This window comes from Thermosyntropha lipolytica DSM 11003, from assembly GCF_900129805.1.
Classification (GTDB): Bacteria; Bacillota; Syntrophomonadia; order Syntrophomonadales; family Syntrophomonadaceae; genus Thermosyntropha; species Thermosyntropha lipolytica.
In genome coordinates, this window is sequence record NZ_FQWY01000015.1 from 1 (window position 1) to 53,630 (window position 53,630).

A 53,630-nucleotide genomic window follows, 5' to 3' on the forward strand; every position below is an offset into this window, starting at 1 on the left:
TTTGTTACTTTTTTAGGAATTTATTGCTCTATTTCCTTTATATATTATAAATAAAATAAAAACGGCTGCCAACAATGACTTTGTCGACAGCCTGAGAGGAAGAGATAAGATCTCTTCCTCTAAAATTATGTTTTCAGACTTAATTATTTAACTCTCTGCCAGATAGCAGCAGCTCCATGTCCGTGTCCGATACACATGGATTCTACTACATATTCTACATCGGAGAAGTCAGGATCGGCCAGCATTGCGGTAATATCACATGCGATTCTAGCACCGGTACATGCCAGCGGATGTCCGATGGAGATTCCGGAACCCCATACGTTCAGGCGATCTTTCGGCAGATTGAGAGCCTTCTGTACATATACGGACTGGGAAGCAAAGGCTTCGTTGATTTCCCACAGATCGATCTGATCCTGGGTCATGCCAGCTCTCTTCAGCACCTTCGGAATAGCCAGAGCCGGACCAATACCCATGATTTCAGGTTCCAGACCGATTACCGCATAGGAAACGAGCTTCATCTTAGGTTTCAGGCCGAGTTTCTTTACGCCTTCTTCGGTAGCCAGAACTACGCCCGCAGCAGCGTCATTGATCTGGGAGGAGTTACCAGCAGTTACCGTAGCTTTTTCATCCTGCATGAAAACGGTGGGCATAGCTGCCAAACCTTCTAAAGTAGTGTCAGGACGGGTACCCTGGTCGATAGCTACTACTACTTCTACATCTTCTTCGCCTTTTTCCGCTCTAGCTTTGGCCAGGTGATCGCTGGCTACATAAGCAGCTTCCTTGTTGAAGGGGTTGGGATTTCTTTTAGCGATGCTGGCAGCAGGAACTTTTACCTTAACCGGAATAGTTACACTGCCGACTTTATCTTTTTCCTGAGCTTTAGCAGCCTTCATGTGGGATTCATAAGCGAACTGGTCCTGTTCTTCACGGGTAATGTTGAAGCGGCGGGCAACGATTTCAGCAGTGTATCCCATGTTGATAGCGCCTAGGTCCATGTATTTGCCGAGGTCAGGATGGATGTCAGCTCCAGCTCCCATCGGGATATGGGTCATGTGCTGAACTCCACCGGCAAACTGCACATCTCCACCCCAGCCGCACATCATGGTAGAAACAGCGTACTGGATGGACTGTAATCCCGAAGCGCAGAAGCGGTCAACCGTACAGCCGGCTACTTCATAAGCACCATCGGAGAGGATCCATGCTAAACGACCGATGTTAAGTCCCTGTTCCATGAAAGCGTTGGCACAGGTTGCCCAAACTACGTCGTCGATGATTTCAGCCTGTTTTTTCTTGTCTTCTAAGCCGCATCTTTTTCTCAGTTCTTTGTAAACGATAGCGGTCAATTCTTCAGCGCGAACATTGATAAACCAGGATTGCTTACCAGCGCGGGCGATAGGAGTACGCGCAGCTTCTACTACAAATACTTCCTTCATCAAACAATTCCCCCTTAAGTATAATTTTTTCGGTCTGCACTCAGGCTGCCTGGCAGCCAACCACTCTACTTACAGTATTCCATAAAAACAATAAATAATCCATAACTTTTTTCTAAAAAAATAAAATTTTAATTTTCTAAATTGTCTAAAGGAGCATTAAAATTTTTTATTTCCTTTATAAAAATATAATTTTACCAGTAAAGATGCTGGAGGCAAAATTATTTCCACAAATGCAGGAATTTTACATTTTCTGGCGAATATTGCTGACGAGGTGATAAGGATGTTTAGCCTGGATAAAAAAACGCTGGCTTTAATGCTTTTTTCTCTCCTGCTGGCTTTTTATGCCGGGGTAAAGTATGCTGGTTTTATCCAGAGCGGAAAACCGGCAGCAACCATTTTCCTGGACGGTGGGGAAAGTCTGACTGCCAACGCCGAAAAAGAGGAAGAGGGAAATATGTATATTGAGGTATATGTAGGCGGGCAGGTGGAAAAGCCGGGGGTATACCGTCTGCCGAAAGGAGCCCGGGTTTATCAGGCGGTGGAGCAGGCAGGAGGGATTACGGATAGGGCGGATTTAAAATATGTCCCCTTAGCACGCATACTGGAAGATGAAGAGACTATATGGATACCTTCACCAGAAGAAGTGACCGGCTTGGATAGTAGCTATGTTTCTACATTTTATACCAGCGGGGGGAATAATGCCGGCAAGGTTAATATAAATACAGCTTCTGCAGAAGAGCTGGCAGCCAAGCTTAATGGCATAGGCCCTCAGCTGGCAAAGCGCATAGTTGATTACCGTAATCAAAATGGCAAATTTAAGAGTATAGATGAAATCAAAAATGTAAGCGGTATTGGAGAGAAAAGGTTTGAACAGATAAAAGACCAGATATGTGTACGATGAAGGATATAATAAATTTACCTTTATGGGTAAAAATTTTTATAGCTTTTGCTCTAGGCATAATTTTAGCTTATTACGAGCTTAGTTTTTTAGCCTGTATTTTCACAGGCTTTATATTGCTTTCCTATCTTTTATCATGTAAGTTTAGTCATTACCTGCTCATTCCTGCTCTTATTTTACTCACCGGATCAATATATTTTGATTTTAATAAAGCCATTTTTCCCCCTTCACTTCCGGCAGAAGTAAATAATTTTGAAATAAAGGGGAAGGTTGTTTCTTATCCTCGCTATGATGACAGAAAATGCAGTTTTATTTTAAAGACGGAGAGAAAAGAGCCATTTTTGCAAAAAATGCAGGTATTTCTTTATTTCCCGGCCCGTGTTGAACGAGGAGATGAAATTTTTATAAAAGGTAAGCTGGTTTTACCGGATGAGCCAGGGAATCCCGGCGAATTTAATTATGCGGCCTTTTTAAAGAAAGAAAAAATCTGCTATATGCTTATAACGGGTGAAGAAAAAAATCTGCAGGTAGTAAAAAAAGCGTGCCTTATTGACTTTTTATTAAATAAATGTCGCCAAAAAGCGGAGATTACTATAAAAAATATCCTTCCTGATAAAAAGGCTGGTATCCTTTTAGGTATGCTTCTGGGGAAGAAAGAGGAGATAAGCCCTGAAGATTACCGGGAATTTCAAAAAAGCGGAATTGTGCATATCTTTGCAGTTTCTGGTTTGCATGTAGGTTTTTTAGCTGCTTTAGTAGGATTTATTTTGTCTTTATTTAAAGCTTCCCCTTGGAGCAAAATAACTGTTACTTGTGCAGTCCTGCTGGTGTATGGAAGCATTGTAGGCTGGCCAGTTTCTGTTATGCGGGCAGTTATAATGACCATTCTTGCCGCAGCCGCTTTTTATTTTAAAAGGGAAAATGGACTTATAAACAGCCTGGGTCTGGCAGGGGTTATTATCCTGCTTTTAGATCCTTATGCCCTCTTTAAAATAGGATTTCAGCTTTCCTTTGCTGCTACTTTTGGCCTTGTTTATATCTATCCTGCTCTGAGAAAGGTTATAAAGGAGAAAAAATGGTGGATAGATTTAATGTTGATTCCGCTTTGTGCTCAGGTAGCAGTTTTGCCTTTTATAGCTTATTATTTCTATCTTTTTACTCCCGGAGCTCTTATAACTAATATCCTCACTTCTTATCTGGCCGGGGGAGCGATAATTTTGGGTTTTTTAGGAATAATTACGGGTATAGTTTTTCCTTTTTTAAGCCCTGTCTTTATTTATCCGGCAGGATTTATGATCGATATAATAACGGCTGTGGTTAAAATAGCAACCTCTTTGCCTTTTGCTTATCTATGGGTTAAAAAACCCGATGTTGGATTCATCATCCTTTATTATGCCGGTATTTTGCTGGTATGTTATGCTTTATATCACAAAACTATAAAAGCGGCAGGCACAGGTATTTTAATGATAACTGTTTTTCTTTTTTTTCTTTGCCTACCGCCTTCTTTCTATGATCGCGGCTATTTAGAGATAACTTTTATTGATGTAGGCCAGGGAGACAGCATACTTATAAAAACCCCGGAGGGAAAATTTATTCTGGTAGATGGTGGCGGAAACAGATGGACAGATGTGGAGGAGAGGAAACTTTTGCCTTATCTACACAGCCGGGGAATAAACAGGTTTTATATGCTGGTAAACTCCCACCCTGATTATGACCACCTTAAGGGTTTAGAAAGAGTTTTAGAGGAACATAAAAATAAATTTTTATGTATACCGGCCAGTTTAGCTGGAGTTTCAGAATATCAATATATAAAATCTGCCGCTTTCAATAAAGGAAGTAAGGTGGTTTATTTGTATGCAGGGCAAAAAATTAAGCTGTCAAAAGATTGCTTTATGGAAGTTTTATATCCAGAAAAAGAATATAGAGGGGAAAAATATAATGATAATTCTTTAGTATTATATATGAAATATCGTGATTTTGCTGTACTGCTCACAGGAGATATTGAACAAGAAGGGATAAAAAATTTGCTGAACAAAGGATATGTGAAAGAGGCAAAGGTAGTAAAAGTTCCCCATCATGGCAGTAGAGGCTCGTTATATCCGGAATTTTATGATAAAGTTAATCCCCATCTGGCGGTTATATCAGTTGGTAAGAATAATTTTGGTCATCCCCACCCGGAAGTTTTAGATTTATTAGGGGCTAAAGGGATAAGGGTTTTGCGCACTGACCAGAATGGAGCCATTACCTTTTTGAGTAATGGCTCCGAGATAAGAATAAAGACTTTTAAACCTTAATTTAATTAGGCCAGCCGCATTGCAAAGTTGATGATAAAAGCCACAGCAATCAGATAAACCAGCCAGTGCACTTCTTTGGCCTTTCCACTTATAGTTTTCACTACAGCATAGGAAATAAATCCAAAGGCTATGCCCTGGGCAATGCTGTAAGTAAGCGGCATAACAATTATAGTAAGGAAAGCAGGCAAAGCATCAGTAAAATCACTGAAATCTATATCTTTAATGCCCTGTATCATGAGTGCTCCAATTATTATAAGAGCTGGAGCTGTAGCATAAGCTGGAACCAGACCTACTAAAGGAGCAAAGAAGATTGCTAATGCAAAAAGTAAACCTACTACTATAGCGGTAAGACCGGTTCTTCCTCCTTCAGTTATACCGGCTGCGTTTTCCACATAAGTAGTTACCGTACAGGTACCTACTACTGAACTCCACATGGTACCTATGGATTGAGCCAGAAGGAAACGGTTAAGGTTGGGTATTTCACCGTTTTCGTCAATCAGATTGGCCCGCCGGCTGAGCCCGATCAAGGTACCGATGTTGTCAAACATTTCTACAATAGTAAAACTAAAAACTATAGAGAATAAACCATATCTGATAGCAGCACCCAGATCAAGCTTACCAAAAGTCGAGCTGATATCAGGTGGGGTAAAACTTATTACATCACTTATAGCTGTGGGACGGTCAAATATTCCCAAAATCATACCCACGATAGTAGTAGCTAAAATAGAGATCAGAAGCCCACCCTTTACCTGACGTGCCATCAGGGCACCTGCCAGAAACACCCCTAAAATGCTTAAAATAACCGGAGGACTGGTGACATCACCTATTCCTACCAGTGTATTAGGATTATCTACTACTACACCTGCTGCTCTTAAACCTATGAATGCTATAAATAATCCTACCCCTACACTCATGGAAATTTTAAGCACTTCCGGGATAGATTTAACTATATACTGCAAAGCTCCGGTTACGGTAAGAATAAAAAAGAAGACACCGGAGAAAAATACGGCACCTAAAGCGGTTTGCCAGGGAAGCCCCATCCCCAAAACTACCGTATAGGTAAAGAAGGCCTGAAGGCCAAGTCCAGGAGCAGCTGCCATAGGCATATTAGCCAGCAATCCTACCAGCAGGGTAGTACCAACTGTTGCCAGTACCGTAGCCGTAATAGCTGCTTCTTTAGGTATGCCTGCTTCGCTCAATACATTTGGATTTACGAAAAGGATATAAGCTAGAGTTACAAAGGTGGTGAAGCCTGCAAGTACCTCTGTGCGCAGGTCAGTCCCCCGCTCACTCATCTTGAAAAATTTATCTAACATACTAGACTCCAAGCTTAAGACCTCCTATTTTTTGATTTTTTGCTATATTTTTTATGGTCTTGCGCAAGCCCATTTGTTTTTACTAGCAATAAGTGTGCCAACTTTCCCGAGCACCAAAAAAAGAGGAAAAACTTATAATTTTACCGGTATAAAGGGCGAATATTTTTCCGGCAGGGAAAAAAATTCAAAAATGATAATAATATGCTTTTCCGCTTCATAAATTAGAGCGAGAGAGGCGATGGAGAAAAATGGGATTTGGCTGGCTTTTTCCGTTTCTGAATTTACAGCAGGAGTTTTGGCGCTTTTTTTTTCTGGAAATTGTGGCGGGATATGCAAAAAGGGCGCAAAAAAGGTGTGATTATTTTTTGCAGGTGGAATTATATGTTAAAAAGGCTTGGGGCATGGCTAAAGTATAAATAAATAAGAGAGCAGGTTTTTACTCCTGCTCCCGCTTAATTTTATTTGGAAAGTATAGCCCTGGCTGCTACCACTCCGGATACACTGGCTTGAATTAGGCCGCGGGTTACCCCGGCTCCATCCCCAACAGCCCAGATGCCTGGTATAGGTGTTTCCAGGTTGTTGTTAAGCTGAGGACGGGCCGAATAAAATTTAGCTTCGATACCGTAAAGCAAGGTGTGATCAGAAGCAATACCAGGCATAGCTTTGTCTAACGCTTCCAGACATTCGATAATACCTACCATGTAGCGGTGAGGAAGGACTAAAGAAAGATCACCGGGTACCGCTCCTTTTAAGGTTGGTTCTACCATACCTTTTTCGATACGGGAAGGGGTAGAACGCCGACCACGTTTTAAGTCGCCGTAGCGCTGTATAATTATGCTGCCACTTAGCATATTGGCCAGACTAGCGATACATCTTCCGTATAATATAGGTTTATCAAAAGGTTCTGTAAATTCCTGGCTTAAAAGCAGGGCAAAATTGGTGTTGCTGCTCTTGCTGCCTGCATAGGCATGGCCGTTTACGGTAATTATGCCATTGGTATTTTCCATTACTACATGCCCGTTAGGGTTTACGCAAAAGGTGCGCACTGTATCATCAAAGGTGCGGGAATTGTATATTATTTTAGGTTCCCAGATATTATCGGTAAACTCCTGCATGGTTACAGCCGGAACTTCTACTCTAACTCCCAGGTCGACCTGGTTGTTGCTTAAGTTTATGCCCAATTTTTTAGCCTGTTCCGAAAACCAATGGGCTCCATCGCGGCCGGGAGCTAAAATCAAATAGGGAGCTGTAAAAATCCCTTTTTCCGTTTTAACCCGTTTCCGGCCTGCTCCTTCTACTTCTATATCCGTAACCAGGGTGTCGGTTTTTATTTCCACTTTTTCTTGCAGGAAAAGGTACATATTTTGGAGCACAGTCAGGGTATTTTCCGTTCCCATATGCCTTATCTGGGCCGGGATCAAACGCAGGCCGGCCCGGGCAATTCTTAATTCCAGATCTTTGACCTTGTCGTTATCCTGGCCGAATATGCGGTCAGGAGCCCCAAATTTTACATATATGCTATCTACATAATTTATTAACTTTTCCAGGTTGGATTTACCTATATAATTGGCCAGCCAGCCTCCGAATTCCGTAGTAAGGGTTAATTTGCCGTCAGAAAAAGCCCCTGCTCCCCCCCAGCCGCTCATTATGGAACAAGGTTTGCAGTTCATACAGCTTTCTGCTTGCGTACCTATAAGGCATTTGCGGTTTTCCACCTTTTTTCCTTTTTCTAACATCAGCACCTGCAGATTGCTGTGCCGGCTTAGTTCCATAGCGGCAAAAATTCCTGCCGGACCTGCACCGATGATTATTACATCATAGTCTGTTTTCATCTTTATCCCCTCCTGATGTTATAAAATAAACTTTTCTGACGGCTTTTTTAGGCTCTACCGTAAATTTATCATTTTTCTTATGATTAGGCTACAAGCAGGAAAGCCTTTAATTAATAAATACAGGGCGAATTTGCTATAATTAATACATAGTTCAGGGGAACATTTAATATGCTATTTTCAACCCTTGATAATACAGGAAATTAATAATAATGTTTCTAGGGGAGTATTTTTATGGAAGGAAATATTATTTATATATGGGGCAGCGAGGCTTATCTTGTTGATGAAGAAATAAGGAAAATTACTTCCTCTTTCAGCGGCGATGAGCTGGCAACTATTTATCTGGAGGTAGAAAACTTAAACGGGCAGGAATTGCTGCAGCTTTTAGATTTTAGCCCGCTTTTTGCTCTGCAAAGGGTGGTGGTTATTAAAAATCCTTACTGGTTTGAGAAGGTACGCCGACCCCAGGTGCTAAAGGAGATAGTACAGGCCCTGGAAGAGTATGCTAAGAATTCTTCCCCTATGCAGACGGTAGTTATAACCGGCCTAACCAATAATACTTCTAATCCGGTAATAGGCTGGCTTAACCAAAAAGCCCGGGTAATAAAATGCGAAAATCCCGGCCCCATGTATTTAAGACGGTGGATTAAAGAAGAATTTGCCCGCAGAGGCAAAAGAGTAACGGAAGAGGGAGCTTCTTTTCTTGCCCAGAGCGGACAGGATATGTACTATATGCTGAATTTGCTAGAAAAGATGGCTCTAATTAAAGGAGATGATAAAGAAGTAACCCTGGAGGAAATAAAGGAAGAACTGGAAAGCGGAGAAGAGATCAAGGTTTTTAAATTTACCGATGCCTTTTTAAAAAGAGACCAAAAGGAGGCTTTTGCTGCCTATTACCGGCTGCGGGAACAGGGAGCGAGTACTGTTTTTATACTGTACATGACAGTAAGGCAGTTTCTAGCTTTAGCTAAAGTAAAGTTTTATATGGAAAAAGGTTACAGCAGGCAGGAGATAGAAGAAAAAACCGGCCTTAAAGATTTTGTTATCAGCAAAATGGCTGCTTATTCCCGCAATTTCACGGCGGCCGAGGTGGAAACTTTTTTTACCTGGTTTTTGGAGGCAGATCTGGCTTTAAAGAGTTCCGAAATTGCGCATGAGGATATTATAATGGAAATGCTTATAAGCCAGATCGCAGCCAAAAAATAAAACCTGTCGTATGACAGGCTTATTTGGCAAGCTGGTTGAATTTTTGCACCAGTTTTGATTTTTTCCGGGCTACAGTATTTTTATGCAGAATTCCTTTATTAACGCTCTTATCTAAAAGAGATATCACCTGAAGCAGATTGGCTTTAGCCTGCTCTACATTATTTTCCGCCAGAGCTGCTAAATATTTCTTTTCGGCAGTTTTAATTCTGCTCTTGTATGCTTTGTTGCGCAGGCGTCTGGCTTCTGCCCTTCTGGCCCGTTTGGCAGGTGTCTTACTTTTAGCCAAGATTTCACCTCCTTGAATTCTTACGCTAACAGAATTACTATAGCATTACCTGTCTTAAAATGCAACCTGCTTTTTATGCATTTTTGCTAGAGGTCAATGCGTTATTTACCGGTTCTATCTCCTGACGGGGTGCATAAATTTTTAAAAATGGGCTTTAAAAAGGGGGGAGCCGGGTGCGAAAAGTTTACTGGCAGGATTTTATCCGGGGCCTGCTCTTTTTAGGTGTTTTTATATTTGTGATAGTTGCAGCAGTAAGTGTCGATATAAATAAATTCTATGAGGAAGAGCTGGCCTGGATAAGGTGGAAAAATTTTATCCGTCCGGTTTCGCAAATACATATAAGCTTTAATCTGGGATCTATGGCCTTTGCTCAGGTTAACCTTGCTTTATCCCCTAATATGGAACCCTTTTTTTTAAATGCAGGGAGAAAAAATTTACCTGCCGAACTTATGATAACTACTATACAGGCTTTAGCTTATGCCACAAGCGGCTATGAAGGGAAGGAAACAGAAAAAATAGAAGAAAAAGCAAGCCTTCCCGTGCAGCAAGATAGAGAACAAAGCGGAGGCATAAGCAAAGTATATTATTCCTTTCCTCCCGGCTGGAAAGCAGTTTTGTATTGTACCCATACTTCAGAATCTTATGTCTTAAGCAGTGGGAAAACTAAACATGAAGGGGAAAGGGGATTAATAGATGAAGTGGCAAGGAGCCTGGCTGGCGAAATCAGGAAGAGAGGGTTAAGGGCTGAATATATAGACACTATACATGACTATCCTGATTACAGCCAGAGCTATGTCAAATCCAGGGAAACAGTTAAAAAGATCCTGCAGACCGAAGACAAAATAGTAGCTCTGTTTGATATTCACCGGGATAGCCTTCCCGGGGTAATGAAAGGAGAAACGGTAGAGATAAACGGCAAAAAGAGTGCCCGCATCCTGATAATTGTAGGTACTGATGAAAGGAAGCCTCATCCTAACTGGAAGAAAAATTTGGAGTTTGCGAAGAAAATATATAGTAAAGGAGAAGAGATGTATCCCGGGCTTATAAAAGGGGTAAGGACTAAAGCTGGAACCTATAATCAGGAATTTCATGAAAAAGCTCTTTTATTAGAGTTCGGCAGTGAGTATAATACTCTGGAGGAAGTTTTATATGCAGCAAGTCTATTTGCAGATGTTTTAATTACTGTATTACAGGAGGAAGGGTAATATTGGCAGCCAGAGCAGGAAAAATTTTTATGGTATTAATAATAATCAGTTTGCTTATAGCAGGTCTTAATGTCAGCAATTATGGCATCAGTCAGCTCACCATGGAAGACAGGGGGGCAGTGCTGGATGTAAAGTTTGAAGGCGGGGATATAGTCTTTACTTTTCTGGGTAAGGAATATGTTTTTGAGCAGTATAAAAGTAGAGGCTGGGAAGATTTTTATGCCTACTGGCAGGAGATAGAAGATTATTTACGGAAAATATGGCGTATCTTTGAAGCTGTTTTTCTTTATGAGGTGGAATGATAAAGGGGGGAATATTACCCCTTTTGTTTTTGGGCTTTAATTTTGCGGCATTGAACAGATAAGCTGTATTCGCTATAATTTAGAGGATAAATTTAAGGCATTTACAGCTTGGAGGGTTATAAATTGCAGGAAAGAATAAGAAACTTCAGCATAATTGCTCATATAGACCATGGCAAGTCAACCCTGGCCGACCGGCTTTTAGAATTTACCGGGGCTATTTCTGACCGGGAAATGCGGGAACAGTTTTTGGACAAGATGGACCTGGAGCGGGAAAAAGGTATTACTATAAAACTGCAGCCGGTAAGGCTTAATTATAAAGCGCGGGATGGCAAAGAATATATTTTTAATCTTATCGACACTCCCGGACATGTCGATTTTACCTATGAGGTCTCCCGCAGTTTGGCTGCCTGTGAAGGGGCTTTGCTGGTAGTAGATGCCTCCCAGGGAATAGAAGCTCAAACCCTGGCTAATGTATATATGGCTATGGATCTTGATTTGGCTATTGTAGGAGTTATCAATAAAATAGATCTTCCCGGGGCCCGGGTAGAAGAGGTAAGGGAAGAGATACAAAATGTAATAGGGCTGGCAGCGGAAGAAATATATCCTATTTCGGCCAAGCTGGGCCTGGGAATTGAAGAAGTGCTGGAAGCAGTGGTAAAACATATCCCCCCTCCGCAGGGAGATGTAAATGCGCCTCTGCAGGCTTTGATTTTTGATTCCTATTTTGATCCTTATAAAGGAGCTATTTCTTATATAAGGGTGGTTAACGGCCAGGTAAAAAAAGGCGACATCATCAGGATGATGTCTACGGGCAAAGAGTTTGAAGTTACCGAACTGGGAGTCTTAAATCCCTATATGACAGAGGTGGAAAAGCTGGAGGTAGGAGAAGTAGGGTATCTGGCTGCCAGTATAAAAAATGTGGGGGATACCAAAGTAGGGGATACTATAACTTTAGCGGAAAATCCGGCTGATAAGCCTCTGCCCGGCTATAAGGTGGTAAAGCCTATGGTGTATTGTGGCCTTTATCCTCTGGAAAACAGTGAGTTTGAAAAGTTAAGGGATGCGCTGGATAAACTCAAGCTCAATGATGCCTCCCTGGTTTATGAGCCGGAGACTTCAGAAGCTCTGGGCTTTGGCTTTAGATGCGGATTTTTAGGCCTTTTGCACCTGGAAATTATAAAAGAGAGGCTGGAAAGGGAATATGATTTGAGCCTTCTAGCTACTGCTCCCAGTGTGGTATATAAGGTAGTGCTTACTGACGGTTCGGAGGTAGAAGTGCAGAATCCCAAGCACTGGCCTATGACGCAAAAGATTGATCGGGTTTTGGAGCCTTTTGTTAAGGCCTCTATAATGGTGCCCAGTGATTATATAGGAGCGGTTATGGAACTATGTCAGGAAAAGCGGGGACGCTATGAAAATATGGAGTATCTTTCTAAAGATCGGGTATTGCTGACCTATAAGCTGCCCCTTTCCGAAATCTTGTATGACTTTTTTGATGCCTTAAAGTCGCGTACCCGGGGTTATGCTTCTCTGGATTATGAAATAAGCGGCTATGAGGAGTCAGATCTGGTTAAGCTGGATATTCTTCTTAATGGGGAAATAGTAGATGCCTTGAGCTTTATAGTGCACCGGGAAAATGCTTACTATAGAGCGCGCGCCATTGTGCAGAAACTGCGCAAGATAATCCCGCGGCAGCTCTATGAAGTAGTTATTCAGGCAGCTATTGGAAGCAAAGTAATTGCCCGGGAAACGGTCAAGGCTTTGCGCAAAGATGTTTTGGCCAAGTGTTATGGCGGTGATGTTACCCGCAAGAAGAAGCTTTTGGAAAAGCAAAAAGAAGGCAAAAAGAAGATGAAGCAGATAGGCCATGTCGAGGTACCCAAAGATGCCTTTATGACTATTCTGGATATTGAGAATGAATGAAGGGAATGGCTAATGGAAGGTATGAATCGCGAGTGGGGTATTTATATCCATATTCCTTTTTGCCTCCGTAAATGCAGCTATTGTGATTTTTATTCCGAAACGGCTTTTGATGAAGAAACTTTAAATGCGTATGTAAGGGCTTTGCTGCGGGAAATCGATTTGGTAGAGATAAAAGAGGAGATGGATTTAGTTTCGGTTTATATAGGGGGAGGGACCCCCTCCCTGCTCAAGGGAGAACATATCGACTTGCTGCTTAGGAAAATAAAAGATCGATGCGGATTAAAAGATGAGGCGGAAATAACCATAGAAGCTAATCCTGCTACTTTAGATGAGAGCAGGATTTGCCGTTTTTATGAGGCAGGTGTAAACCGCTTTTCTTTAGGAGTACAGAGCTTTGTGGATGAGGAACTTAAAACCCTGTCCCGCATGCATAACGCAGGAGAGGTTTGGCAAACGGTAGAAGCTCTGCAGCGAGCAGGAGTTAAAAACTACAACCTGGATCTTATATACGGCATACCGGGGCAGACGGAAGCTAGCTGGCGATACAGCCTGAAAAAGGCGGTTGATTGCAGTCCCAGCCATATTTCCGCTTATCTTTTGCAGCTTAATGAAGAAGTTCCTATGGCTAAAGCTGTGCGCCGCGGGGAATTAAGACTGCTTCCGGAAGAAAAGGAGAGGAGCCTTTATTATTTAGCTATCGACTACCTTAACCGGCACGGGTTTGAGCAGTATGAAATTTCTAATTTTTGTCGTGATAGGCTGGTTTGCAGGCATAATCTGGTTTACTGGAGGGCAGGTGAATATATAGGCCTGGGAGCAGGAGCGGTAAGTTATCTTAATGGCAGGCGCTTTTTAAATATCCCTTCCGTAGCGGGATATATTAAAAACTTGCAACAGGGGCTTTTGCCGGCAAGGGAAGAACTTGAATACATGGCTACCAGGGAAGAAAAAGCACTTGATGCTATTATACTGGGATTAAGGCTGTGCAGGGGCATAAATCTGGCCGAGTTTAAAGAACGTTTTGGAATAGATATAGGAGAAAAGTATAAGAATATAATACGGAGATATGAAGAAGAAAAACTGCTTGCGGTAGAGGATGGATATATGTATTTGACCCAAAAGGGCTATTTTCTATCTAACCAGGTTTTAATAGGTTTTATAGGGGGCTAAGGTTATCTTGACAAAGAATATATGAGGTGCTATTTTTTTAGTAAATACTGATTAGCACTCAACGAAGAAGAGTGCTAACAGAGGTGATGTGAAATGTCCTTGGATGAAAGAAAAAAAATTATTCTGGAATCTATAATTAAAGATTATGTGGAAACGGCGGAACCAGTAGGATCGCGGGCAGTAGTAAAAAAACACGGGCTTAATATAAGTGCGGCTACGGTAAGGAACGAAATGGCCGATTTGGAGGAAATGGGCTATTTGGAACAGCCCTATACTTCCGCCGGACGGATTCCTTCGCAGCTAGGTTACCGGTATTATGTTGACTGCATGATGCAGAAAGAGACCTTATCAGAGGAAGAGATTGAGCTTTTGCAAAAGATAATAAGGGATAATATACACGAGTGGAATGAAATAATCGAAAAGGTGAGCAGTTTTTTAGCTCAGGCAACCAGCTATGCTTCGTTTGTGATTTTCCCTTCTCTTACGCTGAGCAAGTTTAAATATCTGCAGATTTTGCCGATTGAAGACCATAAGGCATTAGTTATTGCCGTTACTGATAGTGGACTTATAATGCATCGTAAGATCGAGGTGCCGCCCAATATTGCGGAAGGGGATTTAGAAACTATAGCTAAGGCTTTTAACAAGGCTTTGGGCGGAAAAAGGCTTAATGAGATAACCAGGACTGACCTTATGCTTATAAGGGATAGCCTTAAGAGGCGCAAAAAAATTATCGACCGGGTGCTGGAAGCTGTAGAGTATATGCTGGCTGGTTCCAAAGAGGAGAGAATTGCCATAAGCGGGACCTTAAATATTCTTAATGAGCCTGAGTTCAAAGACCTGGAAAAACTTAAAAAGATCCTGGCGATTTTGGAAGAAGATGTGCTTTTAAGAAATCTTATTCCCGAAGATATAAAGAAAGAGGTAGAAATCCGCATCGGTACGGAAAATAATATAGAAGGGATAAAAGAAATCAGTATAGTAGTTTCCGGTTATCATACCTTAGGACAGAAAGGTAAGATAGGAGTTATAGGGCCTATACGCATGGAATACTGGAAAGCAGCCGGTACGGTAGAAACCGTAGGCAAAGTGCTGGAACAGATATTAAAGGGACAGTTTTAACAGGAGGTATTGATGAGCGATAATCTTTTGTCATCTCATCAGCAGGTAGATGATAAATTTCAAACCCTTTTGCATAATGCAAGCGCAGCCCGGGCCATCTCCCAGATAGTAGAAGGGACTATAGGGCCCAAGGGTTTGGATGTAATGATGGTGGACCGTTTCGGCGATGTGGTTATAAGCAATGATGGGGTAACTATTTTAAAGTTTATGGAAGTAAACCATCCCGCGGCCCGGATGATAATAAATACTGCCCAGGCCCAGCAGGAAGAAGTAGGAGATGGAACTACTACCACTACTATAATAGCCGGGGCTCTGGTGGCTGAAGGCTGCAGCTATGTATTAAAAGGAGTACCGGTAACCAGGGTCATTGAAGGTATAAATTATGCAAGAGATAAGGCAGTTGAACTTATCCGTCAGCAGACCATAAAAATAGATGATATAGGAGATGAACTGCTTTTTAATGTAGCCTGTATAGCAGGAAGAGGCCAGAAGGATTTGGCCTCCCTTATTCTGCAAGGGGCAAAATTAGTAGGGAAGGAGAAACTCTGCACCCGGGATTACCGGATGGCCGATGCGGTTTGGGCCCGGGAATTGGCGGAAAATGAGGTTTTCATGGGTACGGTTATAAACCGGGAACCTGTGAATGATGAGATGCCCCGCAGGTTAGAAAATCCTGTAATTTTAGTAATTGATGATGCTTTGCAGCCGGTAGATGCTGAACATGAAGTTATAAAAACCGAGGCAGGCTTTAAATATTATATTAAGGCCCGCGAAGAGTACGAAAAAAATCTGCACAGGATATGTGATGCCGGCATAAATGTAGTAGTTGTCGACCGCTCAGTTGATGATATAGCTGAACAGATCTTTACCGAAAGAGGGGTAATGGTTTTTTCCCGGGTAGCTTCTTTAGAGATAGATAATCTTTGCCGGCATACCGGAGCTAAAAAGGTGAAAAAAGCGGTTTTAAAAAGAGATGCCGAAACGATAAGATCTTATGCGGGAAGGGCCAAACGGGTAGAGGTAGATGAAAAATTAAAGCATACCTGTTTTTATGAAGGAAGCGGAGAAAAATGGGCTACCATAATAGTTGGCGCTTCTACGGAAGAAGTAGTGGAGGAAAGGGAAAGGATAGCTAAAGATGCTGCCTCTGCTTTGCAGGCGGCATTAAGAGGAGGCGTAGTGCCGGGAGGAGGAGCTATTGAAGTATGGCTGGCCCAGCATATGGAAGAATATGCCAAAAATCTAGAGGGGGCAGCTTCTTTTGGGGTTTTATGTTTTAAAGAAGCTTTGCTTAAGCCATTTTACTGCCTGGCGGCCAATGCAGGCTTTAATCCTCTGGAAAAAATGGGCGAGGTTTGGGCTTGCCAGAACCGCAAAAAGAATTCCCGACTTACTTTTGACAGTGATACTGGAAAGATTATTGATGCTGTAGAGAAGGGTATTGTAGATCCTGCTCCTGTTAAGATCCATGCCCTGAAGGCGGCCAGTGAGGTAGCAACTGCTATTTTGCGCATAAATACAGTAATTAGGATGAAAGATGATGCTTTAAAAAAAACGGACATGAAAAAGGAGCAAAGAGGTGAATTTTAAGATGGCGGAAAAAGAAATGAATAATGAAGAAAACATAATAAAGGCAAGCGAAAAAGATGAAGCCGGGGTGGAGATAAAGGAGGTAGAGGAGGAAGAGAAAAAGGATAGGGAAACTGGTACTGAAGGGGAAGAAACTGATGAGCTTGCCCGCTGCCGGGAAGAGCTGGAGGCTAAAAAAGCGGAGGCTCAGAAATATTATGAGCTTTATCTGCGGGCATTGGCAGAGCTTGATAATGTTAAAAAGCGCACTGCCAGAGAAAGAGAAGAATACATAAAATATGCTTCTCTTCCTCTTATGAAAAAGCTGCTGGCAGTAGTTGATGATTTGGAAAGGGCGCTTGAGGCTTCTTTTGCTAATCAGGACTACCAGAGCCTTAGCAAAGGCCTGGAAATGGTAGTTAAAAAGGTCTATAAGATTATGGAAGAAGAAGGGGTAGAACCTATCGCAGCGGTAGGAAAGCCTTTTGATCCTCAGTTTCATGAAGCCCTGGCGGTAGAGGAAAATGCGGATTATCCTTCCGATACCGTTATTGAAGAAATGCGCAAAGGTTATATGATGCATGGGCGGATTATAAGGCCCAGTTTGGTCAAAGTAAATAAGGTTGATTAATAAAAAGATTAGGCCTGGAGGTGTTTTGAATGGGTAAGGTTATAGGGATAGATCTGGGAACTACCAACTCCTGTGTAGCTGTTATGGAAGGGAATGATGTTATAGTAATCCCCAATGCCGAAGGGGAAAGAATAACTCCGTCCGTAGTAGGTTTCTCCAAGTCGGGAGAAAGACTGGTAGGGAGAATAGCGAAAAGGCAGGCGATTACCAACCCTGACCGAACAGTTATTTCTATCAAACGTAAAATGGGGACTGATTATAAAGTAGAAATAGATGGCAAGAAATATACTCCCCAGGAAATATCAGCTATGATTCTGCAAAAACTTAAGGCTGATGCGGAAAGTTATCTGGGAGAAAAAATAACCCAGGCGGTAATAACTGTTCCTGCCTATTTTACTGATGCTCAGAGGCAGGCTACCAAAGATGCAGGAAGGATTGCCGGACTGGAAGTGCTGCGCATAATAAATGAGCCGACAGCGGCAGCTCTGGCTTATGGCCTGGATAAGGAAGAAAATCAGACGATATTAGTTTTTGACCTGGGAGGAGGTACCTTTGACGTTTCCATCCTGGAAATAGGGGATGGCGTTTTTGAAGTAAAGGCTACCAGTGGTAACAACTACCTGGGCGGAGATGATTTTGATGAACGCATCATGAACTGGCTTATTGGGGAATTCAAGAAAGATACAGGCATTGATTTGCGCAATGATAAAATGGCTATGCAGCGCTTGAAGGAAGCGGCGGAAAAGGCCAAACATGAACTTTCCAATGTGTTAACTACCGAAATCAATATTCCTTATATTACTGCTACGCAGGAAGGCCCGCTTCATCTTGAAAAAACCTTAACCCGGGCTAAGTTTAATGAGCTTACAGCTGACCTGGTAGAAAAAACTATGGGTCCTACCAGACAGGCTTTAAAAGATGCTGGACTTAAGCCGGAAGATATAGATAAGGTTATCCTGGTAGGAGGTTCTACCCGCATACCGGCGGTGCAGGAAGCCATCAAGAATTTTATCGGCAAAGAGCCGTTTAAAGGTATAAATCCGGATGAAGTGGTAGCTATTGGTGCTGCTATTCAGGCAGCAGTCCTGGCTGGAGAAGTAAAAGACATAGTTCTTCTGGATGTAACGCCTCTTTCTTTAGGTATCGAAACTCTGGGAGGGGTATTTACCAAGATTATCGAAAGGAATACTACTATTCCTACTTCGAAAAGCCAGATATTTACTACCGCAGCTGATAACCAGACTTCGGTTGATATTCATGTCTTACAGGGTGAAAGAAAGATGGCGGCTGATAATGTTACCCTGGGAAGATTTCAGCTTACCGGTATTCCGCCGGCTCCCCGGGGAGTGCCTCAAATTGAGGTTACTTTTGACATAGATGTCAACGGAATTGTACATGTATCGGCCAAAGACCTGGCTACCAATAAAGAACAGAAGATTACCATAACTTCTTCCAGCGGATTAAGCCAGGAAGAAATCGAACGCATGGTAAGAGAAGCTGAACAGTATGCGAAAGAAGATGAAGAAAGGTTAGCCCGGGTAGAAGCCCGCAACCAGGCGGACAGCACTATATATCAGGCCAACAAGACTTTGAAAGATTATGCCGATAAGATTGATGAAGAATCCAAACGCAAGATTGAACAGGCCAAAGCTGATCTCGAAGCAGTAATGAATGGAGACAATATAGAAGAAATTAAGGCCAAAACTAATGCTCTCCTGGAAGCGATTTTTGCCTTTACCATCAAGATGTACCAGAATGCTTCTGGTGAAGGGAAAGCAGATGCGGGAAGCGATGGCGTTTATGATGCCGACTATGAAGTAAGAGATGATAAATAGGAAAGGTAAAGGTGCCCGGAAGCCATCTGGTTTTCCGGGTTTTACCTGTTTAAGACGGATTTAATTGGCTTTTACTTTATTTTTTTGCTAGAATTTAAAAAGATTTCGTATCTGGTAGTGGGGACATAAGGAAGCGCTCTACAGGGAAGGTGGGAGAGAATGGCAGGCAAGCGCGATTTTTATGAAGTTCTGGGCGTAAAAAGGGATGCTACCCAGGAAGAAATAAAAAAGGCTTACCGCCAGATGGCCAGGAAATACCATCCTGATGTTAATAAAGAAGACCCTAATGCGGCGGAAAAGTTTAAAGAGATAAATGAGGCTTATGAAGTTTTAAGTGATCCCCAGAAAAGAGCAGCTTATGACCGTTTGGGGCATGATGCTTTTGAGCAGGCCCGAACGGGAGGGGCAGGCGGATTTGGTGGTTTTGGCGGTTTTGGAGGTTTTGAAGACTTAGGCGGATTTGGCGATATTTTTGATATGTTTTTCGGCTCCGGTGTAGGAGGAGCCAGAAGGCGCAGAACTGGTCCTCAGCGCGGTGCTGACCGGGAAGTTATCCTGGAAATAGATTTAGAAGATGCAGTGTTTGGTGCCGAGAAAGAGATAGAGATAAGCCGGCTGGAAAAGTGCGAACGGTGTGACGGAACCGGTGCTGAGCCGGGTTCAGGGGTGAAGACCTGTCCTACCTGTCACGGACATGGGCAGGTAAGAAATGTTCAGACTACGCCTTTTGGCCGCTTTGAAACGATAAGAACCTGCAGCCGCTGCCAGGGAGAAGGAAAGATCATAGAAAAACCGTGTACGGCATGTAAAGGAAATGGCAAGGTAAGAAAATCCCGCCGGATTAATATCCGCATTCCTGCCGGCATAGACAGCGGATCACGCCTTAGAATTCAAGGAGAAGGAGAAATGGGCATTAGAGGAGGCCCCCCCGGTGATTTGTATATAAATATAATCATTAAGCCTCATCCTAAATTTGAAAGAGATGGCTATGATTTATATAGTGAAGAAGAGATAAGTTTTGTTAAAGCAGCTTTAGGCGGAGAGGTAGAAATTGAACTTCCCGGCGGCGAGATTTATGTTTTGCGTATACCGGAAGGTACCCAGCCGGGCGATGTAATCAAGGTGAAAGGTAAGGGGATGACTTATCTTAACAGCCAGCGGCGCGGTGATTTAAATGTTATAATAAAGGTTAAAATACCTACTAAGCTTACGAAAAAACAGCGCGAGCTTCTGGAAAAATTCTATGAAGAGGAAACAGGAGAAGAAAAGCCTAAAAAAGGGTTTTTTGAAAAATTCAAAGATGCTATGGGATAAAGGAGTATAAGGATATGAAGTGGAAAGAGATAAGTGTAGTAACCGAAGGGATATGTGCGGAAGCAGTAGCCGGCATATTTCATCAGCTGGGCTCAGGAGGAGTAGTAATTGAGGATTTTCAAGCTGCCCGGAGGTATGAAAATCAGCATTCCTGGAATCCTGGTATGTTTTCCCCGGATTTTTATGACCATGATTTTGTGGTGATAAAGGCTTACTTCAGTGATGAACGCCAGGTTTTAGAAGATGTAGAAAGACTGCTGGCTAAAGTGGAAGCAAATTTTGGGGTTAAATGCAGGGTGTTTCTTGATGAAGTAAAAGATGAGGACTGGGAAGAGTCCTGGAAAAAATATTATCATACCTTCAAGGTGGGAGACCGTATCGTTATAAAACCTTCCTGGGAGGAATATGAGCCTCAAGCTGGTGAGATAGTGGTGGAAATAGATCCCGGCATGGCTTTTGGAACGGGAATACATGCTTCTACCCGCTTTTGCCTCCGCTTTTTGGATAAATACCTTAAAGGAGGCGAAAAAGTAGTTGATGCCGGCTGCGGTTCGGGAATATTGTCTATTGCCGCGGTTAAACTGGGAGCAGCCAGGGTTTGGGCTATGGATATTGATGATGTGGCAGTAAAAGTGGCGCGGGAAAATGTAAAGCTTAATGGCCTGGAAGATAAAATACAGGTAGAAGAAGGAGATATTATAGAGAAGATTGCCCAGCTGGAAGTTGACATGGTACTGGCCAACATAACGGCAGAAGTAATAAATGAGCTCTTGCCGGAAGCAGCCAGGGCTTTAAAAGAAGGAGGCTGGTTTTTCGGCTCCGGCATAGTAGACAGCCGCTTCCCCGGTGTACAGCAAAAGCTTGATGAATGCGGTTTTGTCATTGAGGAGATCCTTACCGATGTAGATTGGGTAGGGGTAGCAGCCAGGAAAATACGGAAATAGATGTATTTTTCTATTTAACTTTAAAAGGGGGGTGCTTATGCACCGCTTTTTTGTTAGCAGGGATAATATTAAAGGAAGAGAAGCTTTTATTGATAAAGAAGAAGCCCATCATATCCAAAAGGTTTTACGGCTTAAAGAGGGAGATAGAATAACCCTTTTTGACGGCCAGGGATGGGAGTATTACGCCTTCTTACAGGGAGTAAGGGATAAAAAACTGGTAGCCTGGATCGAAGAGGCGCAAAAGGTAGATAATGAGCCTCCTTTTAGGGTGAATTTAGTACAGGGAATACCTAAAGGGGACAAGATGGAATTGATAATCCAAAAGGCGGTAGAGTTGGGAGTTTACAGCATATATCCGGTTTTAACCGAACGGACGGTGGTAACCCTTAAAGGGGAAAAGGAAACCCGCAAAGTAGAAAGATGGCGGCAAATTGCCCTGGAGGCCTGTAAGCAGTGCCGGCGTAATATCATTCCTGAAATAAAGCCGGTAATTTCCTTACGCGACATGCTGGAACTTATAGCCGGGAAACCAGCTTTGATGTTTTACGAAAATGAGCAGTATAACGGAATAAAGAAGGTTTTACAGGAAAACAGGGATAAGATAAAAGAAGAAGTGTTCCTGCTGGTGGGACCGGAAGGCGGGTTTGCCCCCGGGGAAGCTGATCTGGCGCGAGAAAAAGGAATTATTTTGTGCCGGTTAGGCCCCCGGATTCTGCGTACGGAAACAGCCAGTTTGGCCGGTATCAGCATAATACTTTATGAGCTAGGAGATTTAGGGTAAAAAAGGCAAAGGGGTTAGGAAAATTGCTGAAGGTTGCTTTTTACACTTTGGGCTGTAAGGTTAATCAGGTAGAAACCGAAGCCTTGAAGGAAGATTTTTTAAAACGAGGGTACCAGGTGGTAGATTTTGCCGAGGAGGCTGATATTTATGTTATAAATACCTGTACTGTTACCCATATAAGTGACCGCAAATCAAGGGCAGTGATACGAAGAGCAGGGCGCAGAAACCGGGAAGCGGTAATAGCGGTTACGGGATGTTTAGCCCAGATAGATGCCGGGCAGCTGAGAGGGATTGAAGGTGTAGATTTAATTGTGGGCAATAAGGAAAAACCTAACCTGGCTGCTATCGTGGAGGAATACCTGCATGACAGGCAAAGGCGCATTGTGAGTCCAGCTGTTAAGCCGGAAGATAAGCTGAAACCGGTGATTTATACCTACCGCCATGAGCGGACACGGGCTTTTATAAAAATTCAGGATGGCTGCCAGAGCTTTTGTTCTTACTGCATAGTTCCCTATGCGCGGGGACCGGTGAGGAGCAAGCTGCCTGCTGATGTTCTGGCGGAAGTAGAGCAGCTTTTAAAACTGGGTTATAAAGAAATAGTTTTTACCGGCATACATACCGGGATGTATGGAGCTGATATTCCCGGCTGGGATCTGGTAAGACTGCTTAAATTTATCCTGCAAGAAACAGATGCGGACTACCGCATAAGGCTGAGTTCGATTGAGCCTCTGGAAGTAAATGAAGAGCTTTACCAGCTGATAAAGGAAGAAAAGCGGCTGTGCCGCCATCTGCATATCCCTTTGCAGAGCGGAAGTGACAAGGTGTTAAAAGATATGAACCGGCACTATACCGGGCAGTATTATTATGATCTTATTATGAAAATAGCCGGGGAAGTTCCGGGAATAGCCTTTACTGCTGATGTTATGGTAGGATTTCCTACGGAAGAAGAAAAAGATTTTCAGGCAACCTATGAGCTTTTAGAAAGCCTTCCCCTTTATGATCTGCATGTATTCAAATATTCACCCCGACCGGGAACCCGGGCAGCTGGTATGGCTAATGTAGTCACCGCCGAAGAAAAACATGAAAGAAGCGAGAAACTGCTCAAATTGGCTGATAAAAAGAGAAAAAATTTCGTTTCGAAATTTATGGGACAGGAAATGATGTTGCTGGTAGAGAGAAAATGGGGTATAAAAAGTTATATAGGCCTGACTGACAATTATATCGAAGTCCAGTTTGCATCGGAAGAAGATTATACAGGCCAGATGGTTAAGGTTAAACTGGATTATATGGAAGGCGAAAAGGTATATGGCAGTTTAGTGCCGGATAAATCACAACAGGAGCAGCATAATTATGGAAGGTGAAGAAGATGGGGTATAAAGAGATAGGGAAAAAATTGCAGATGGCAAGAGAAGAAGCCGGGCTAAGCCAGGAACAGCTGGCCAGTATGCTGGGATGTGCCCAATCAACCCTTTCCAATTATGAAAAAGGCAAAAGGCGTATATATCTGGCTCAGCTCGAACAGATTGCGGAAGTTTTGGGTAAGCCTATTGAGTATTTTCTGGAAACCAGTACCTCTTCCGAAAATAGCCGCAAGGAAGAGCTTAAAAATATTAATTCGGCTTTGGATGATGAACCAGAGCTTTTGCAGATAATAAATGCCCTCTATGACCTGCCGCGGGAAAAAAGGCGTTCGGTTATGGACTATATTATCTGGCAGAAAACGCGCAGTGAGGGGGGGAAATGATGTTTAGGAGCACTATTTCACCTGGGGACCGGGAACTGGTAATGATGGTAAGGGAATTGGTGGATAAGGAGATTAAACCTAGAGCGGTAAATTATGATACTGATGAAGCAGAAAACTTTGACTGGACTCCGTTAAACCTGCTGGCCAAGCATAACCTGGTTGCCCCCAACATACCTCCCGAGTATGGGGGAAGAGGTCTGGGGAATATAACAACTGCTATGATACTGGAGGAAATAGCAGTAGGTTCAGCAGGGCTGGCTGCTGTTTTGCTTACCAATTTGCATGCCGTAAGCCCGCTTTTAACCGTGGGCAGTGAAGAACAAAAAAAAGAGATACTGCCCCAGATGACAGCTCCTTCTCCCAAGCTGGCCGCAGCCACTATTATTGAACACCGCCCTAATCTAGAACTGGTTGCCCAGCCGGAGGCTATGGATGTAAGGCATTCATCGGTAAATGTAGAAGATATAAAAGAAGGAGACCTGATAGTAAAAGGTATAAAAGATTATGTTATGAATGCCGGCATTGCCAGTTTTATAGCCGTAGCCCTATCCACCAATCCTGCCCAGAAAGGATCAGGCTTGCAAATTGCGATTTTGCCTATGGATACGGAAGGGATTACCGTGGGAGCTCCGCGCAAGATTCTGGGGCTGAGGTATTGCCGGGCCTATGAAGTTATTTTTGATAATGTGAGGGTAAAGGAGAAATATCTTATCGGCAAAAAAGGGAGCGGTTTTTTAGTTTTTATGCAGAATTTGGACCGCGTAACCCCACTGGCAGCAGCCTTGTCTCTGGGTGTGGCCAGGGCTGCTTATGAAGCTGCTTTGGAAGCCTCCCGTCAGCGCATGTTTATGGGCAGACCTCTCTTTGAAGAAAGTGCAGTCAGCTTTGCTCTGGTAGATATGGCAACCAAAATTAATGCTGCGAGGCAAAGCGTGCATTTAGCCTGCTGGCTTATGGATCAAGACCTTGATTATTCTCAGGCTTCTTCCAAGGCCAAGATAATTGCCAGCAATGTGGCCCAGGAAGTGACGGCCAGAGCGATGGAGATTATTGGAGGACAGGCTTATCTTTACGGCCACCGTGCAGAGATATATATGCGGGATGCCAAAATGCTTTCCATAGTGGACGGGAGCGAACAGTTCCACCGTAATCTTCTGGCTGTCCAGTTATATTAAAAAGCAAGGAAGGAGAAATAATTATGGCTAGTTTTGTGCTGAACAGGGAAGAGATTGAGCTTATAAATGAAGTTCATGAACTGGCCGTGAAAAAAATAGCCCCGCGGGCTTTTCAACTGGATGCGATTGGTGATGATATTCAGGATTGGGCTATTCCGGAAATGCTGGCGGAAAAAAACCTCTTGGCTCCGCTTATACCTAAAGAGTATGGGGGAAGAGGTTTAAGCATGGTAGCCACGGCAGCGGTAATAGAAGAGCTGGCTTATGGCTGTGCCGGAGCAGCTGCCATGGTGGTACAGAATATTTATGCTATAACTCCCCTTCTGATAGCAGGCAGTGAGCGGCAAAAAGAAGAATTTTTGCCTCTTTTAACCGGGAAAAAGCCTAAACTGGCTGCTATTGCCATAAATGAGGCCCGGCCTGACTATAATCTGGAAAGGCCGGAAAAGCAGCATGAAGAGCTTACCCGCATATCTTCTACTTTTGCCTATGAAGGAGACAGTGTAATTATAGAAGGAAGCAAGGATTACATAATTAATGGTGCTGAAGCTTCTTTTATACTTCTTCTGGCACGAGACGAGGATTCCCGCCATAAATCGAGCTTGCAGTTTTTTGTTCTGCCAGGAGATAGTGAAGGCATAGAGATAAAAGAAGTTCTGCATAAGATGGGGCTTAGAACCTGTCATACCGTAAAATTAGGTTTTAATAAGGTTAAAATACCTGCTGCTTATGCGGTGGGGAGAAGAGGCAGTGGCTATCTTTTGCTTTTACAGACCTTTGACCTTAACCGCACGTTACTGGGAGCGATGGGGGTAGGGATAGCCAAGGCTGCTTACAATCTGGCACTTAAAGTTGCCCGCAATAATTCGCTTTTGGGTACCAGTTCCCCTTCCAAATATTATGTATCTTCTACCCTGGCTGATATGTCGACCCAGATTGATGCTGCCAGGCTTTCTGTCATGCGCGCTGCTTATTGCATAGATGCCGATGAAAATTATGCCCGGGTTTCAGGTATGGCCAGGCTTTACGCCACCCAGGTAGCCCAGCAGGTTACTTCTACTGCTGTTGATGTTATAGGCCGACTGGGCTTTCTTATCGGCCACCCGGCAGAGAAATATCTGCGTGATGCCCAGATGCTTTCCATGATAGCCGGCAGTGATTATCTGCATAAGAAAGTTTTATCTGCCCAGCTGTAAGCAGGTTTATGCCTGGGGAAGGAATTCCCTTATGCGCGGTTATCTGGTAAAATCATAATATATGGTATAATTTAGAACTTACCAGGTATAAAATATGAGCAGGAGGTGAAAAGAAGGCGATGGCAGACTGCATATTTTGCAAAATAGTGGCCAAAGAAATGAATTCTAAAATTGTGTATGAAGATGAAAAGATTATGGCCATAGAAGATATTAATCCGGTAGCTCCGGTGCATATACTTATAATACCGAAAAAGCATATAGCCTCTCTGGATGCGGTAACGGATGAGGATTTGGAACTTATGGGGCATATCCAGCTTACCGCCTCTAAACTGGCTAAAAAGTTAGGCCTTAATCAAAATGGCTACCGCCTGGTCAATAACTGCGGAAGCTGGGGTGGGCAGACCGTATTCCACATCCATTACCACCTGTTAGGAGGAAGAGCTTTTGCCTGGCCGCCGGGCTAATCTTGACTATGCTGCTTATGAATAGTAAAATAGAAAAGCATTTATTTACACCTAGTTGATGAGGGGAGGGATATGATGAGCGAAGTAAGAGTAGGCAAAAACGAGTCTCTGGATAGTGCTCTTAAAAGGTTTAAGCGCAGCTGCCAGAAGGCTGGTGTTATGCAGGAAATAAGAAAACACGAGCACTATGAGAAACCAAGTGTACGCAGAAAGAAAAAATCAGAAGCTGCCCGCAGGAAGAAAAAATACTAAGGAGGTAATCCTTTGTCTCTCAATGCAAGACTGCTTAATGATATGAAGGAGGCAATGAAACAGAAAGAAGCTGGGAAGATAAGGCTGGCCACTATACGAATGGTGAGGGCTGCGCAGAAGGAGATGGAAATCGATAAAAAGCGCGAGCTTACTGAGGAAGAACTTATCCAGCTTATAAGGCGGGAAATGAAGAAGCGCCAGGATGTCATTGCCGATTATGAAAGGGCTGGTCGCCTGGAAATGGTAGAGCAGTTGAAAGAAGAGATACGCATTTTAGAGGAATATCTCCCCGAGCAGCTAGGTGAAGAAGAACTCAGGAAAATGGTAGAGGAGGCTATCGCCGAAGCAGGAGCTACGAGCTCTAAAGATATGGGCAAGGTTATGAAGGTTCTGATGCCTAAAATTCAAGGCCGAGCCGATGGCAGGGTAGTAAATGAAATGGTAAAAGAAATGCTGTCCTAAAGCAGTCAAAGTCTGGTAAAATCGCCGTCGATTTACCAGACTTTTTAATTGGCAAAAGGGGGAAGTGCAGGATGAGTTTTATGAATCGGAACCGCAAAAAACTGGTATATATAATCACCGGATTGGTCATCATATCTTTTCTGGCTAGCATAGTGGCGGTTGCTTTTATCTAAAAAGTTTTATAGCCATTATAACCCGGTTTAATTAGTTTTTTTTTTTTTTTTTTTGGTAAAATGGTAGTAGATTGTGCCTGTATACAGGTGGAGATTATGTTGAGGGAGGTAGATAGGATGTCAGCAGGTAGTGGAGATGGAAGTATTAAAATAACCAAAAGCCGTAACTTTTTAAAGAATATTAAGGTCAGCTCTCTGCTCTTATTTTTACTCCTCCTGACTTCGCTAGCCCTGGCTTATCTTTCCTACTCTGCTCTTAAAGAGATGAAAATCCTAAGTAATGACATGAACCGGCTTTATGAAAAAAACATGCTGGTATCGCTAAAATTAAAAGAAATGGAAACTGAATTCTACATAATAAGGCTAGATATAACGAAAATGATTTACTCCAACTCCTATGACGAGAAGGCAGCTTCCCAGATTGAGGAGAAAAGAGCCTCTCTTAAGGCCATCCTCGATACTTACCGCAGCTATGATTTATCTCCGGAAGAAAGAGCTCTATTTGACAAAATCGAGCAGAATTACAATACCTATATGGAACATGCTTCCCGGGTAATGGCCAGCCTCCAACAGGGGGCAGGAGCAATTGCTGAAGATATAGCGGCATTTAATGCCTATGCGGCTGAAACCCAGAACCATATAAACGCTCTGGTCGAGTTGAATGCCCGGGTTGCCGACCAAAAAGTCAAAGAGGCCAACCAGCTTTATGCCGGGGCTAAGAATTTATTTACCGGCATAACGGTGCTTTTAATATTAGTTTTAATAGTATTAACCCTTATCCTGCGCCGGCTTATGAATGGCTATATGGCACAGATGAATGATGCTTTAGATAAGGTTGCCAACTATGATTTCACGGTAGATTTAGAGGAGGATGGAAATAACGAATTTGCCCAGATGAACCGCTTCCTGGCACAGGTCATAAAAAATATGAAACAGGCTTTAGCCGAAGTAAAAGACAATGCCGCCAAAGTAACCGGACAGTCCCAGACTTTAGCTGCTGTTTCGGAAGAATTGTCAGCTTCTTCCCAGGAACTTGCCATCACCATGCAGCAGGTGGCGGAAGGGGCAACCAGCCAGGCGCAGGATCTGGCCGATATTGTAAATTCCCTGAATCAGCTTACTTCCAACATCGAAAATGTATATAAAGAGCTGCAGAATGTAAAAGAAGAAACCGAAGATGCGGAAAACAAGGCCAATATAGGCAAACAGGCGATGGATGAACTGGTAAAATCCATTGAAGAAATAAGCAGGGCTTTTGCTTTAGTAGTAAACAAGGTAGAAACCTTGACCTCATCGGTAAAAGAGATAAGCGGCATAACCGAAATAATATCAGGCATATCCGAGCAGACCAACCTTTTAGCCCTTAATGCGGCCATAGAAGCAGCCCGGGCCGGGGAACACGGGCGGGGATTTGCCGTAGTAGCCGAAGAAGTGCGCAAATTAGCGGAAGAATCCAAGAACTCTACGGAAAAAATCATCCACCTGGTAAACTCCATAACCCGGGATACCGATGATGTCATAGCTACTTCCCGCACCGTAGAAGGTTCAGTACAAGAACAGACCGCATCGGTGGAAAAAGCGGTAAAATCTTTTGCCGATATACTGGAAGCGGTAGAAAACATTGCTCCGCTTATGGAAAAGACCTATCAGGCCATGGATGAGATTGTAAAATCCAAAGACGAAGTAATGCAGCGGGTAGAGCAGGTAAGTGCCGTAACCGAAGAAAATTCAGCGGCTACGGAAGAAGTAGCGGCATCTTCGGAAGAGATGAGCGCTTCTTCCCAGGAACTGACTGCCACGGCACAGGCTTTGGCTGCTATTTCCGAGGATATGCTGCGTACTGTTGAACGGTTTAAAGTTTAATCACCACTTTGCTGAGCCAGGGGAGGAGATGAGAGATGGATAAATTCATAGATGCCTATAAAGAGCTTATCGAATATTTCCCCCTCCCTTTTTATGTGCTCCAGGAAGGCAAAATCGTGCTGAGCAATGATAAAGGGGCTCAGCTTTTCGGCATCCCTAAAGGAAGCATAGAGGGGAAAACGCTGCTTTCTTTTCTGCCTCCCCGGCAGCCGGATGGAATAGAGTCCGGGATAAAAGTCAGCGAAGCCTTAAGCCGAGCGGAAGAAGAAGGCTTTTTTCGCACCCGCTGGTTTTTACAGGGGGCAGAAAAAGGAGGCTTTTGGACCGAGGTAGCTATATACCGGCAGGGTGAATTTTTTCTGGCTACCATCATCAATCTTGATGGGCCGGGGAATTTAAAGCCGGCGCTTAATTTTACTCCGGTAAGGGACTACCTTACCGGAGTATATGACAAGAGATTTTTCAGGGAGCGCCTGCAAAGCCTGTGCCGAAAGGGGGAAGGGAGAAAATTTGCCCTGCTTTTTATAGACCTGGACCATTTTAAGGAGATAAATGATGCTCTGGGACATCAGGCAGGAGATGAGCTTTTAAGGGATATAGCCGGCCAAATAGAGCAAAGCCTGCCGGCAGGAAGTTTGATTGCCCGTTATGGAGGCGATGAGTTTGTAATCCTTATCGAGAATGGGGTGGAAAAGGAAGAAATCTATACTATAGCCTGCCATATTATCGAAGTTATCAGCAATAAACCTTTTAAAAGAGAAGAGAGAAATTTTTTTGTTTCCGCCAGTATAGGCATAGCTTTTTATCCGGAAGACGGGGAGGATGCCGACACCCTTATAAAAAGGGCGGATATAGCCATGTATAAGGCTAAAGGGGATACAGGAAAATTGATGCCCCGCATAAGGTTTTTTGCTCCGGAAATGGAGGAGGAGGTTAAAGAGAGGTTTTTTATATATAACTGTCTGCGCCATGCTCTGGAAAAGGATGAACTAAGCCTTTGCTTTCATCCCATTGTTGATCTTAAAGAGGGTGGGATAAGGAAGGCGGAAGTGCTTCTGCGCTGGAGAAATGATGTTATGGGAGAAGTATCTCCGGAAAAATTTATACCGCTGGCCGAAGAGACGGGCTTGATTCACGACATCGGCGATTTTGTGATAAGGGAATCATGCCGGTTTATAAAGGAACTTTGGGAGGCTAAAGGGCAAAAGATTTCTCTAGCGGTGAATATTTCTTTAAAGCAGCTGGAAAATCCATGGTTTGCCGGCGAAGTAAAGGAGATTTTGGACCTGTTTGGCATTGATGGTGAGCAGCTGGAATTTGAAATTACGGAAAGGGTAGCCGGCGGGAATATGGAAATCATAGAGGAAAATTTAAAAGGGATCAAGGCTTTGGGCATAAGTGTGGCCATGGACGATTTTGGAACTGGCTATTCTTCACTGGATATGCTCCTTAATCTGGAAGTTGATAAGCTGAAAATTGACCGCCGTTTTGTGAAAAACATTTTTAACCCCCGCGAGAGCATGATTATAAGGGCTATTATTTCCATAGCCTAGGCGCTGGGAATAGAAGTAGTGGCCGAAGGGGTAGAAGAAGAGGGTCAGGTTAAGGTTTTAAAAGACTGGGGATGCCATTATGGGCAGGGCTACTTTTGGACCCGCCCCATGCCTGAGCAGGAATTTATAAATTATCTTGTCGAGTAGTTTGGCTGGGGGACAGTTTAAATACAACTGTCCCCTTTATGTTTGCTGGTTTTTATTTTATTTTGTGATGAAAGAAGAACTATAATATTATAAAATGATATAATTGAACCAGAGGGTAAAAAGGGAGGGGGAAATGGGGTGAAACTCAGCAAGCTGCCTCCGGAGTATTTTAAGATAATTGAGACTATTTTTAATGAATTTGACGGAGCTTTGATTATTGATGAAAAAGGCATCATAAGGGTGTTTACTGATAATTATGCCCGGGAAACCGGCTTGAAGAAAGAAGAGGTAGTAGGCAAAAGGGTAGATGAGGTGTTTCCCCATACGCGTATGCTGGAGGTTTTGGAAAAAGGGGTTCCTATAATTGCCGATATATGGGAATATAATGGTAAATCGCAGGTAGTATCCCGCATACCTATAACCGCTAATGGCCAGATTATAGGGGCAGCAGGTTTTAGCATCTTCAGATATCATGAGGAAGTGTTAAAATTTGCGCACAAAATTGCTGCTGTTTTTTCGAGTTTGGAAACAGGTAAGAAGGAAAAACCCCCATCAGGTTCTATGGCTAAATACTCACTGGCATCTATTGTAGGGAGAAGTGAGGCTATTTTAGAAGCCAAGGAAAAGGTGAGAATGGTGGCTTCTTCCAGCATACCGGTATGTATTTATGGGGAAACAGGCACGGGAAAGGAACTTTTTGCCCATGCCCTGCATTTTGAAAGCAGCCGGCGGGAATATCCCCTGATCAGGGTGAATTGTGCCGCCATACCGGAAGCTCTGCTGGAAAGTGAGCTTTTTGGCTATGAGGAAGGCGCGTTTACGGGGGCCAGCAAAAAAGGAAAGATAGGCAAATTTGAACTGGCCCACAGGGGGAGTATATTTTTAGATGAGGTGTCAGAGCTTTCACCCCTGTCCCAGGCCAAACTGCTCAGGGTTTTGCAGGAAAAGGAGTTTGAAAGGGTAGGGGGAGTAGATACAGTTCATGTTGATGTACGGGTTATATCGGCTACCAATGTTGATTTAAAAAAACTGGTAGAGGAAGGGAAATTCAGGCAAGACCTTTTGTTCCGGCTGGAGGTTTTTCCTATTTATATTCCTCCTTTGCGGGAGCGGCTGGGAGACATAGAGCTTCTTTGCGAACATTTTATAGATATGTATAACCGTGAAACAGGAAACCAGATAGAAGGAATAGAAGAAGAGGTTTTAAAGCTTTTTTACCATTATAGCTGGCCGGGAAATGTAAGAGAATTAGAGGCGGTTGTTAAGAGGGCCTGTGTAAAACGCAAAAATGGACTGATAAAGGTTCAGGATATTGTCTGGTCCCGGGAAGACAGATCAGACTTGAAGAGAAGGCTTAGAGTGGAAGAGAACCTGAATTTAAAGATGACCAAAAGAGAAGCGGAAAAAGAGGCTATCCGCAAAGCTTTGGCCTGGGCAGGAGGCAATAAAACCAAAGCTGCTGCCTTGTTAGGACTCAGCCGCAGCACTCTTTATTACAAAATAAATAAATATGGGCTGGAAGAAAGAATTGATTAAACAAGACTAAAAATTGTCTGAATATTAATACAAGGTGTATCAATTTCAATATTCAGAAAAATATAATTATACAGCTTGTCTTATAAAATGTATGAATTTTGAGACAATTATTTCTAATTTATATATTTGCTAAAAAAGATTTTTCTTACCTTCACAAGATGGCATAAAATTTGCATTCCCTATGAGGAAAAGGGAAAGGGGGAATGTAAAGTGGATAAAATGGAAAAAGAAGTAAAGAGATATACTTCCTGGAGGGATGAGTATAAGAGCAAGCTGACGACAGCAGAAGAGGTAGTAAAACTTATAAAAAGCAATGATGTTATTGTCATGCCTGGGGGGCACTGTATTCCGCATGATTTTTCTGTTGCCCTGGGAAAACGGGCAGAAGAATTGCGCAATGTTACCATATGTCTGGGATTGGCTCTCAAGCTTTATGATTATATGCAGCCGCAATTTAAAGAGAGTTTTCATATTGAAACTCCTTTTGTGGGTCCGGTAGAAAGGATATGCATGGAGTGGAAGACAGCAGAATATGTACCTTTGCATCTCAATGAGATGGGGCTGTGGATGGATCGGAAAAAGCCTAATGTGGCTGTTATGGTAGTGACTCCTCCGGATGAAGAAGGATATATGAACCGGTCCTGTTTTGGGGGATTGGTGCCTAAAAGGGCTATAGAGAGAGCGGAACTGGTTATCGTGGAGGTTAATCCAGGTACTCCCTGGCTTAATGGAGATGACCTTAAGATCCATGTTTCAGAAGTAGATTATATTATTGAGAGCAATGCAGAATTGACCGAGATAGGGGATATTCCTATTACTGAAGTAGAACGCAGCATAGCCCATTATATTGCCGATATGATTCCTGACGGCTCTACTATTCAATTAGGCCTGGGCGGATTGGCTAATGCTATTGGTTATTTTTTGAAAGATAAAAAAGACCTGGGAGCTCATACCGAAGTGGTGCAGAACTCTTTCAAGGAATTGATGGAAAAAGGGGTGGTAAATGGAGTGCGTAAAAACTTTTATCCCGGCAAGGTTCTAGCCACCTTTTGCGTGGGAGATCGTAAGCTATGGGATTTTGTTGACCATAATGAAGATATAATTTTTACAGAAGTAGAATATAACAATAATCCCTACATTATTGGACAAAATGACAACTTGATCTCGGTAAATAATGCGTTGATGATAGATCTAACGGGCCAGGTGGCTTCGGAGTCGATAAGGCATAAACAGTACAGCGGGACGGGAGGACAGGTTAATTTTGTCGTAGGGGCCAAGTATTCGAAAGGGGGAAAGAGCATAATTGCCTTGAATTCCACTTTTACGGATAAGGAAGGAAAACTGAAATCGCGCATTGTGCCCTTTTTACCCTCCGGGACTATTGTTTCTACTTCCCGCAATGATGTGGAATATGTGGTAACTGAATATGGGGTAGCTCATCTCCGTTATAAAGGAGTTTCGGCACGGGTTAAGGAGCTTATAAATATAGCCCATCCTGACTTTAGAGATGAATTGAGATTTCAGGCCAGGCGCTTTGATTGGATATAGTTGACGGGCCTTTTTTCTACTCAGCCGGGTAACAGATAGGCATCTGTTACCCGGTTTTTGTAATTTAGCGGGCTTACTTCGAATATATTTGTTAGGAAAAGTTAGCTATCTGCTCTTAAAACTGGAGGTAAGAGAATGAGTAAGCGCAAGGAATTAGTTAACAAAATAATGACTGATTTTTTTGCTATACCAAAAGACCTGGTATTAGATCTTCCTAAAATAACTATTGTCGGGAGAGATGAGCTTTATCTGGAAAATCACCGAGGTATTATCGAATACAGCCCGCATCGTATCAGGATAAATCTTATCCGCGGTTTTTTAGAAATAGAAGGTAGGGATATGGTCATAAAAGCGCTCCTGGCTGAAGAAATGAGCATAACGGGGGAGATTTACCTGGTGCGATTTATGGATTAAGGGGGGATATTTTGGCTATCCGCTTTTTTGATCTGGTAGGAGGAATAAAAAAGGTTCGCCTGCAGGGGAAAAGGCAGGAGAGGGTAATAAACATGGCCTCAGCTAGAGGTATATATATCTGGGGCATCAGAAAAGTTGGAGACCGGATAGAATTCAGGGTAAGGGATAGCGGTTTTGAAGCTTTAAAACACATAGCCGAAGAAAACGGGTACGAACTGGAAGTAGTAGAAGAAAAAGGCTTTTATTTGTGGCGGGGAATTATAAGAAGACGGCTGGGGTTTATAGTAGGAGCTCTAGTTTTTATACTGGCTTTGTATTTTCTGTCTTCATTTGTATGGACTTTAGAAGTGAGCGGTAATCAAAAGGTAGATAAAAATAAGATACTTATAATAGCTGCTAAATACGGATTGTATGAGGGAGCGCCTAAATGGAGTTTTAAGCGCAGTGAAGTAGAGGAAGGGTTATTAAAGGATTTGAGCCAGCTTTCCTATGTGAAGGTTGATATAAGGGGAGTTAAGGCTAATATAGAAGTGGTAGAAAAGATTTTGCCTGATGAGAATGCCAATACCCCTTGCCATCTGGTAGCCTCCCGCGATGGGATTGTATGTGATATGCTGGTTTTGCAGGGAGAACCTAGTGTTAAGATAGGAGATGTAGTGGCTAAAGGGGATATACTTATATCAGGTATTGTTTTTCCCCATTATGATTTGCAGGAAGAAGAGGATGAGGATATTCCTTTAGAAGAACTTAAGCCTTATACGGTAAGAGCCCGCGGTGAGGTCAAGGCCAGGGTATGGTACGAAGGTTATGGGGAATGTCCGCTTAAAAAGGAAGAGGTGCTCCTTACGGGAAAATCGTATCAGCGGTTTTATTTTAAGGCGGGAGAGAAGATATTTTGGCTTAAAGGGGATAAAAAGCCGGATTTTGTAATGGCTACCAGGAAAAAAAGGGGCAAGTTTATTAAGACTCCCTGGGGAGATTGGGGATGGGGGGAAGAAGTCTGGCTTGAAGAAATGAAAAAGACTACGGTTTACTCCGAAGAAGAAGCTTTAAAAATAGCCCGGCAAAAGGCGCTTAAGGCTTTAAAAGCTGAATTGCCCAGGCAAGCCAAAAGGCTGGAGACCAAAACCGAGGTGATTTCTACTCCGGGTGATGCGATCATAAGGGTTAAAGCCCAGGCAGAAGTGATAGAAAATATAGCTGTTTGCCAGCCTATAGAGAAAAAGATTAACTTGGCAAATTGGTAATTTAAATGTAGCATGATATAATAAATGAGATATAATCTCTTTGCCAATAGGGGGATTGTTTTTTGACCGAAAGAGAAGCGAGAATATCTATTCATGATAACCATAAAGCGGCTGCTTTTTTTGGGGTAAATGATGAAAATTTGCGCTATATAAATGATATTTGTTCAGCTGATATATTTGCCCGGGGTGGAGAAATATATATACGGGGCAGTGAAGAAGAAGTAGAGGAAGCGTATGAACTGCTCCACCGGCTTATGGACGTGGTAGAGAGTGAAGGGCAGATAAGTATTAATGATATAAATTATTACCGTCACCTTATAAGATGCGGAGACAAGGCTAGACACCAGGATATCGTTTCGGGAACGCTTTTGAAAACTGCCCGGGGAAAACCTATAAAGGCTAAAACTTTGGGACAGAAAAAATATATCGAAGCTATTTTGGAAAATGATATAGTATTCGGTATAGGACCTGCCGGTACGGGCAAAACTTACCTGGCAGCAGTTATGGCGGTGCGGGCTTTGAAAAACCGGGAAGTGGAAAGGATAATACTGGTGCGTCCTGCCGTCGAAGCGGGAGAAAAACTAGGTTTTCTACCGGGAGATTTTATTGAAAAAGTTAATCCCTATCTAAGACCTTTATATGATGGGCTTTTTGATATTTTAGGCGTAGATGTTACCCAGCGCTATTTGGAAAAAAATATTATTGAGATAGCTCCTTTAGCTTATATGCGGGGAAGGACTTTAAACAATGCTTTTATCATTTTAGATGAAGCTCAGAATACGACACCCCAGCAGATGAAGATGTTCCTGACCAGATTAGGCTTTGGCTCCAAAGCGGTGATAACCGGAGATGTAACCCAGGTAGATCTACCCAAGGAAGAATATTCCGGCTTGATTGAAATTCAAAAAATACTTAAAAATGTAGAAGGCATAGCTTTTCAGTATCTGACCAAGGAAGATGTCATAAGACATCCTCTGGTGCAGAAGATTATAGATGCTTATGAAGCTTATGAAGCCAAAGATTTAAGGCAGGATAAATAATTAAGAGAGCCTTTTTAAGGGAGAGTATCTATGCTAAAGGATTTTTTAAATGCAGGGTCATGTCGTCTGCGCAGTTTTTTTACTAGTCCCCGAGTGCAGAAGATAATAGGGGTTTTAGTGTTTTTCGGCATAACTATTACTATTCTTTTCAGTAATTTTAGCCCTAAACAGCTTTCTTTAAAACCGGATGAAGTAGCTCCGCGGGACATACAGTCTAATGTTACGACTGTTGTTATTGACGAAAAGAAGACGGCAGAGCTTAGAGAACAGGCGGCCAGCAAGGTGCAGAAGGTATATCAGGAAGATAATTTTGCCATTGCCAATGCCAAAACGGAAATTGACAATTTTTACGCTAACTTAAATCAGGTTTTACAAAGCCGGGATGAAGATAAAGAAGAAAAGATAAAAAAACTTCTAGCAGGTGCAGTGGCCGGAAAAGATTTTCGTCCTGCCATCTCTTATTATGAGCTGGCCCGCTATATTGTACAAACCGGGAGTGATAATTTATCCGAAATACAGCAGGTTATATGGTCGCTTATTTATAATGCGCTGCAGAAGCCTATAACCGAAGAAGCTCTTCCCGATGCTATAAAGGGGATAGAAAAAGAAATAGACGGCCTTTTTTATACCAAACAGGCCAAGGAAATAATGAAGATTACTGCTTATGGCTTTATGCGCCCGAATATGATTTACAACCAGGAGGCTACGGAAAAAGCTATACAAGAGGCAGTAGAAGCAGTCCAGCCCGTACAGAAAACTATTAAAGCGGGAGAAATCATTGTTCGTGAAGGAGACCGGGTTACGGAAGAACAGATATCTATACTAGAACAGTTAGGCCTCCAGAGGAGTAAAAGCTATCCCTTAACCCTGGTAGGGACAGGGATTTTTGTACTTATTACCTTCTGGCTTATAATCCAGTTTCTGCGCCGCTATTATAAGGAGATTTATGAAAACTCATCTTTACTTCTTTTAATAGCTTTGATTTTTGTCCTTATATTACTTATTACCAGGTTTTTGACCATAATAAAGATAGGTGATAAACCGGAGCTTAATAATCTCATGGGTTATGCGGCACCAGTAGCTGCAGGTTCTATGCTTATAGCTATGCTTTTGGATAACCGCCTGGCTTATTTTATGACCATGATTATGGCCCTCTATGTGGGACTGCTTACGGAAGGCAATCAGCTTTTTTATGCCATTGTAGCTTTTGTGGGCGGTACGGTTGGGGTTTTCAGGGTTTATAAGCTGAGCCAGACTTCTGATCTGGCTAAAGCAGGTATTTATGTAGCCCTGGCTGATATACTGACTATAATAACCTTAATATTTATAAGTGGAAATGTGAGTTTAAAATTAGTTTTTACCGGAGTTATTATTGGAGCGATAAATGGTTTGCTTTCGGCTGTTTTAATGATAGGAGCTTTGCCTTATCTGGAAACTGCTTTCTCCATAACCAGTATGATAAGGCTTTTAGAACTGTCTAATCCTAATCAGCCTCTTTTAAGAAGGCTGCTTTTAGAAGCCCCGGGTACTTATCATCACAGCCTCCTGGTAGGCAATTTAGCCGAAGCAGCTGCGGAAGCGGTAGGGGCTAATCCTCTTCTGGTAAGAGTAGGAGCTTATTATCATGATATAGGTAAACTCAAAAGGCCGGAATACTTTATCGAAAATCAGCGGGGGGGAGAAAATCCCCATGCTAAGATTGCTCCGGCTCTAAGTGCTCTTATTATTACTTCGCACATAAGAGAAGGGCTGGAGCTGGCCCGAGAAGCAAGGCTTCCGAAAGTTATTATGGATTTTATAGAACAGCATCATGGTACCAGTTTGGCGCGTTATTTTTACAATCGGGCTCTGGAAGAGCATGCAGAAGGTGAGGTTAGTGAGGAAAGCTTCCGCTATGAAGGGCCACGCCCCCAGAGCCGGGAAGTAGCCCTGGTCATGCTGGCTGATTCGGTGGAAGCAGCCGTCAGATCACTTGCTGGTCCTACGCCGGAAAAAATTAAGGCTATGGTGCACAAAATAATAAAAGAAAAACTTGATGATGAACAGTTAGAATTGTGCGAGCTGACCTTCAGAGATTTGAATGTGGCGGCAGAAGCTTTTTGTAAAGTTTTAGATGGCATTTATCACAAAAGAATAGAATACCCGGAAAATATAGCTAAAGAACTGAAGAGGAGCGGATGGGATGGAAATAATGATAACCAATAGCCAGGATAAGATCCCGTTTACCAAAGAAATGGAAACTATGGTGGAGAAGGTTATATTATGCGCAGCCCGTCTGGAAGGACGGGAAGACGGAGAAGTAAGTGTGCTTATAACTGATAATCCTTTTATCCATCAGCTTAATCTCCAGTATCGAGGACAGGACAAGCCTACGGATGTGCTTTCTTTTGCTATGCAGGAAAGAGGAGAAGAGGAACCGGATTTTCTGGAAGAAGAAGCTGATCTGCTGGGAGATATAGTGATATCTTTGGAACAGGCCTTTATGCAGAGCAGGGAATACGGGCATAGTTTAGAGAGGGAATTAGGCTATCTGGTTGCCCACGGCATGCTGCATTTGCTGGGCTATGATCATGAGGATGAAGAGAGTAGAAAGATTATGCGGGATAAAGAAGAAAGGATAATGAAGGAGTTAAACCTGGAAAGGTAATAAGACCATGAAAGCTAGAAATTTAAAGGAAAGTTTTGTTTATGCTCTCTCCGGGCTTAAAGAAACGGTCATAAAAGAAAGAAATATGAAAATTCACCTGGGGGCAGCTGTTTTAGCCCTGGGACTTGGTGGTATTTTTAAAATTAGCCGTCTGGAATGGGGATTGCTGGTACTGACTATATCTTCGGTATTAACAGCAGAAATGATAAATACGGCTGTGGAGAGGGTGGTTGATCTGGTTACTGACCATTATCATCCTTTAGCCAAGGCCGCTAAAAATGTGGCGGCAGGAGCTGTTTTTTTAAGTGCTTTGCTGGCTGTCATAATGGGATTCATAATTTTTGGGCCGCATATTTGGATAATTATAAAAAGGTGAAAGGATAGCGTAATATGGACATAAAACTGCTGATAAAAGAGGCGCGGGAGGCGCAGAAATATGCTTATGCTCCTTATTCTCGCTTTAAGGTAGGAGCTGCCTTGTTGACCAAAAAGGGAAGGGTATATAAAGGAGCCAATATTGAGAATGCTTCCTATGGACTTACCGTATGTGCGGAAAGGGTAGCTGTTTTTAAAGCTGTAAGTGAAGGTGAGCTGGATTGGGAAGGGATTTGCGTAGTAAGTTCAGGAAGTGGTTTTGCTTATCCCTGTGGAGCATGTTTGCAGGTTCTATCCGAATTTGCTTCGGAGCTGAAAGTTGTAGTGGCAGATGAGAATAATTTTTATCAGGAGTTTTCACTGCGGGATTTGTTTCCAACCGCTTTTTGTTTAGATAAACAGGAGGGATAATATAAGTGAAATCAGGATTTGTTAGTATAGTAGGCAGACCAAATGTAGGGAAATCTACTTTGATAAATACCATAATCGGCAAAAAGATAACCATAGTGTCGGAAAAACCCCAGACTACAAGGACCTGCATTCAAGGCATATATACCTGTGCCGAAGGGCAGATCATATTTGTTGATACTCCAGGTATTCATAAACCTAAACACCTGCTGGGGGAATATATGGTAAAGGTATCGACCCGCAGTATAGAAGATGTTGACCTGGTATATTTTGTGACCGATGTTACTAAACCGTTTGGCAGTGGAGACCAATTTATAATCGAACAGCTGAAAAATGCCGTAGTACCTGTATTTTTGGTGGTAAACAAGATAGACCTGGCTACGGATGAACAGATAGAGGAACATATTGAGAAGTTTACGCGGGAGATGCTCTTTACCCGGGTGATTCCTATATCAGCTTACCAGAACAGCAATGTAGATAAGCTTTTAGAAGAAACTTTTGCCTTTTTGCCGGAAGGGCCTCTTTACTATCCGGAAGAAGATCTTACCGATCAGCCCATATCTTTTATAGTTTCTGAGCTTATCAGGGAAAAGGTTTTGCTCCTTACGCGGGATGAAGTGCCGCATTCTATTGCGGTAGAAGTGGAAGAATTTAAGAATGAACAGGGCAGGAAATCTTATATAAGAGCAGTTATATATACCGAAAGGGATTCCCAGAAAGGCATAATTATAGGCCGTAATGGCCAGATGCTCAAAAATATAGGCGAAATGGCCCGCAAAGATATTGAGCTTATGCTGGGGATGCCGGTTTATCTCGATTTATGGGTAAAGGTTAAGAAAAACTGGCGGGATAATGAAGCTAATCTGCGGCAACTAGGTTTTAGACTGTAAGACGGGGAGTAGATAATATTATGCTTAGGCTGGCAGAATATATTGATGCTACCAATCTAAAAGCTGAGGCTAGGGCAGAGGATATAGAAAAATTGTGTCTGGATGCCGTAAAATATAACATGGCAGCTGTTTGTGTAAATCCTTACCGGCTTGCTCTGGCAGCATCGCTTCTCAAAGGGACTCCGGTTAAGCCCTGTACGGTGATCGGGTTTCCTTTAGGGGCAGAAACTTCCCGGATGAAGAGGATACAGGCTGAGGAAATGCTTAAAAAAGGAGCTTTGGAACTAGATATGGTGATGAATGTCGGGGCTTTTAAAGATGGCGACTATGAACTAGTTAAAAAAGAGATTAAGGAAGTATTAAGCCTAAAACAGGATTTTTCTTTTGCGCTCAAAGTGATTGTGGAGACTGCCCTGCTCAGTGAAGAAGAGCTTAAAGTGGTAACGCGGCTGGTAAGTGAAACCGGGGCTGATTTTATAAAAACTTCTACCGGCTTTGCCAGCCGGGGAGTTAGTTTAAGGGATATAGAAATAATAAGAGTCAGCAAGAGTGAGGCTTTAAAGATAAAAGCCAGTGGAGGTATAAAGGGAAAAGACTGGGCTTTAAAACTGGTTGAGGCAGGAGCAGAGCGGCTGGGGACCAGCAATCCACTTGCGGTGCTGGGGTTGTAGATGATAAGGGGAAGAGGGGAGAATATCCCCTTTTTTTATGGGATAAAGGAGTTTTTTTACAGGAGTACGATTTTATATGGTGAAAAAGACAGCCTGCCTTGGGCTTATTTTATTATCTTTTTATACTTACCTGGCTGTGCATTATCCGGATACCTGGATTCAGAACAAATGGTACCAAAGTTTTTTGGCTTTTTATGGTTATCAGGCAGGAAAAAGGGTGGAGCCCCGGGTTATTTACGGACAGGGACTGCGTGATTTAGGTGAGGAGAAGATTAAGATAAAAGTTCTGCTTCCGGGAAAAAAGCAGGCTGGTTTGCAGGAAGTTTATAAGGCTCTGGAAGAGGGATATACCGCAGTAGTAGAATGTTCTATTTTAGATTCCCTGCATACTACTCCTTATGGAAAGTCATTGACAGCTAAAATGTATAATAGGGCTTACCGGATAGTAGTTTTTGATGGGGGACATCATTTGCCTACTTTGGGGATGGCTCCTGATGTTATAATTATACCGGAGATAAAAGGATATGCCGCCCACAGTTATATGCAGGATGCTATAAAGACGGAAACGATAGTCTATCTGGCTAAGGAAGCAGGACTAAAACATACGCTGATTGTATCTGTTCCCCGCTGGGCTCTAGTGAAAGAAGAAAAAAATCTGGCCCATATAGTTTTAAAAGCCTGGAATAAGGCAGAAACGCAAAGGCAGCCTTTTTCTCCTTTTTATCCTTGTGCCGAGAACCGGATAAGCAAAGTAAATGGTGTAGTGTTTGCTTATATAGGAAAAGGATATTATGAAAATATAGATAGTTTTATAAAATGCATTAAAAAGCTTAATCTGAGCGATGTACACAAGATATATCTGGCCTTTGACTATAAGTATGCGGACAGGAAAAGTGCTGGGGATTATGCGAAAGAAATAGAAGAGAGGCTAAGAATTCCAACCTGGGTAGTAAATGAACCTTTTACGGCATTTGATGTCTTATGGGGGAAACGAGATGTATTATGGAAGCAGGGCCATAATCCTTAAAAGTTTAGATTATCAGGATGCCGACAAGCTGGTTACTATTTTTTCCGAGCGGGAAGGTAAAATAAGGGCGGTGGCTAAGGGGGTGAAAAAGCCGAAAAGCAGCCTCAGGGCAGTTCTGCAGCCTTTTACGCACTCTTTTTTGTATTTAAGCCGGGGACGGGATTTAGATCTTATTACCCAGGGCAGGCTTTTGGATTTTTATCCCCGTATTCGGGAAGATTTGGGCAGTACTTTATATACAGCTTATATTATGGAACTTCTGGATAAATCACTGGTGGAAAGGGCTCCTTTGGGGCCGCTTTATAATGAAACCTTGCAGGTTTTAAACTATATAAATGATAAGGGAGCTAAGAGCCTTGTCATAAGATATTTTGAAATACGTCTTATTCAGGAATTGGGGTATAGGCCGGTATTAGAAGCGTGTGCTGCCTGTGGGCAAAAAAACCTGACTACCAGGTTTAACCTGGCTGAAGGCGGGGTTTTATGCCATGATTGTGCCGGATTTTTAAAAACAGATTTTATGCTTTCCGGAGAAGCCTTTAGCCTTTTAAAATTTTTGCAGCGGGCTGACTGGAAATCATTAGATAGAATAAAGGCTTCTTCCGAAGCCTTAAGCAGCCTGGAACAGCTGCTGGAAAAGTATCTGGAATACCATCTGGAGAGCAGGTTTAGTTTGAAAAATACTATATATCAGCTGAAAAAAAGTTTACCCGGGGCATTTGACAAGGGTTAAACCTATTGCTACACTTTTAGGTAAAGTAGCTTTAAAAAATCGATAGCCTGGCGATGAAGAAGAGGAGTAGGAAAGGGATGCCTCAAAAGAGAGCCGGGGGAGGTGAAAGCCGGCAGGCTAAACTTTCTGAAGGCGCTTCTGAGCTGCGGGAGGAAAGCCTTAGGGTGAGTAAAGCCCGCTTTAATGAAGGAGGGTGCAGCTTTTTAAGCACCAACCAGGGTGGAACCGCGGGTAAAAAGCCCGTCCCTGTTTAGAGGGACGGGCTTTATCATTTAGGAGCCTTAAAGAAAAAATAAATCTATTGAGGAGGTAAAAGGATGAATTTTCAGGAGATTATTCTGCGTTTGCAAAACTATTGGGGCAAGCAGGGATGTATTATTCAGCAGCCTTATGATGTGGAAAAAGGGGCGGGAACCATGAACCCTGCCACTTTCTTAAGGGCTTTAGGCCCGGAACCGTTTAATGTAGCTTATGTTGAACCATCCCGGCGTCCCACCGACGGACGTTATGGGGAAAATCCCAATCGCCTTCAGCACTATTATCAGTACCAGGTTATATTAAAACCTTCTCCTGATAATGTAATCGACCTTTATATTGATAGCCTGAGAGATCTGGGGATTAAGCCGGAAGAACACGATATACGGCTGGTAGAAGACAACTGGGAATCTCCTACTCTGGGAGCCTGGGGATTAGGCTGGGAGATATGGCTTGATGGCATGGAAGTAACCCAGTTTACCTATTTTCAGCAGTGCGGAGGTTATGATTGTAATCCGGTATGTGCGGAAATTACCTATGGCTTAGAAAGGATAGCCATGTTCATCCAGAATAAGGAAAGTGTTTTTGATATTGAATGGGTAGATGGCATAACTTATGCTGATGTGCATCATCAAGGGGAAGTAGATTATTCCTACTATAATTTTGAGTATGCGGATATAGATACCCTTATGACGATGTTTAATCTGTGCGAAAAAGAAGCTATAAGAATAGCAGAAAAAAATCTGGTGTTGCCGGCCTATGATTATGTCCTCAAATGTTCGCATCTTTTTAACCTTCTGGATGCCAGGGGAGCTATAAGTGTGACCGAAAGGATGAGTTATATATTAAGGGTGCGCAATCTTGCCCGCATGGTAGCGGGAGAATATTTGAAACAGCGAAGGAGACTGGGCTATCCTTTGATAAAGGATGAAAAGCTTAGACAGGAACTTTTAGCCAGGGAGGAGGTTTAAAAAATGGTAAGAGATTTAATTTTTGAAATAGGGGTGGAAGAAATTCCCGCTGCTTACATGCCTAAAGCGCTGGAGGATTTTAAGAATAATGCGCTAGAAAGTCTGAATAAAGCCCGCTTACACTATGAAGAAGTAAAGAGTCTAGGTACTCCCCGTCGTCTGACTTTGTATGTTAAAGGCCTGAGGGAAAGGCAAGAAGATGCGGTAATCGAAAGCCGGGGTCCCAAAAAAGCTGCTGCTTTTGACCAGGAAGGTAGGCCTACCCGGGCTTTAGAAGGTTTTGCCCGCAGTCAGAATATAAATGTAGAGGATATAGAAGTACGGGAAGTAAATGGGGTGGAATATGTTTTTGCGGTAAAAACCGAAAAAGGCAGAGAAACCAGCGAAGTATTGCCTTCTCTTTTGTATGAGCTGGTCAAGGCTTTTTCTTTCCCCAAATCTATGCGCTGGGGAGGGTACAGTTTCCGCTTTGCCCGGCCTATAAGATGGCTTTTGGCTTTGTACGGGGAAGAAAAAATCGTTTTTAACCTGGAAAATATAACTAGTTCTAATTATACCTACGGACACCGGTTTTTGTCGCCAGGGAGGCTTGAAGTAAAAAATGCGGGTGATTATTTTAAGGTTTTAGAAAATAATTATGTGATTATAGATCAGGAGAGGAGAAAAGAATTAATCTGGCAGCAGATTGAAAAAGTAGCCTCTGAGCTTGGAGGCAGGCCTTTAAAAGATGAGGATCTGCTGGATGAGATTAATTATCTGGTGGAATATCCTACGGCTTTTGCCGGCAGTTTTTCTTCTTCTTATTTAGAAGTGCCGAAAGAAGTTTTAACTACTACTATGATAGAAAATCAAAGATATGTTCCGGTATTTGACAGAGAAGGAAGGCTTATGCCGGTTTTTATAGGGGTAAGAAATGGAACCGGTGAGTTTATCGACATAGTGAGGGCAGGAAATGAGAGGGTGCTTAAAGCCCGGCTGGAAGATGCTCTGTTTTTCTGGAAAGAAGACCTGAAACAGCCTCTGGATAAGATGGCGGAAAAACTAGGCCATATTCTTTTCCATGAGCGTTTGGGCAGTGTTATGGATAAGGTAAAAAGGATTACTAATATTGCTCTTTTTATAGGGGAAAAATATCGCTTAAGCCATGGGGAAAAAATAAGGCGCGCTGCTTATCTTTGCAAGGCTGATCTGGTGAGCAATATGGTTTATGAGTTTCCTGAACTGCAAGGCATAATGGGCAGATATTATGCGCTAAACCATGGTGAGGATGAAGAGGTGAGCCAGGCTATTTTCGAACATTATTTGCCTCGTTTTGCCGGAGATGAGTTGCCTGGTACGGAAACAGGCACGGTTTTAAGCCTGGCGGAAAAGATTGATAACCTGACCGGATTTTTTGCTATGGGCATAAAGCCCAGCGGGTCTCAGGATCCCTATGCTCTGCGGCGGCAGGCGATGGGAATAGTAAATATTGTTCTGGATAAAGGGATTAAGATGGATTTATATGCGGTCCTGGAAAAAGCTTACCAGGAAGTACTGCCTTTCCGTCCAGAGCGAGGAAAAGAGGAAACGAGAGAAGAAGTTTTAGAGTTTATCCTGCAGCGTATGCGAGGGATTATGCTGGAGGAGGGAATATCATATGATGTTGTGGATGCGGTTTTAGCCTGTCCGAGCGGGGATCTGGTTGATATTATGAACCGGGCGCAGATTTTAAAAGATTTTAGGGGAGATGCTCTTTTTACCCCATTGATGACTGTTTTCAACCGCTGTTATAACCTGTCTAAAAAATGGGAGTCCCCAGAAGTAGATACAGATGTGCTGCAGGATGAAACGGAAAAAGTGCTCTATCTGAAATATGAAGAAGTAAAAGATGAAGTGGAAAGGGCAATTGATAAGGGAGATTATAGGATGGCCCTGGTAAGGATAGCCGGCCTGCAGAGTTATGTTGATGATTTCTTTAATGCGGTTATGGTTATGGTAGAAGATGAAAAGCTTAAAGCGGCAAGGCTGGGAATTTTGAAATCTATTGTAAAATTATGCAATAAAATTGCTGATTTCAGTAAAATAGTGGAATAAAAAAATTAAAAAACAGGATTTTTTTGCGCCATATAGTATAGTATAATTAAATAAATCCAGACAAAAAGTATATCATAATTTGGTGATTGCAATGATAGAATTAACTGAAAGGCAAGAAAAAATCCTGGAAATAGTAAAAAAATATGGTCCCATTACCGGTGAAAACATCGCGGAAATGCTTAATGTTACCCGGGCTGCCCTCAGGCCTGATTTGGCAGTTTTGACTATGTCAGGCTATCTGGAGGCTAAACCCCGGGTAGGCTATACTTTTCGTAATGGAGCAGTAGAAAATGAAATCCGCAAGATCCTTAACCGCTACCGGGTTAGGGATGTTAAGTCAGTGCCGGTGGTGGTGAAGGAGACCTGCAGCATATATGATGCTATTGTGGCACTTTTTACTGAAGATACCGGGAGTATTTATGTGGTAGATGAAGATAATTTTCTTACCGGGGTAGTATCGCGTAAGGATTTTCTGAAGGCTACCCTGGGGCAGATGGATATTAACAAAATCCCTATCAGTGTTATAATGACCAGAATGCCCAATATAATAACTACTACGCTGGATGAAACGGTAGTGGAAGCAGTAAGAAAAATTGTCGAACATGAAGTGGACAGCCTTCCGGTAGTAAAATGTTTTATCGATGAAAACAATGAAGAAAAACTGCAGGTAGTTGGCAAAATAAGCAAGACTACCATCGCCAGGTTATTTTTAGATCTGGCGATGAAGAGGTTTGAGGGGGTTTAAGCTTTGACAGGGCATTTACCAGGAGTATATATTGTTTCCGATTCCATAGGGGAAACGGCGGAGATGGTGGTAAGGGCGGCAGCGAGCCAGTTTAACTCCGGGCATATGGAAATAAGAAGGGTGCCTAATATATCTGACCAGGATACTTTGCTGCATGTAGTAGAACAGGCAGCTAGCCATAATTTTATTATTGCCTATACGCTGGTTATTGATGAGCTGGCTGATTTTTTAAATCAGAAGGCGCGTGAGGCCGGAGTGATATGTATTGATATATTAGGTCCGGTTATTGAGGCTTTTAAACAGGTAAGCGGAATGGAACCTAAAAAAGAGCCTGGCCTTCTGCGCAAGGTTGATGAAATGTACTATAAAAGGGTAGAAGCAGTTGAATTTGCGGTGCGCTATGATGATGGCAAGGATCCCAGAGGGATTAATCTGGCAGACATTGTTCTGGTAGGGGTTTCGCGTACCTCTAAAACTCCATTGTCTATGTATCTGGCTCATAAAAGATTAAAGGTGGCCAATGTTCCGCTGGTGCCGGAAGTAGCTCCTCCCGAAGAGTTGTTCAGGCAAGAAAAAGGCAAAGTTATTGGCCTTACTATAAAACCGGAACAGCTTTATCATATCCGGGCCGAAAGATTAAAAACCTTAGGGCTTAAAGGACAAGCCAGTTATGCCGATGAAAAGCGTATTCTGGAAGAACTGGAGTTTGCTGATAAGGTTATGAAAAAGATTGGCTGTCCTGTAATAGATGTTACCAATAAGGCAGTGGAGGAAACGGCCAGTAAAATTTTAGAAATTTATTATAGGAGGTTGAGCAATGTCTAGTCACAAGTATGTTTATCTTTTTGAAGAAGGCAATGCTGACATGAAGTACCTCTTGGGGGGCAAGGGTGCTAATCTGGCAGAAATGAGCCGTATCGGCCTTCCGGTTCCTCCTGGTTTTACTATAACTACGGAGGCCTGTAATTTTTATCTCAAGGAGAATAAAAGTTTTCCGGAAGGCATGATGGAGCAGGTTTATGCTGCTCTTAAAAAAATTGAAGAAAAAACAGGCAAAATCTTTGGTGATGCTTTAAATCCCCTGTTAGTTTCCGTAAGATCCGGGGCTGCTATCTCTATGCCGGGTATGATGGACACTATACTTAATTTAGGGTTGAATGATGAAACGGTAAAAGGGCTGGCAGCTTTAACCGGTGACGAAAGATTTGCCTATGATTGCTACCGCCGCTTTATCCAGATGTTCAGCAATGTAGTTCTGGAAGTAGAACATTCTCTTTTTGAAGATATTATCGAAAGATATAAAAGCAAATTGGGAATTATTTTTGATTATGAGATACCAGCTGAAGAGTTGAAAAAAATAATTGAGGAATACAAGGCTTTGGTAAAGAAAGAAAAAGGCTTTGATTTTCCTCAGGATGTCCATGAACAGCTGGTTATGGCTATCAGGGCTGTTTTTGATTCCTGGAATAACCAGCGGGCTATAGTTTACCGCCGCATAAACAAGATTGATGATAATTTAGGTACGGCGGTTAATGTTCAATCTATGGCCTTTGGCAATATGGGGAATGACAGCGGTACCGGAGTTGCTTTCACCCGCAATCCATCTACCGGGGCCAAAGAGCTTTATGGAGAATTTCTGGTAAATGCTCAAGGGGAAGATGTGGTAGCTGGCATAAGGACTCCTATGCCTATTTCCAAACTTAAAGAGGAATTGCCCGGTGTCTATGAGCAGTTTATAGATACCTGTGCCAAGCTGGAAAAACATTATCGTGATATGCAGGATATTGAGTTTACTGTGGAAAAAGGCAAGCTTTATATGCTGCAAACCCGCAGCGGCAAACGTACAGCGAGAGCTGCCGTTAATATTGCGGTGGATATGGTAAATGAGGGCTTGATAACTAAAGAAGAAGCACTTATGCGTGTAGACCCGGAACAGCTTAACCAGCTTTTGCACCGGCAAATCGACCCTTCTGCCAAGTTAGAGCCTATTGCCCAGGGACTTCCTGCTTCACCTGGTGCTGCCTGTGGTAAGGTGGTGTTTGATGCTGATATAGCTGAAAAATTAGGAGAAGCAGGGGAAAAAGTGATTCTGGTACGCAATGAAACTACTCCTGATGATATCCACGGTATAGTTTTAGCCCAGGGGGTTTTAACTTCCAGAGGCGGCATGACTTCTCATGCGGCAGTAGTAGCTAGAGGTATGGGTAAACCATGTGTATGTGGCTGTGAAGTTATAAAGATAGATATGGCCAATAAACAGTTTACGGTAAATGGCACCGTAGTAAAAGAAGGAGATATTATCTCTATCGATGGCGCCACCGGAAGAGTTATGCTGGGTGAAGTACCTATGATAGAACCGAGCTTGTCTGGTGAATTTGCCACTCTGCTCAGCTGGGCAGATGAAGTAAGAAAGCTGAAGGTCAGAGCTAATGCTGATAATCCTCAGGATGCAGCCAAAGCCAGAGAATTTGGAGCTGAAGGTATAGGACTTTGCCGTACTGAACATATGTTTATGGAAACCGAAAGGCTTCCTATAGTGCAGGAAATGATATTAGCCGATAATGAGGAAGAGCGTAAAAAAGCGCTGGCAAAACTTTTGCCTTTCCAGAAGGAAGATTTTTACGGTATATTGAAGGCTATGTCACCTTATCCGGTTACTATAAGGTTGTTAGATCCTCCTTTACATGAATTTTTGCCTGACTATGAAACCTTACTTTTGGAAATTGCCGAATTAAAACACAGCCATGCTGACCCGGCATTGATAAGAAAAAAAGAGGAGCTGGCAGCTAAGGTACATAGCCTGGCAGAGGCTAATCCTATGCTGGGGCACCGGGGATGCCGTCTGGGGATAACTTATCCGGAGATTTACCGCATGCAGGCGAGGGCTATTTTTGAGGCCATGATTGAGCTTAAGAAAGAAAATATACCTGCTTTTGCGGAAATCGAAATACCGCTGGTAATGGATGTAGCCGAATTGGCTTTGCTGAAAGAAGAGATAAATGATGTTTACCGGGAAATTAAGGAAGAAACTGGTGTGGAATTAGAATATGCCGTAGGAACCATGATAGAGCTCCCACGGGCTTGCATAGTGGCTGATGAGCTGGCTAAAGAAGCAGAGTTTTTCTCTTTCGGTACTAATGACTTAACGCAGACTACTTTGGGCTTTAGCCGTGATGATGCTGAAGGTAAGTTTATCCCTGTATATCTAGATAAAAAGATAATAAAAAATAATCCCTTTGCCGTGTTAGACCGCAAAGGGGTAGGCGGCTTGATGAAGATAGCCGTGGAAAAAGCAAGATCCGAAAATCCCGATATACTGCTGGGGATTTGCGGAGAACACGGAGGCGAACCGAGTTCAGTTGAATTCTGCCATATTATAGGGCTTAATTATGTAAGCTGTTCTCCTTATCGTATTCCGATTGCCCGCCTGGCAGCTGCTCAGGCTGCTCTGAAAAATGGAAAATAATCTTTATAAAAAGCCCCCGAATAGGGGGCTTTTTTGCTAAAACCTGCTAAGGCAGGATATACCATGTGGTTCTAAAAATTAATATTTATTACTTTAAATACAGAATAAGGTTGTTCTTGGCCAGGATGTTTTCTCATCTCATAAACTCCTTGTCTCCCCGGTTTGTTTTTTACCATCTGATATGACTAAAATGAAGAAAACTTAGGGGACAGAACTGAAAACTGTCCTCGCAAATGAAGAAAGGGGAGATGAGAAAGTGCCAAAAAAGTTAAGCCGCAAGCTTTTAGCTCCTGTTTTGCTCATTTTATTTACTTTTAGTGGGGTTATTAATCTATCAGCTGCCGATAATCCCTATGGGTTAGATAATTTGCGCTTAGGAAGCAGAGGTACATATGTACAGAATTTACAGCGTGATTTGACCTTTCTCGGCTATGATACTAAAGGAGTAGATGGGATTTTTGGAAGTAATACTTACAGTGCAGTAGTCCGCTTTCAGAGAGATCATAATTTATATCCCGATGGTATAGTAGGCAGACAGACTAAAGAGGTACTTAGCCGTAAAATAGCAGCCCGAACTTATACGGTAAGAGCAGGAGATACTCTGTATAAAATAAGCTTAAAATATGGAACCAGTGTAAATGCTGTTAAACAGGCTAATAACCTCAAATCTGACATGATATATCCAGGACAGGTGCTTTTAATACCTTCTTCCGGGACAACTACTCCTTCCCGTGGGGGAATAAGGTATCCTGAGGCAGCAGACTGGTGGACAGATGTACAGTATGTATTTACCAGAGGAAGTATTGCTACGGTTACCGATGTGGATACCGGAATAAGCTATCAGGTGAGAAGAAAAGGGGGCACCAATCATGCTGATTGTGAGCCTTTGACTAAGGCGGATACAGCCAAGATGAAGCAGATATATGGTGGGCAGTGGAGCTGGGCACGCCGAGCGGTAATAGTAAGTGTGAATGGACGTGTTTTCGCTGCTTCCCAGAATGGAATGCCGCATGGTTTATATGATATTTATGATAATAATTTTGATGGCCATTTTTGTATTCATTTTAAAAACAGCAGAACCCATGGTACGAACAGAGTAGATGAAGCTCACCAGGCAGCGGTTATGAAAGCGGCAGGCTACAGGATATAAGCAGGAAATAGGCAAAAACCCGGAAGTATCCGGGTTTTTGTTATTTTAGTCATAAATGGCGTTGAGGTAAAATAAAATAAATAATTAAACATAAATAGAGGAATATAATTTAAAATGTAGTATTAAAATAGCAGTGGAGGTGTAAATAGATGTCTGAATTATTAATTGTGGCAATAAATGGAAGCCCTGATCGCGAAGGAAACACATCTTTTTTGCTTAAGAAAGCAGCCGAGGCCTGTGAAAAAATGGGAGCTAGAGTCGAATTTATCCACTGTCAGCAGGTGCTGAAAGATTTGGCTACGCCTTTTTGTGTTGCCTGTTCTGTGCCTTGTTCGGGAAAATGCTTTCAGGATAAAGAAATGGAAAAGGCTTTAGATCTCATTGCTCAGGCAGATGGTATTATTCTGGGAAGTCCAGTTTACTTTGGTACCGTATCTGCTCAGCTTAAAGCTTTCTGGGATAAAACAAGGAGTCTTAGAAATGACAAAAAACTTCTCAATGTGGTCGGAGGAGCCGTGGCAGTAGGAGCTTCCCGATTTGGCGGGCAGGAGACTACTATCAGGGCTATGCAGGATATGATGCTGGTACAGGGCATGATAGTAGTAGGAGATGGGTATTATGCTGATGACTGCGGTCATATGGGAGCAGCCGGACAGAGGCCGGCTTCTGAAGATGAAAATGCGGTATTGAGAGCTTCTATTATAGGAAAAAGAATAGTGGAAGTGGCCAGAGCTACTAAGCATTTGAGGATGCGCTAGACTTATCAACGCTGGGTTTTTAAAGCATATGGTATAGGCAAAATCCTTAAGCTTAGAGCTTTAAGGATTTTTATTATTTTTTGTAGATGTAAAAAAGGGGGTTAGCAACAGTTGAATTAAATTTATAAAGTTTTTAAAAACTCTATACACAATTTATAATTTTTTGCTAAACTGTGTATAGAGGTGATTTTTGTGAAATATTACAGCATTGGGCAATTTGCCAAATTAATAGGAAAGACAGAACAAACATTAAGAAACTGGGACAAGAAAGGAATTTTAAAGCCAGCTTATATAGCTCCATCTGGGTTCAGATATTATTCACAGGAACAGCTTAATCATTTTCTTGGCATTAAAAACATTAAGCCGGAGAGGAAAATTATAGGTTATTGTAGAGTAGCAAGCAATAAACAAAAAGATGATTTAAAAAGACAGGTGCAATATGTAAAAGAATACATGATAGCAAAAGGATACCAGTTTGAAATCATAACCGATATAGGAAGCGGGATAAATTACAACAAGCAAGGACTAAACAAACTTATTGATATGGTTACAAACAACGAAGTAGAGAAAATAGTTATTCTGTATAAAGATA

The 53,630-nt window shown here is 42.6% G+C and carries 47 protein-coding genes, 1 pseudogene and 1 other annotated feature; of the genes and pseudogenes, 44 read left to right on the forward strand and 4 right to left on the reverse strand.

The genetic code is table 11. The annotated features are described in order from the left end of the window. Window positions 1-143: 143 nt before the first annotated feature. The gene (locus BUB92_RS05465; protein WP_073091179.1) at window positions 144-1,433 is read right to left on the reverse strand and encodes a thiolase family protein; all 1,290 of its coding nucleotides are present in this window, start codon (window positions 1,431-1,433) and stop codon (window positions 144-146) included. A 280-nt stretch (window positions 1,434-1,713) separates the two neighbouring features. Here BUB92_RS05465 and BUB92_RS05470 point away from each other — a divergent pair, with 280 nt between their 5' ends. Both BUB92_RS05470 and BUB92_RS05475 read left to right on the forward strand, forming a co-directional pair. Next, window positions 1,714-2,334: a ComEA family DNA-binding protein gene (locus BUB92_RS05470; RefSeq protein ID WP_073091182.1), complete on the forward strand. Its 621-nt coding sequence runs from the start codon at window positions 1,714-1,716 to the stop codon at window positions 2,332-2,334. Beyond that, entirely contained in the window at window positions 2,331-4,625 is a 2,295-nt protein-coding gene (locus tag BUB92_RS05475; protein ID WP_159432310.1) for a DNA internalization-related competence protein ComEC/Rec2, read from the forward strand. The genes BUB92_RS05470 and BUB92_RS05475 overlap by 4 nt, the downstream gene beginning before the upstream one ends. 5 nt (window positions 4,626-4,630) lie before the next feature. On the opposite strand, the gene BUB92_RS05480 is transcribed toward BUB92_RS05475, so the two are convergent. Both BUB92_RS05480 and BUB92_RS05490 read right to left on the reverse strand, forming a co-directional pair. Further along, window positions 4,631-5,941, reverse strand: coding sequence for an NCS2 family permease (locus BUB92_RS05480; RefSeq protein WP_073091187.1), 1,311 nt, complete (start codon window positions 5,939-5,941; stop codon window positions 4,631-4,633). Window positions 5,942-6,399: 458 nt separating this feature from the next. Then, the gene (locus tag BUB92_RS05490; RefSeq protein WP_073091193.1) at window positions 6,400-7,773 is read right to left on the reverse strand and encodes an NAD(P)/FAD-dependent oxidoreductase; all 1,374 of its coding nucleotides are present in this window, start codon (window positions 7,771-7,773) and stop codon (window positions 6,400-6,402) included. Between the two features lie 231 nt (window positions 7,774-8,004). On the opposite strand from BUB92_RS05490, the gene holA reads away from it, so the two are divergent. Then, a complete protein-coding gene (gene holA / locus BUB92_RS05495; RefSeq protein WP_073091195.1) occupies window positions 8,005-8,976 on the forward strand; it encodes a DNA polymerase III subunit delta in 972 nt (323 codons plus the stop codon). A gap of 19 nt (window positions 8,977-8,995) precedes the next feature. Here holA and rpsT read toward each other — a convergent pair whose 3' ends face one another. Further along, window positions 8,996-9,262, reverse strand: coding sequence for a 30S ribosomal protein S20 (gene rpsT / locus BUB92_RS05500; protein WP_073091198.1), 267 nt, complete (start codon window positions 9,260-9,262; stop codon window positions 8,996-8,998). A gap of 173 nt (window positions 9,263-9,435) precedes the next feature. On the opposite strand from rpsT, the gene spoIIP reads away from it, so the two are divergent. From spoIIP to BUB92_RS05710, 41 genes and pseudogenes are all read left to right on the forward strand, one after another. Further along, window positions 9,436-10,467: a stage II sporulation protein P gene (gene spoIIP / locus BUB92_RS05505; RefSeq protein WP_073091200.1), complete on the forward strand. Its 1,032-nt coding sequence runs from the start codon at window positions 9,436-9,438 to the stop codon at window positions 10,465-10,467. A gap of 2 nt (window positions 10,468-10,469) precedes the next feature. After that, window positions 10,470-10,769, forward strand: coding sequence for a hypothetical protein (locus BUB92_RS05510; protein WP_073091203.1), 300 nt, complete (start codon window positions 10,470-10,472; stop codon window positions 10,767-10,769). A 123-nt stretch (window positions 10,770-10,892) separates the two neighbouring features. Further along, window positions 10,893-12,692 carry a translation elongation factor 4 gene (lepA, locus tag BUB92_RS05515; protein ID WP_084728353.1) on the forward strand — a complete coding sequence of 600 codons (1,800 nt, stop codon included), beginning with the start codon at window positions 10,893-10,895 and terminating at the stop codon, window positions 12,690-12,692. A 12-nt stretch (window positions 12,693-12,704) separates the two neighbouring features. After that, window positions 12,705-13,862 carry a radical SAM family heme chaperone HemW gene (hemW, locus tag BUB92_RS05520; RefSeq protein ID WP_084728354.1) on the forward strand — a complete coding sequence of 386 codons (1,158 nt, stop codon included), beginning with the start codon at window positions 12,705-12,707 and terminating at the stop codon, window positions 13,860-13,862. Window positions 13,863-13,955: 93 nt separating this feature from the next. Next, a complete protein-coding gene (gene hrcA / locus BUB92_RS05525) occupies window positions 13,956-14,981 on the forward strand; it encodes a heat-inducible transcriptional repressor HrcA (RefSeq protein WP_073091208.1) in 1,026 nt (341 codons plus the stop codon). A 12-nt stretch (window positions 14,982-14,993) separates the two neighbouring features. Next, on the forward strand, window positions 14,994-16,571 hold the full coding sequence (locus tag BUB92_RS05530; protein WP_073091210.1) for a TCP-1/cpn60 chaperonin family protein: 1,578 nt from the start codon (window positions 14,994-14,996) through the stop codon (window positions 16,569-16,571). Beyond that, window positions 16,561-17,181 (forward strand): nucleotide exchange factor GrpE, encoded by a 621-nt coding sequence (gene grpE, locus BUB92_RS05535; protein WP_084728355.1) that lies wholly within the window; start codon window positions 16,561-16,563, stop codon window positions 17,179-17,181. The genes BUB92_RS05530 and grpE overlap by 11 nt, the downstream gene beginning before the upstream one ends. Window positions 17,182-17,210: 29 nt before the next feature. Then, window positions 17,211-19,016 carry a molecular chaperone DnaK gene (gene dnaK, locus BUB92_RS05540; RefSeq protein ID WP_073091213.1) on the forward strand — a complete coding sequence of 602 codons (1,806 nt, stop codon included), beginning with the start codon at window positions 17,211-17,213 and terminating at the stop codon, window positions 19,014-19,016. 159 nt (window positions 19,017-19,175) lie between these two features. Then, entirely contained in the window at window positions 19,176-20,330 is a 1,155-nt protein-coding gene (dnaJ, locus tag BUB92_RS05545) for a molecular chaperone DnaJ (protein ID WP_073091216.1), read from the forward strand. Window positions 20,331-20,344: 14 nt separating this feature from the next. Next, window positions 20,345-21,274, forward strand: a complete 930-nt coding sequence (gene prmA, locus BUB92_RS05550; RefSeq protein ID WP_073091219.1) for a 50S ribosomal protein L11 methyltransferase — start codon at window positions 20,345-20,347, stop codon at window positions 21,272-21,274. A gap of 37 nt (window positions 21,275-21,311) precedes the next feature. Continuing rightward, a complete protein-coding gene (locus tag BUB92_RS05555; protein ID WP_073091222.1) occupies window positions 21,312-22,055 on the forward strand; it encodes a 16S rRNA (uracil(1498)-N(3))-methyltransferase in 744 nt (247 codons plus the stop codon). 23 nt (window positions 22,056-22,078) lie between these two features. Further along, window positions 22,079-23,416 carry a tRNA (N(6)-L-threonylcarbamoyladenosine(37)-C(2))-methylthiotransferase MtaB gene (gene mtaB / locus BUB92_RS05560; RefSeq protein ID WP_073091225.1) on the forward strand — a complete coding sequence of 446 codons (1,338 nt, stop codon included), beginning with the start codon at window positions 22,079-22,081 and terminating at the stop codon, window positions 23,414-23,416. A 5-nt stretch (window positions 23,417-23,421) separates the two neighbouring features. Next, entirely contained in the window at window positions 23,422-23,799 is a 378-nt protein-coding gene (locus tag BUB92_RS05565; protein ID WP_073091228.1) for a helix-turn-helix domain-containing protein, read from the forward strand. Continuing rightward, window positions 23,799-24,974 carry an acyl-CoA dehydrogenase family protein gene (locus tag BUB92_RS05570; protein ID WP_073091231.1) on the forward strand — a complete coding sequence of 392 codons (1,176 nt, stop codon included), beginning with the start codon at window positions 23,799-23,801 and terminating at the stop codon, window positions 24,972-24,974. Before BUB92_RS05565 ends, BUB92_RS05570 begins: the two co-directional genes overlap by 1 nt. A 23-nt stretch (window positions 24,975-24,997) precedes the next feature. Then, window positions 24,998-26,170, forward strand: coding sequence for an acyl-CoA dehydrogenase family protein (locus BUB92_RS05575; protein ID WP_073091234.1), 1,173 nt, complete (start codon window positions 24,998-25,000; stop codon window positions 26,168-26,170). Window positions 26,171-26,289: 119 nt separating this feature from the next. Next, window positions 26,290-26,634 carry a histidine triad nucleotide-binding protein gene (locus tag BUB92_RS05580; protein WP_073091236.1) on the forward strand — a complete coding sequence of 115 codons (345 nt, stop codon included), beginning with the start codon at window positions 26,290-26,292 and terminating at the stop codon, window positions 26,632-26,634. Window positions 26,635-26,709: 75 nt separating this feature from the next. Continuing rightward, window positions 26,710-26,886 carry a 30S ribosomal protein S21 gene (gene rpsU / locus BUB92_RS05585; protein ID WP_073091239.1) on the forward strand — a complete coding sequence of 59 codons (177 nt, stop codon included), beginning with the start codon at window positions 26,710-26,712 and terminating at the stop codon, window positions 26,884-26,886. 12 nt (window positions 26,887-26,898) lie between these two features. Then, a complete protein-coding gene (locus BUB92_RS05590) occupies window positions 26,899-27,348 on the forward strand; it encodes a GatB/YqeY domain-containing protein (protein ID WP_073091241.1) in 450 nt (149 codons plus the stop codon). A gap of 290 nt (window positions 27,349-27,638) precedes the next feature. Beyond that, window positions 27,639-29,384: a methyl-accepting chemotaxis protein gene (locus BUB92_RS05595; RefSeq protein ID WP_073091243.1), complete on the forward strand. Its 1,746-nt coding sequence runs from the start codon at window positions 27,639-27,641 to the stop codon at window positions 29,382-29,384. Window positions 29,385-29,419: 35 nt separating this feature from the next. After that, window positions 29,420-31,084: pseudogene (locus tag BUB92_RS11230) on the forward strand (sensor domain-containing protein). A 138-nt stretch (window positions 31,085-31,222) separates the two neighbouring features. Further along, window positions 31,223-32,620, forward strand: a complete 1,398-nt coding sequence (locus BUB92_RS05610; RefSeq protein WP_084728359.1) for a sigma-54 interaction domain-containing protein — start codon at window positions 31,223-31,225, stop codon at window positions 32,618-32,620. Between the two features lie 219 nt (window positions 32,621-32,839). Further along, window positions 32,840-34,168 carry an acetyl-CoA hydrolase/transferase family protein gene (locus BUB92_RS05615; RefSeq protein ID WP_073091420.1) on the forward strand — a complete coding sequence of 443 codons (1,329 nt, stop codon included), beginning with the start codon at window positions 32,840-32,842 and terminating at the stop codon, window positions 34,166-34,168. Window positions 34,169-34,303: 135 nt separating this feature from the next. Next, entirely contained in the window at window positions 34,304-34,582 is a 279-nt protein-coding gene (yqfC, locus tag BUB92_RS05620) for a sporulation protein YqfC (protein ID WP_073091246.1), read from the forward strand. A gap of 11 nt (window positions 34,583-34,593) precedes the next feature. Further along, window positions 34,594-35,829, forward strand: a complete 1,236-nt coding sequence (yqfD, locus tag BUB92_RS05625) for a sporulation protein YqfD (RefSeq protein WP_073091248.1) — start codon at window positions 34,594-34,596, stop codon at window positions 35,827-35,829. Between the two features lie 62 nt (window positions 35,830-35,891). Next, on the forward strand, window positions 35,892-36,869 hold the full coding sequence (locus tag BUB92_RS05630; RefSeq protein ID WP_073091250.1) for a PhoH family protein: 978 nt from the start codon (window positions 35,892-35,894) through the stop codon (window positions 36,867-36,869). Window positions 36,870-36,899: 30 nt separating this feature from the next. Then, window positions 36,900-39,074, forward strand: coding sequence for an HD family phosphohydrolase (locus BUB92_RS05635; RefSeq protein WP_073091253.1), 2,175 nt, complete (start codon window positions 36,900-36,902; stop codon window positions 39,072-39,074). Beyond that, complete coding sequence (ybeY, locus tag BUB92_RS05640) at window positions 39,052-39,516, forward strand: rRNA maturation RNase YbeY (RefSeq protein ID WP_073091255.1); 465 nt, start codon at window positions 39,052-39,054, stop codon at window positions 39,514-39,516. Before BUB92_RS05635 ends, ybeY begins: the two co-directional genes overlap by 23 nt. 7 nt (window positions 39,517-39,523) lie before the next feature. Continuing rightward, entirely contained in the window at window positions 39,524-39,892 is a 369-nt protein-coding gene (locus BUB92_RS05645) for a diacylglycerol kinase family protein (RefSeq protein WP_073091258.1), read from the forward strand. 14 nt (window positions 39,893-39,906) lie between these two features. After that, window positions 39,907-40,302 carry a cytidine deaminase gene (gene cdd, locus BUB92_RS05650; RefSeq protein ID WP_073091260.1) on the forward strand — a complete coding sequence of 132 codons (396 nt, stop codon included), beginning with the start codon at window positions 39,907-39,909 and terminating at the stop codon, window positions 40,300-40,302. A 5-nt stretch (window positions 40,303-40,307) separates the two neighbouring features. Beyond that, window positions 40,308-41,189 carry a GTPase Era gene (gene era / locus BUB92_RS05655; RefSeq protein WP_073091262.1) on the forward strand — a complete coding sequence of 294 codons (882 nt, stop codon included), beginning with the start codon at window positions 40,308-40,310 and terminating at the stop codon, window positions 41,187-41,189. Window positions 41,190-41,209: 20 nt separating this feature from the next. After that, complete coding sequence (gene deoC, locus BUB92_RS05660) at window positions 41,210-41,860, forward strand: deoxyribose-phosphate aldolase (protein WP_073091265.1); 651 nt, start codon at window positions 41,210-41,212, stop codon at window positions 41,858-41,860. 76 nt (window positions 41,861-41,936) lie between these two features. Then, on the forward strand, window positions 41,937-42,887 hold the full coding sequence (locus tag BUB92_RS05665; protein WP_073091267.1) for a hypothetical protein: 951 nt from the start codon (window positions 41,937-41,939) through the stop codon (window positions 42,885-42,887). Further along, on the forward strand, window positions 42,856-43,620 hold the full coding sequence (recO, locus tag BUB92_RS05670; RefSeq protein WP_073091270.1) for a DNA repair protein RecO: 765 nt from the start codon (window positions 42,856-42,858) through the stop codon (window positions 43,618-43,620). The genes BUB92_RS05665 and recO overlap by 32 nt, the downstream gene beginning before the upstream one ends. A 44-nt stretch (window positions 43,621-43,664) precedes the next feature. Then, window positions 43,665-43,871, forward strand: a binding site (T-box leader). 66 nt (window positions 43,872-43,937) lie between these two features. Continuing rightward, window positions 43,938-44,846: a glycine--tRNA ligase subunit alpha gene (gene glyQ, locus BUB92_RS05675; RefSeq protein WP_073091273.1), complete on the forward strand. Its 909-nt coding sequence runs from the start codon at window positions 43,938-43,940 to the stop codon at window positions 44,844-44,846. A 3-nt stretch (window positions 44,847-44,849) separates the two neighbouring features. Beyond that, window positions 44,850-46,919: a glycine--tRNA ligase subunit beta gene (gene glyS / locus BUB92_RS05680; protein WP_073091387.1), complete on the forward strand. Its 2,070-nt coding sequence runs from the start codon at window positions 44,850-44,852 to the stop codon at window positions 46,917-46,919. 94 nt (window positions 46,920-47,013) lie between these two features. Beyond that, window positions 47,014-47,664: a transcriptional regulator CcpN gene (gene ccpN / locus BUB92_RS05685; protein ID WP_073091423.1), complete on the forward strand. Its 651-nt coding sequence runs from the start codon at window positions 47,014-47,016 to the stop codon at window positions 47,662-47,664. A gap of 3 nt (window positions 47,665-47,667) precedes the next feature. Further along, window positions 47,668-48,489 (forward strand): pyruvate, water dikinase regulatory protein, encoded by an 822-nt coding sequence (locus tag BUB92_RS05690; RefSeq protein WP_073091403.1) that lies wholly within the window; start codon window positions 47,668-47,670, stop codon window positions 48,487-48,489. Next, window positions 48,482-51,130 (forward strand): pyruvate, phosphate dikinase, encoded by a 2,649-nt coding sequence (ppdK, locus tag BUB92_RS05695; RefSeq protein WP_073091406.1) that lies wholly within the window; start codon window positions 48,482-48,484, stop codon window positions 51,128-51,130. Before BUB92_RS05690 ends, ppdK begins: the two co-directional genes overlap by 8 nt. Window positions 51,131-51,386: 256 nt before the next feature. Beyond that, window positions 51,387-52,280: a LysM peptidoglycan-binding domain-containing protein gene (locus tag BUB92_RS05700; protein ID WP_073091408.1), complete on the forward strand. Its 894-nt coding sequence runs from the start codon at window positions 51,387-51,389 to the stop codon at window positions 52,278-52,280. A 149-nt stretch (window positions 52,281-52,429) separates the two neighbouring features. After that, window positions 52,430-53,038 (forward strand): flavodoxin family protein, encoded by a 609-nt coding sequence (locus tag BUB92_RS05705; protein ID WP_073091411.1) that lies wholly within the window; start codon window positions 52,430-52,432, stop codon window positions 53,036-53,038. A gap of 192 nt (window positions 53,039-53,230) precedes the next feature. Then, window positions 53,231-53,630 (forward strand): IS607 family transposase (locus BUB92_RS05710; protein ID WP_143156875.1); only part of this gene is annotated, 400 nt, incomplete at its 3' end.

What these genes read in the sequence shown, in the direction of transcription:
- BUB92_RS05595 (WP_073091243.1), top strand. Translation starts at nt 27,639, where the DNA reads ATGTCAGCAGGTAGTGGAGATGGAAGTATTAAAATAACCAAAAGCCGT.
- BUB92_RS05555 (WP_073091222.1), top strand. Translation starts at nt 21,312, where the DNA reads ATGCACCGCTTTTTTGTTAGCAGGGATAATATTAAAGGAAGAGAAGCT.
- cdd (WP_073091260.1), top strand. Translation starts at nt 39,907, where the DNA reads ATGGACATAAAACTGCTGATAAAAGAGGCGCGGGAGGCGCAGAAATAT.
- BUB92_RS05635 (WP_073091253.1), top strand. Translation starts at nt 36,900, where the DNA reads ATGCTAAAGGATTTTTTAAATGCAGGGTCATGTCGTCTGCGCAGTTTT.
- BUB92_RS05645 (WP_073091258.1), top strand. Translation starts at nt 39,524, where the DNA reads ATGAAAGCTAGAAATTTAAAGGAAAGTTTTGTTTATGCTCTCTCCGGG.
- BUB92_RS05475 (WP_159432310.1), top strand. Translation starts at nt 2,331, where the DNA reads ATGAAGGATATAATAAATTTACCTTTATGGGTAAAAATTTTTATAGCT.
- BUB92_RS05530 (WP_073091210.1), top strand. Translation starts at nt 14,994, where the DNA reads ATGAGCGATAATCTTTTGTCATCTCATCAGCAGGTAGATGATAAATTT.
- hrcA (WP_073091208.1), top strand. Translation starts at nt 13,956, where the DNA reads ATGTCCTTGGATGAAAGAAAAAAAATTATTCTGGAATCTATAATTAAA.
- BUB92_RS05570 (WP_073091231.1), top strand. Translation starts at nt 23,799, where the DNA reads ATGTTTAGGAGCACTATTTCACCTGGGGACCGGGAACTGGTAATGATG.
- glyQ (WP_073091273.1), top strand. Translation starts at nt 43,938, where the DNA reads ATGAATTTTCAGGAGATTATTCTGCGTTTGCAAAACTATTGGGGCAAG.
- ppdK (WP_073091406.1), top strand. Translation starts at nt 48,482, where the DNA reads ATGTCTAGTCACAAGTATGTTTATCTTTTTGAAGAAGGCAATGCTGAC.
- hemW (WP_084728354.1), top strand. Translation starts at nt 12,705, where the DNA reads ATGGAAGGTATGAATCGCGAGTGGGGTATTTATATCCATATTCCTTTT.
- BUB92_RS05480 (WP_073091187.1), bottom strand. Translation starts at nt 5,941, where the DNA reads ATGTTAGATAAATTTTTCAAGATGAGTGAGCGGGGGACTGACCTGCGC.
- deoC (WP_073091265.1), top strand. Translation starts at nt 41,210, where the DNA reads ATGCTTAGGCTGGCAGAATATATTGATGCTACCAATCTAAAAGCTGAG.
- BUB92_RS05465 (WP_073091179.1), bottom strand. Translation starts at nt 1,433, where the DNA reads ATGAAGGAAGTATTTGTAGTAGAAGCTGCGCGTACTCCTATCGCCCGC.
- glyS (WP_073091387.1), top strand. Translation starts at nt 44,850, where the DNA reads ATGGTAAGAGATTTAATTTTTGAAATAGGGGTGGAAGAAATTCCCGCT.
- recO (WP_073091270.1), top strand. Translation starts at nt 42,856, where the DNA reads ATGTATTATGGAAGCAGGGCCATAATCCTTAAAAGTTTAGATTATCAG.
- BUB92_RS05665 (WP_073091267.1), top strand. Translation starts at nt 41,937, where the DNA reads ATGGTGAAAAAGACAGCCTGCCTTGGGCTTATTTTATTATCTTTTTAT.
- BUB92_RS05705 (WP_073091411.1), top strand. Translation starts at nt 52,430, where the DNA reads ATGTCTGAATTATTAATTGTGGCAATAAATGGAAGCCCTGATCGCGAA.
- BUB92_RS05565 (WP_073091228.1), top strand. Translation starts at nt 23,422, where the DNA reads ATGGGGTATAAAGAGATAGGGAAAAAATTGCAGATGGCAAGAGAAGAA.
- dnaK (WP_073091213.1), top strand. Translation starts at nt 17,211, where the DNA reads ATGGGTAAGGTTATAGGGATAGATCTGGGAACTACCAACTCCTGTGTA.
- BUB92_RS05575 (WP_073091234.1), top strand. Translation starts at nt 24,998, where the DNA reads ATGGCTAGTTTTGTGCTGAACAGGGAAGAGATTGAGCTTATAAATGAA.
- dnaJ (WP_073091216.1), top strand. Translation starts at nt 19,176, where the DNA reads ATGGCAGGCAAGCGCGATTTTTATGAAGTTCTGGGCGTAAAAAGGGAT.
- ybeY (WP_073091255.1), top strand. Translation starts at nt 39,052, where the DNA reads ATGGAAATAATGATAACCAATAGCCAGGATAAGATCCCGTTTACCAAA.
- BUB92_RS05490 (WP_073091193.1), bottom strand. Translation starts at nt 7,773, where the DNA reads ATGAAAACAGACTATGATGTAATAATCATCGGTGCAGGTCCGGCAGGA.
- yqfC (WP_073091246.1), top strand. Translation starts at nt 34,304, where the DNA reads ATGAGTAAGCGCAAGGAATTAGTTAACAAAATAATGACTGATTTTTTT.
- prmA (WP_073091219.1), top strand. Translation starts at nt 20,345, where the DNA reads ATGAAGTGGAAAGAGATAAGTGTAGTAACCGAAGGGATATGTGCGGAA.
- holA (WP_073091195.1), top strand. Translation starts at nt 8,005, where the DNA reads ATGGAAGGAAATATTATTTATATATGGGGCAGCGAGGCTTATCTTGTT.
- BUB92_RS05615 (WP_073091420.1), top strand. Translation starts at nt 32,840, where the DNA reads ATGGAAAAAGAAGTAAAGAGATATACTTCCTGGAGGGATGAGTATAAG.
- rpsU (WP_073091239.1), top strand. Translation starts at nt 26,710, where the DNA reads ATGAGCGAAGTAAGAGTAGGCAAAAACGAGTCTCTGGATAGTGCTCTT.
- BUB92_RS05580 (WP_073091236.1), top strand. Translation starts at nt 26,290, where the DNA reads ATGGCAGACTGCATATTTTGCAAAATAGTGGCCAAAGAAATGAATTCT.
- BUB92_RS05470 (WP_073091182.1), top strand. Translation starts at nt 1,714, where the DNA reads ATGTTTAGCCTGGATAAAAAAACGCTGGCTTTAATGCTTTTTTCTCTC.